46 protein-coding genes (1 of these 46 only partly in view) are annotated in these 57,671 nt (G+C 71.1%); 21 read left to right on the top strand and 25 right to left on the bottom strand.

Going from position 1 to position 57,671, the window contains the following annotated elements; genetic code table 11:
- Positions 1–139, top strand: the 3' portion of a protein-coding gene (locus ACIRB1_RS25465) for a GPR1/FUN34/YaaH family transporter (protein ID WP_403467090.1). Its footprint begins 425 nt before the window's first position; the window shows 139 of its 564 coding nt (coding positions 426–564); its start codon lies beyond the left edge, outside the window; the stop codon is at positions 137–139.
- 123 nt (positions 140–262) lie between these two features.
- Here ACIRB1_RS25465 and glmS read toward each other — a convergent pair whose 3' ends face one another.
- Both glmS and ACIRB1_RS25455 read right to left on the bottom strand, forming a co-directional pair.
- Positions 263–2,080 carry a glutamine--fructose-6-phosphate transaminase (isomerizing) gene (gene glmS / locus ACIRB1_RS25460; RefSeq protein ID WP_403467089.1) on the bottom strand — a complete coding sequence of 606 codons (1,818 nt, stop codon included), beginning with the start codon at positions 2,078–2,080 and terminating at the stop codon, positions 263–265.
- Between the two features lie 12 nt (positions 2,081–2,092).
- Positions 2,093–2,350, bottom strand: a complete 258-nt coding sequence (locus ACIRB1_RS25455) for a hypothetical protein (RefSeq protein WP_352184416.1) — start codon at positions 2,348–2,350, stop codon at positions 2,093–2,095.
- Between the two features lie 165 nt (positions 2,351–2,515).
- On the opposite strand from ACIRB1_RS25455, the gene ACIRB1_RS25450 reads away from it, so the two are divergent.
- Complete coding sequence (locus ACIRB1_RS25450; protein WP_403467088.1) at positions 2,516–4,096, top strand: fibronectin type III domain-containing protein; 1,581 nt, start codon at positions 2,516–2,518, stop codon at positions 4,094–4,096.
- Between the two features lie 60 nt (positions 4,097–4,156).
- Here the strand turns inward: ACIRB1_RS25450 and ACIRB1_RS25445 are convergent, their stop codons facing one another.
- Positions 4,157–5,035, bottom strand: coding sequence for a DUF4429 domain-containing protein (locus tag ACIRB1_RS25445; RefSeq protein WP_403467087.1), 879 nt, complete (start codon positions 5,033–5,035; stop codon positions 4,157–4,159).
- Between the two features lie 95 nt (positions 5,036–5,130).
- Here ACIRB1_RS25445 and ACIRB1_RS25440 point away from each other — a divergent pair, with 95 nt between their 5' ends.
- Positions 5,131–6,720: a beta-N-acetylhexosaminidase gene (locus ACIRB1_RS25440; RefSeq protein ID WP_403467157.1), complete on the top strand. Its 1,590-nt coding sequence runs from the start codon at positions 5,131–5,133 to the stop codon at positions 6,718–6,720.
- Positions 6,721–6,811: 91 nt separating this feature from the next.
- Here ACIRB1_RS25440 and ACIRB1_RS25435 read toward each other — a convergent pair whose 3' ends face one another.
- The 6 genes from ACIRB1_RS25435 to ACIRB1_RS25410 all read right to left on the bottom strand — a co-directional run bounded on the left by ACIRB1_RS25435 (position 6,812) and on the right by ACIRB1_RS25410 (position 14,016).
- A complete protein-coding gene (locus ACIRB1_RS25435; protein WP_403467086.1) occupies positions 6,812–8,590 on the bottom strand; it encodes an IucA/IucC family protein in 1,779 nt (592 codons plus the stop codon).
- Positions 8,587–9,138, bottom strand: a complete 552-nt coding sequence (locus ACIRB1_RS25430; protein WP_403467085.1) for a GNAT family N-acetyltransferase — start codon at positions 9,136–9,138, stop codon at positions 8,587–8,589. Before ACIRB1_RS25430 ends, ACIRB1_RS25435 begins: the two co-directional genes overlap by 4 nt.
- Positions 9,135–10,418 carry a lysine N(6)-hydroxylase/L-ornithine N(5)-oxygenase family protein gene (locus ACIRB1_RS25425; protein WP_403467084.1) on the bottom strand — a complete coding sequence of 428 codons (1,284 nt, stop codon included), beginning with the start codon at positions 10,416–10,418 and terminating at the stop codon, positions 9,135–9,137. The genes ACIRB1_RS25430 and ACIRB1_RS25425 overlap by 4 nt, the downstream gene beginning before the upstream one ends.
- On the bottom strand, positions 10,402–11,844 hold the full coding sequence (gene desA / locus ACIRB1_RS25420; protein ID WP_403467083.1) for a lysine decarboxylase DesA: 1,443 nt from the start codon (positions 11,842–11,844) through the stop codon (positions 10,402–10,404). The genes ACIRB1_RS25425 and desA overlap by 17 nt, the downstream gene beginning before the upstream one ends.
- Positions 11,845–11,995: 151 nt before the next feature.
- Entirely contained in the window at positions 11,996–12,829 is an 834-nt protein-coding gene (locus ACIRB1_RS25415) for a siderophore-interacting protein (protein WP_403467081.1), read from the bottom strand.
- A 137-nt stretch (positions 12,830–12,966) separates the two neighbouring features.
- On the bottom strand, positions 12,967–14,016 hold the full coding sequence (locus ACIRB1_RS25410) for an ABC transporter substrate-binding protein (protein ID WP_352184424.1): 1,050 nt from the start codon (positions 14,014–14,016) through the stop codon (positions 12,967–12,969).
- A gap of 291 nt (positions 14,017–14,307) precedes the next feature.
- On the opposite strand from ACIRB1_RS25410, the gene ACIRB1_RS25405 reads away from it, so the two are divergent.
- Positions 14,308–15,417 carry a polyprenyl synthetase family protein gene (locus ACIRB1_RS25405; protein ID WP_403467080.1) on the top strand — a complete coding sequence of 370 codons (1,110 nt, stop codon included), beginning with the start codon at positions 14,308–14,310 and terminating at the stop codon, positions 15,415–15,417.
- A 92-nt stretch (positions 15,418–15,509) separates the two neighbouring features.
- On the opposite strand, the gene ACIRB1_RS25400 is transcribed toward ACIRB1_RS25405, so the two are convergent.
- From ACIRB1_RS25400 to ACIRB1_RS25385, 4 genes are read right to left on the bottom strand one after another with little or no spacing between them, the layout of a single operon-like run.
- Entirely contained in the window at positions 15,510–16,670 is a 1,161-nt protein-coding gene (locus tag ACIRB1_RS25400) for an acyl-CoA dehydrogenase family protein (protein WP_403467156.1), read from the bottom strand.
- Between the two features lie 5 nt (positions 16,671–16,675).
- Positions 16,676–17,599 carry a hydroxymethylglutaryl-CoA lyase gene (locus ACIRB1_RS25395; protein ID WP_352184484.1) on the bottom strand — a complete coding sequence of 308 codons (924 nt, stop codon included), beginning with the start codon at positions 17,597–17,599 and terminating at the stop codon, positions 16,676–16,678.
- A gap of 8 nt (positions 17,600–17,607) precedes the next feature.
- Complete coding sequence (locus tag ACIRB1_RS25390) at positions 17,608–19,596, bottom strand: acetyl/propionyl/methylcrotonyl-CoA carboxylase subunit alpha (RefSeq protein WP_403467154.1); 1,989 nt, start codon at positions 19,594–19,596, stop codon at positions 17,608–17,610.
- Positions 19,597–19,655: 59 nt separating this feature from the next.
- The gene (locus ACIRB1_RS25385; protein WP_403467079.1) at positions 19,656–21,272 is read right to left on the bottom strand and encodes a carboxyl transferase domain-containing protein; all 1,617 of its coding nucleotides are present in this window, start codon (positions 21,270–21,272) and stop codon (positions 19,656–19,658) included.
- Positions 21,273–21,378: 106 nt separating this feature from the next.
- Between ACIRB1_RS25385 and ACIRB1_RS25380 the strand changes: the two genes are divergently transcribed.
- From ACIRB1_RS25380 to ACIRB1_RS25365, 4 genes are all read left to right on the top strand, one after another.
- Positions 21,379–22,005 (top strand): TetR/AcrR family transcriptional regulator, encoded by a 627-nt coding sequence (locus ACIRB1_RS25380; protein ID WP_403467078.1) that lies wholly within the window; start codon positions 21,379–21,381, stop codon positions 22,003–22,005.
- Between the two features lie 107 nt (positions 22,006–22,112).
- Positions 22,113–23,270 carry an acyl-CoA dehydrogenase family protein gene (locus ACIRB1_RS25375; protein ID WP_352184428.1) on the top strand — a complete coding sequence of 386 codons (1,158 nt, stop codon included), beginning with the start codon at positions 22,113–22,115 and terminating at the stop codon, positions 23,268–23,270.
- A gap of 35 nt (positions 23,271–23,305) precedes the next feature.
- Complete coding sequence (locus tag ACIRB1_RS25370) at positions 23,306–24,187, top strand: acyl-CoA thioesterase II (protein WP_352184429.1); 882 nt, start codon at positions 23,306–23,308, stop codon at positions 24,185–24,187.
- A 4-nt stretch (positions 24,188–24,191) separates the two neighbouring features.
- Positions 24,192–25,163: a cation diffusion facilitator family transporter gene (locus tag ACIRB1_RS25365; RefSeq protein WP_352184430.1), complete on the top strand. Its 972-nt coding sequence runs from the start codon at positions 24,192–24,194 to the stop codon at positions 25,161–25,163.
- Between the two features lie 22 nt (positions 25,164–25,185).
- On the opposite strand, the gene ACIRB1_RS25360 is transcribed toward ACIRB1_RS25365, so the two are convergent.
- Entirely contained in the window at positions 25,186–25,977 is a 792-nt protein-coding gene (locus ACIRB1_RS25360) for a phosphatase (RefSeq protein ID WP_403467077.1), read from the bottom strand.
- A gap of 79 nt (positions 25,978–26,056) precedes the next feature.
- Positions 26,057–27,727, bottom strand: a complete 1,671-nt coding sequence (locus tag ACIRB1_RS25355) for a PucR family transcriptional regulator (protein ID WP_403467076.1) — start codon at positions 27,725–27,727, stop codon at positions 26,057–26,059.
- Positions 27,728–27,905: 178 nt separating this feature from the next.
- On the opposite strand from ACIRB1_RS25355, the gene ACIRB1_RS25350 reads away from it, so the two are divergent.
- The 3 genes from ACIRB1_RS25350 to ACIRB1_RS25340 all read left to right on the top strand — a co-directional run bounded on the left by ACIRB1_RS25350 (position 27,906) and on the right by ACIRB1_RS25340 (position 32,215).
- On the top strand, positions 27,906–29,375 hold the full coding sequence (locus ACIRB1_RS25350; protein ID WP_403467075.1) for a sodium:solute symporter: 1,470 nt from the start codon (positions 27,906–27,908) through the stop codon (positions 29,373–29,375).
- Between the two features lie 83 nt (positions 29,376–29,458).
- Positions 29,459–30,427: an agmatinase gene (gene speB, locus ACIRB1_RS25345; RefSeq protein ID WP_352184434.1), complete on the top strand. Its 969-nt coding sequence runs from the start codon at positions 29,459–29,461 to the stop codon at positions 30,425–30,427.
- Positions 30,428–30,529: 102 nt separating this feature from the next.
- The gene (locus ACIRB1_RS25340; RefSeq protein ID WP_403467074.1) at positions 30,530–32,215 is read left to right on the top strand and encodes a thiamine pyrophosphate-binding protein; all 1,686 of its coding nucleotides are present in this window, start codon (positions 30,530–30,532) and stop codon (positions 32,213–32,215) included.
- Positions 32,216–32,234: 19 nt separating this feature from the next.
- On the opposite strand, the gene ACIRB1_RS25335 is transcribed toward ACIRB1_RS25340, so the two are convergent.
- The 3 genes from ACIRB1_RS25335 to ACIRB1_RS25325 form a co-directional block, all read right to left on the bottom strand.
- Positions 32,235–33,011, bottom strand: coding sequence for a VOC family protein (locus tag ACIRB1_RS25335; RefSeq protein ID WP_352184436.1), 777 nt, complete (start codon positions 33,009–33,011; stop codon positions 32,235–32,237).
- Between the two features lie 241 nt (positions 33,012–33,252).
- Positions 33,253–34,059 (bottom strand): endonuclease I family protein, encoded by an 807-nt coding sequence (locus ACIRB1_RS25330; RefSeq protein ID WP_403467073.1) that lies wholly within the window; start codon positions 34,057–34,059, stop codon positions 33,253–33,255.
- Between the two features lie 146 nt (positions 34,060–34,205).
- Positions 34,206–36,458 carry an ArnT family glycosyltransferase gene (locus tag ACIRB1_RS25325; RefSeq protein ID WP_403467072.1) on the bottom strand — a complete coding sequence of 751 codons (2,253 nt, stop codon included), beginning with the start codon at positions 36,456–36,458 and terminating at the stop codon, positions 34,206–34,208.
- 145 nt (positions 36,459–36,603) lie between these two features.
- Here ACIRB1_RS25325 and ACIRB1_RS25320 point away from each other — a divergent pair, with 145 nt between their 5' ends.
- From ACIRB1_RS25320 to ACIRB1_RS25300, 5 genes are all read left to right on the top strand, one after another.
- Positions 36,604–37,455, top strand: a complete 852-nt coding sequence (locus tag ACIRB1_RS25320) for a serine hydrolase (RefSeq protein WP_403467070.1) — start codon at positions 36,604–36,606, stop codon at positions 37,453–37,455.
- Between the two features lie 85 nt (positions 37,456–37,540).
- A complete protein-coding gene (locus ACIRB1_RS25315; RefSeq protein ID WP_352184443.1) occupies positions 37,541–38,599 on the top strand; it encodes an esterase-like activity of phytase family protein in 1,059 nt (352 codons plus the stop codon).
- Between the two features lie 95 nt (positions 38,600–38,694).
- A complete protein-coding gene (locus ACIRB1_RS25310) occupies positions 38,695–42,426 on the top strand; it encodes an ABC transporter ATP-binding protein (protein ID WP_403467069.1) in 3,732 nt (1,243 codons plus the stop codon).
- 72 nt (positions 42,427–42,498) lie between these two features.
- Positions 42,499–42,888: a hypothetical protein gene (locus ACIRB1_RS25305; protein ID WP_403467068.1), complete on the top strand. Its 390-nt coding sequence runs from the start codon at positions 42,499–42,501 to the stop codon at positions 42,886–42,888.
- A gap of 97 nt (positions 42,889–42,985) precedes the next feature.
- Complete coding sequence (locus ACIRB1_RS25300) at positions 42,986–44,410, top strand: S28 family serine protease (RefSeq protein ID WP_403467067.1); 1,425 nt, start codon at positions 42,986–42,988, stop codon at positions 44,408–44,410.
- Between the two features lie 40 nt (positions 44,411–44,450).
- On the opposite strand, the gene ACIRB1_RS25295 is transcribed toward ACIRB1_RS25300, so the two are convergent.
- Both ACIRB1_RS25295 and ACIRB1_RS25290 read right to left on the bottom strand, forming a co-directional pair.
- A complete protein-coding gene (locus ACIRB1_RS25295; RefSeq protein WP_403467066.1) occupies positions 44,451–45,083 on the bottom strand; it encodes a hypothetical protein in 633 nt (210 codons plus the stop codon).
- A 112-nt stretch (positions 45,084–45,195) separates the two neighbouring features.
- Positions 45,196–46,980, bottom strand: a complete 1,785-nt coding sequence (locus tag ACIRB1_RS25290) for a glycoside hydrolase family 3 protein (protein ID WP_352184447.1) — start codon at positions 46,978–46,980, stop codon at positions 45,196–45,198.
- Between the two features lie 420 nt (positions 46,981–47,400).
- Here ACIRB1_RS25290 and aroA point away from each other — a divergent pair, with 420 nt between their 5' ends.
- Positions 47,401–48,708 carry a 3-phosphoshikimate 1-carboxyvinyltransferase gene (gene aroA, locus ACIRB1_RS25285; protein ID WP_403467065.1) on the top strand — a complete coding sequence of 436 codons (1,308 nt, stop codon included), beginning with the start codon at positions 47,401–47,403 and terminating at the stop codon, positions 48,706–48,708.
- A gap of 108 nt (positions 48,709–48,816) precedes the next feature.
- The gene (locus ACIRB1_RS25280) at positions 48,817–49,404 is read left to right on the top strand and encodes an alpha/beta hydrolase (protein WP_352184449.1); all 588 of its coding nucleotides are present in this window, start codon (positions 48,817–48,819) and stop codon (positions 49,402–49,404) included.
- A 41-nt stretch (positions 49,405–49,445) separates the two neighbouring features.
- Here the strand turns inward: ACIRB1_RS25280 and ACIRB1_RS25275 are convergent, their stop codons facing one another.
- The 3 genes from ACIRB1_RS25275 to ACIRB1_RS25265 form a co-directional block, all read right to left on the bottom strand.
- The gene (locus tag ACIRB1_RS25275) at positions 49,446–50,693 is read right to left on the bottom strand and encodes an MFS transporter (protein ID WP_352184450.1); all 1,248 of its coding nucleotides are present in this window, start codon (positions 50,691–50,693) and stop codon (positions 49,446–49,448) included.
- A gap of 191 nt (positions 50,694–50,884) precedes the next feature.
- Entirely contained in the window at positions 50,885–51,685 is an 801-nt protein-coding gene (locus tag ACIRB1_RS25270; RefSeq protein ID WP_352184451.1) for a sugar phosphate isomerase/epimerase family protein, read from the bottom strand.
- Positions 51,686–51,712: 27 nt separating this feature from the next.
- Positions 51,713–52,648, bottom strand: coding sequence for a GNAT family N-acetyltransferase (locus ACIRB1_RS25265; RefSeq protein WP_403467064.1), 936 nt, complete (start codon positions 52,646–52,648; stop codon positions 51,713–51,715).
- Between the two features lie 111 nt (positions 52,649–52,759).
- Here ACIRB1_RS25265 and ACIRB1_RS25260 point away from each other — a divergent pair, with 111 nt between their 5' ends.
- Complete coding sequence (locus tag ACIRB1_RS25260) at positions 52,760–53,317, top strand: GNAT family N-acetyltransferase (protein WP_403467063.1); 558 nt, start codon at positions 52,760–52,762, stop codon at positions 53,315–53,317.
- Between the two features lie 54 nt (positions 53,318–53,371).
- Positions 53,372–54,040 carry a Type 1 glutamine amidotransferase-like domain-containing protein gene (locus ACIRB1_RS25255; RefSeq protein WP_403467062.1) on the top strand — a complete coding sequence of 223 codons (669 nt, stop codon included), beginning with the start codon at positions 53,372–53,374 and terminating at the stop codon, positions 54,038–54,040.
- Positions 54,041–54,074: 34 nt separating this feature from the next.
- Here the strand turns inward: ACIRB1_RS25255 and ACIRB1_RS25250 are convergent, their stop codons facing one another.
- Complete coding sequence (locus tag ACIRB1_RS25250; protein ID WP_403467061.1) at positions 54,075–55,106, bottom strand: NAD-dependent epimerase/dehydratase family protein; 1,032 nt, start codon at positions 55,104–55,106, stop codon at positions 54,075–54,077.
- A 42-nt stretch (positions 55,107–55,148) separates the two neighbouring features.
- Positions 55,149–56,453, bottom strand: coding sequence for an MFS transporter (locus tag ACIRB1_RS25245; protein WP_403467060.1), 1,305 nt, complete (start codon positions 56,451–56,453; stop codon positions 55,149–55,151).
- Positions 56,454–56,508: 55 nt separating this feature from the next.
- On the opposite strand from ACIRB1_RS25245, the gene ACIRB1_RS25240 reads away from it, so the two are divergent.
- Positions 56,509–57,279: an AraC family transcriptional regulator gene (locus ACIRB1_RS25240; RefSeq protein WP_403467059.1), complete on the top strand. Its 771-nt coding sequence runs from the start codon at positions 56,509–56,511 to the stop codon at positions 57,277–57,279.
- Positions 57,280–57,671 lie beyond the last annotated feature (392 nt).

Below are 57,671 nucleotides of genomic sequence, written 5' to 3'. Positions count from 1 at the left end.
CGGGCTGGGGAAGGTCGGGGGGTGGTTCGGGGTCGCCGCGGGGGCTGTCGCCTGGTATTCGGCGACGGCGGCATTGGCTCACTGGCCGACGGTGCTTCCTCGGCGGGCTGCTGGTCGGGGCGTGACGGCTACCAGTTGACCGGCAGCGGAACGGCCCCCCGCGTGGATGAGGCACACGTGGGGGGCCATTCTGTTTCGTCGGCCTCTGCGGCCGGTGGGGGCTTGTCGCGCAGTTCCCCGCGCCCCTCAAGGCAAAGGGCGTCTACTCGACCGTGACCGACTTCGCGAGGTTCCGCGGCTTGTCGATGTCCCGGCCCAGGGCCAATGCCGTGTGGTAGGCGAGGAGTTGGAGGGGGATGCCCATCAGGATCGGGTCCAGCTCGTCCTCGTTCTTGGGGACGACGATGGTCTGGTCGGCCTTTTCCTGGTGCTGGTGGGCCACCGCCAGGATGCGGCCGCTGCGGGCCTTGATCTCCTCCAGGGCGGCGCGGTTCTTCTCCAGGAGGTCGTCGTCGGGGACGATCGCGACCGTGGGCAGGGCCGGCTCGATCAGGGCGAGGGGACCGTGCTTCAGCTCCGAGGCGGGGTAGGCCTCGGCGTGGATGTAGGAGACCTCCTTGAGCTTCAGGGAGGCCTCGCGGGCCACCGGGTAGCCGCGGACCCGGCCGATGAAGAGCATGGAGCGGGCCTCGGCGTACTCGGCGGCCAGCTTCTTGATCTCCTCCTCCCGGTCCAGGATCTCGGTGATCTGGGACGGGAGCTTGCGCAGACCCTCGATGATGCGCTTGCCGTCGCGGACGGAGAGGTCCCGGGTGCGGCCGAGGTGCAGGGCCAACAGGGCGAACGCCACTGTGGTGTTGGTGAAGCACTTGGTCGAGACGACACAGACCTCGGGGCCCGCGTGGACGTACATGCCGCCGTCCGCCTCGCGGGCGATCGCCGAGCCGACGACGTTCACCACGCCGAGGACACGGGCGCCCTTGCGCTTCAGCTCCTGGACCGCCGCCAGGACGTCGTAGGTCTCGCCGGACTGGGAGACCGCGATGTAGAGGGTGTCGGGGTCGACCACCGCGTTGCGGTAGCGGAATTCGGAGGCGGGCTCGGCGTCCGCGGGGATGCGGGCCAGCTCCTCGATCATCTGGGCGCCGATCATGCCCGCGTGGTAGGAGGTGCCGCAGCCGAGGATCTTGACGCGGCGGATCTGCCGGGCCTCGCGGGCGTCCAGGTTCAGGCCGCCGAGGTGCACGGTGGAGAAGCGGTCGTCGATGCGGCCGCGCAGCACGCGGTCCACGGCGTCGGCCTGCTCGAAGATCTCCTTGTGCATGTAGGTGTCGTGGCCGCCCATGTCGTAGGAGGCGGCCTCCCAATCGACGGTGGTCGGCTCGGACGTGGTGCGGGTGCCCTCGGTCGTGTATGTCCGGAAGTCGTCGGCCTTGAGGGTGGCCATCTCGCCGTCGTCCAGGGTGACTATCTGGCGCGTGTGTGTCACCAGTGCGGCGATGTCCGAGGCGACGAACATCTCCTTCTCGCCGATGCCGAGGACCACCGGGGAGCCGTTTCGAGCCACCACGATGCGGTCGGGGAAGTCGGCGTGCAGGACGGCGATGCCGTAGGTGCCCTCGATCACGCGGAGCGCGTCGCGGACCTTGTCCTCCAGCTTCTCCTGCTGCGAGCGGGCGACGAGGTGGGTGAGGACCTCGGTGTCGGTCTCGGAGAGGAACTCGACGCCGTCCGCCTCCAGTTTCTTCCGGAGGTCGGACGCGTTGTCGATGATGCCGTTGTGGACGACGGCGACCTTGCTGTCCGCGGACATGTGCGGGTGGGCGTTCACGTCGGACGGCGCGCCGTGCGTGGCCCAGCGGGTGTGGGCGATGCCGGTGGTGCCCTTGAAGCGCGCCGGGACCTTGGCCTCCAGGTCACGGACCCGGCCCTTGGCCTTGACCATCTTCAGGCCGGCCGTCTTCGGGGTGGTGACGACGATGCCCGCTGAGTCGTAGCCGCGGTACTCCAGCCGTTGCAGACCCTCCAGCAGAAGCGGAGCGACGTCACGCCTGCCGATGTATCCGACAATTCCGCACATGTATGGATATTCCTAGCCGTAGACGATCCGGCGCAGCTGCCGGAGCGTCAGCTCCGGCGGGGCCACGGCCCGGTATTTCAGGTCCGCCTCGATCCGGTCGAAGATCGTCGCGTTCACCAGGCCCTGGGCCTGGAGCTCGCGGTGGCGGCGACGGACGTATTCCTCGGTCGTCTCGTCGAAGTAGGCGAGCACGTCCTGGATCACCCGCAGCGCCTCGCCCCGGTTGAGGGGCGTGGAGCGCGTCAGATGATCAACGAGTTCGTCGTGCACCCGGTTGATCCTGGGGTACCGAAGGAAGGTTTGCAAGAATCCTGCCCGATATCGGGCAGCGGCCTGTTGAAAGTCTTATGGGGCTCTGTTCGTAAGCTGTCCATCCTGCGTCTTGCGCGCCGTTGCCCATGTCGACGAGTTTCAGACGCCATGGACATTCCTCGTATGGGAGTACCCGCCGAGCTCGCCGAGCGCATGAGCATGGCGGAACAGCACGAATACCTGCGCGCGAGATTCTCGCGGCGCACGATGATCAGGGGCGGTGCCGTCACGCTCGGCGCCGTCGCGGGTGGCGTGTTCGTCCCGGGCGCGGTCGCCCAGGCGGCCGTCCCCAGCCAGGCATCCGCCACCTACGCCTCCGCCTCCACCGCGTCGACGGTCGACGGGGCCCTCGTCTCCCCGTTCGGCCGGCACCTCGCCTTCGGCAACGACCCGAGCACGGAGGTGACGGTCTCCTGGCAGGTCCCGACCAACGTGAAGAAACCGTTCGTCCGGATCGGCGCGCACCCCTGGGACCTCTCCCGCAAGATCGAGGCCGAGGTGCGCACGCTGTACACCCCGGCGGGCGTCGGCGCGAGCGGTGACCACACCCAGTACTACCTGCACGCCAAGCTGACCCACCTGCGCCCGGGCCGCACCTACTACTACGGCGTCGGCCACGCGGGCTTCGACCCGGCCGAGGCCCACCTGCTCGGCACGCTGGGCACCTTCACCACCGCCCCCGACCACAAGAAGCCGTTCACCTTCACGGCCTTCGGCGACGAGGGCGTCGGCTACCACGGCCTCGCCAACAACAGCCTTCTCCTGGGCCAGAACCCGGCCTTCCACCTGCACGCCGGCGACATCTGCTACGCCGACCCGGCGGGCGCCGGCAAGACCGCCGACACCGGCTTCGACTCGCGCACCTGGGACCAGTTCCTGGCGCAGACCGAGTCGGTCGCCAAGTCCGTGCCGTGGATGCCCGCCTACGGCAACCACGACATGGAGGCCTGGTACTCGCCCAACGGCTACGGCGGCGAGGACGCCCGCTGGAACCTGCCGGACAACGGCCCCGACAAGGAGAACCTGCCGGGCGTCTACTCCTTCGTCTACGGCAACACGGCGGTCATCTCGCTGGACGCCAACGACGTGTCCTTCGAGATCCCGGCCAACCTAGGCATCTCCGGCGGCACCCAGACCAAGTGGCTGGAGGCGCAGCTCAAGAAGTACCGCGCGGCCAAGGACATCGACTTCGTGGTGATCTTCTTCCACCACTGCGCGTACTGCACCTCGACCGCGCACTCCTCGGAGGGGGGAGTGCGCGACGAGTGGGTGCCGCTGTTCGAGAAGTACACGGTGGACCTGGTCATCAACGGCCACAACCACCAGTACGAGCGCACCGACGTCATCAAGAAGAACGCGGTCGTCAAGAAGCTGCCGATAGGTGGCACGGCGTACCCGGAGACCGAGGGTGTCGTCTACGTGACGGCGGGCGCGGCCGGCCGCAGCCTGTACGCGTTCTCCGCCCCCGACTCCTACGAGGGTCACGTCGCCGACGTCGACTCGGTCGCCGCCTTCATCAACACGAAGGACGGCAAGGTCAACGAGACGGTCGGGTGGTCGCGCGTGCGCTACCTCAACTACTCGTTCCTCCGCGTGGACGTGGAGCCCGCCCCCAGGGGCCGTACGACGACCCTGACGGTCCGCGGCATCGCCGAGACCGGCGCCGAGGTCGACCGCTTCACGGTCGCCCGCAAGGCCAAGTAGCTCTGCGTTAAACCGAGTTACGCCCGGAAGGCGGGGCGCGACTCATCCGGCGGGCGGTCCTCACATGCGTTTGAGGACCGCCTGTTTGGCCATCGCGAACTCGTCGTCCGTGAGCACCCCGTCCCGGCGCAGCTCCCCGAGTTCCCGCAGCCGCCGCAGCAGCGCGTCGTGACCGTCCTCCGCCGCGGCCGTCAACTGCCCTGCCGGATCGGTTTGTTGCGGTCGTACGTCCGGCTCGGCGGCCGGGTGCGGAAGGCGGGCCTGGACGGCCGCGGCGATCAGGGCCATCAGCGCGTCCTTCTTGAAGCCCCACAGCTCGACGGAGTGGGGGTCGTACTTGGGCGGTGCCTTGGTCGGCGCGTGGCGCACCGAGAAACGGATGTAGCCGTTCTCCAGACCGGCCGACGGGCGCCACTCCACACCGACGAGATCCGTGACGGCCAGCGTGCGGGCGCCGGCCGCCGACTTGGCGTCCTCGGTCTTCCAGTTCCACTCCAGCCGTACGCGCTCGCCGTCGAAGCTCGCCGTGCCGTCGCCCGCGGACACCGACAGCGGCACGGCCGGGCCCGGCAGCAGGTACTCGTCCACCGGGTCGGCCGGTACCTGGTCGAGCAGCAGCGCGTTGCGGACCTCGTCCACGAAGTACTCGGCGACGCCGTACCGGTCCGACTCGACGGCGAGCTGGTAGGGGTCGTCGCCCTCGGCGAGCCGGCCGCCGGTGGCGTGCAGCAGCGGGTCGGCGCCGTCGCGCAGCCGCAGCCTCAGCCGCCCGGACCTGCGCCCCTGTTCGAAGGAGACACCCGCCAACGCGCCCAGCGGGACCACGAGTTCGCCCAGGGTCTTGCGGAACAGGCCGACGTTCTTGTCCCGCCCAGGAGTCAGCCGCAGGGCGTCGCCGTCGAAGACCCAGGTGCCGTCCTTCTGGATGATTTCCGCCATAGGAGGGATTGTTCCACCGCTCAGCCGACAGAATGGTCTGTACCTGTCCGGGCGCAAAGGAAGTGCAGAGGAAGGGACCGCTTGTGAGGCACCTTGTGAGACAGCGCTACAGAACGACCCGGCTCCTCGGTTCGCTGCTGCTCGTCGCCGCCGCGAGCGTCACCGTCGCCGGTGCCGCGCCCCCGGCCGGGGCCGCCGCCGTCACCCCGCTGGGCCGGGTGATCCCCGCACCCGCCAAGGTCGCGCCTGCCGGACAGCCGTACCGGATCACCGGCGGCACCCGGATCAGGGTGGGTGAAACGCGTGAGTCGCGGCGGATCGGCGAGTACCTCGCGGGCATCCTGCGGCCCTCCACCGGCTACCGGCTGCCGGTCACCACCCGCGGCAAGGGCGGCATCCAACTCCGGCTCACCAAGGGCACGTTCGGCGCCGAGGGCTACCGGCTCAACAGCGGCCCCGCCGGGGTCACCATCACCGCGAGCAGGCCCGCAGGGCTCTTCCACGGCGTGCAGACCCTGCGCCAACTCCTGCCCGCCGCCGTCGAGAAGAGCTCCCGGCAGCCCGGCCCCTGGCAGATCGCGGGCGGCACCATCGAGGACTCCCCGCGCTACGCCTACCGGGGCGCGATGCTCGACGTCTCCCGGCACTTCTTCACCGTCGGCCAAGTCAAGCGCTACATCGACGAGTTGTCCCTCTACAAGATCAACGAACTGCATCTGCACCTCAGCGACGACCAGGGCTGGCGCATCGCCGTCGACTCCTGGCCCCGCCTGGCGGCCTACGGCGGCTCCACCGAGGTCGGCGGCGGCACCGGCGGCCACTACACGAAGGCCGACTACCAGGAGATCGTCCGCTACGCCTCCTCGCGCTACCTCGAAGTGGTCCCCGAGATCGACATGCCGGGCCACACGAACGCGGCGCTCGCCTCCTACGCCGACCTGAACTGCGACGGCGTCGCGCCCCCGCTCTACACGGGTACGGACGTCGGCTTCAGCTCGCTGTGCGTCGGCAAGGACCTCACGTACCGGTTCGTGGACGACGTGGTCCGCGAGCTCGCCGCGATCACCCCGGGCCGCTATCTCCACATCGGCGGCGACGAGGCGCAGTCCACCAGCCATGAGGACTACGTCAAGTTCATGGACCGGGTGCAGCCGATCGTCACCAAGTACGGCAAGACGGTGATCGCCTGGCACCAGATCACCGGCGCCCACCCCGTGAAGGGCGCCCTCGCCCAGTACTGGGGACTCGACGACACCGACGCCGCCGAGAAGGCCCAGGTCGCCGCGGCCGCGAAGAACGGCACCGGGCTGATCCTCTCGCCCGCCGACCGGCTCTACCTCGACATGAAGTACACCGAGGACACCCCGCTCGGCCAGGACTGGGCCGGGCTCGTCGAGGTGAAGCGGTCCTACGACTGGGACCCGGGCAACTACCTTGCCGGGGTGCCCGGTTCGGCGATCCGGGGCGTCGAGGTGCCGCTGTGGTCGGAGACGCTGGTGACCGGCGCGAACCTCGACTACATGGCCTTCCCCAGGCTGCCGGGAGTGGCCGAGCTGGGCTGGTCGCCGGCCTCGACACACGACTGGGACACGTACAAGGTGCGGCTCGCGGCCCAGGCACCGCGCTGGGACGCGCTCGGGATCGACTACTACCGGTCGCCCCAGGTGCCCTGGCCCGCGCGCTAGGTGCCGAGGCGGCATCCCAGCCATCCCGGCCACGGCAAGAAGGCGGGCACCCCGGGGGACCGTACCCCGGGGTGCCCGCCTGTCCGTGGGGTCAGAACCCGGCGATGGGGTTCTTCAGGGTGCCGACGAGCTGGAGCGCGCCGGAGGGGTCCGCCAGGTCCACCATCTGCTTGTTGTCGCGCAGCTGGAGGCGGTTGAGGCAGGACAGCGAGAACTCGGGGGCGAACATGTCGTACTGCCGGAACTTGTCGGCGAGTTCGGGTGCCGCCTGCTGGTACTCGCGGGTGACGTCGGCGACCGTACGCCAGAAGTCGTCCTCCTCCAGGACGCCCTCGGCGGCCAGGCCGGCGGCGAGGAAGCGGAAGAAGCAGTCGAAGACGTCGGTGAAGATCGACAGCAGTTTCTTGTCCTCGGGGACCTCGACGCGCAGCCGCTCCACCGTCGGCGGCAGCACCGCGTCCGGGTCCATGACGGCGATCTCCTCGGCGATGTCCTTGTAGATCGCGCGCTCGACGACCCCGTCCTTGAGGACGAGGATGACGTTCTCGCCGTGCGGCATGAACACCAGGTCGTAGGCGTAGAAGCTGTGCAGCAGCGGGGTGAGGTACGCCCGCAGATACCGCCGCAGCCACTCCACCGGGGCCAGCCCCGACCGCTCGATCAGCGCACCCGCGAAGGACGCGCCCTCGTGGTCCAGGTGCAGCAGCGAGGCCATCGTCGCCAGGGACTCGCCCTCCTGGAGCGAGGAGACCGGGCTCTCGCGCCAGAGCGCGGCGAGCATCTTGCGGTACGGCGAGTAGCGGTCGGTCGCGGCCTCGTACTCCAGGTGGCGGTAGCCGACGGCGGCCCGCTCGCGGATGATCGACAGGCCGGTGGACTTCAACACCGGGTCGTTGTCGATGAGGTGGGCGAGCCAGTCGTTGATCGCCGGGGTGGCCTCCATGTAGGCGGCCGACAGTCCGCGCATGAAGCCCATGTTGATGACGGACAGGGCCGTCTTCACGTAGTGCTTCTCGGGGTGGGACGTGTTGAAGAAGGTCCGGATGGACTGCTGGGCGAGGTACTCGTCGTCGCCCTCGCCGAGGCACACGAGGTGGCCGCGGGCGACCTCGGCGGCGAAGGTGACGGCGAGCTTGTTCCACCACTGCCAGGGGTGGACGGGGATGAGGAGGAAGTCGTCGGGGTCGAGCCCCCGGCCGGTCAGGGTCTGCCCGAACCGCTCGACGGTCCCGGCGCCCAACTCGGCCCGTACGAACGACTCGTACTCGATGCCCACGCCCCCGGTGAACGCCGCCCGGGAGCGATGTGCGGCCAGCCACACCAGCCGGACCGGGCTCGCGGTCTCGGGGGCGTACGCGAGGTACTCGTGGATGCCGAAGCCGAGGCGGCCGTTGTTGGCGACGAAGCAGGGGTGGCCCTCGGTCATCCCCGTCTCGATGGCCTGGAAGCCGCTCTTCGCCAGCTCGGCGACCGGGACCTGCGGCTTGGTGAGTTTGTAGCAGGTGCCGGAGAGGGTGGAGGAGATCTCCTCCAGATAGACCGGCAGGATCTCCTCGCTCAGCCCGAGCGCCTGCTTCAGCTCGATGAAGAAGTCCAGTGCGGCCAGGGGGAGTTCGGCGCCGTCGCGGTGGCGGGTGATGGAGTCGGCGTCGACCTGCCAGTGGTCGAGGGCGTGCCGGGTGGCGGAGAACCGGTAGTGGGTCAGCCCGTCGTCGCTGCGGACGACGTACAAGTCGCCGTTTTCCTCCGCGAGTTCGGGGGTGATCAGCCGCTCGTGCGCGAACTCCGCGAGGGCCTTGCGGATCAGGAGGCGGTTGGCCTTCTCCCAGCGCTCGGGGGAGAGGTGGGCGACGGCGTCGGCGAGGCTCATGCGGTCACCGCCGTGGCATGGAAGAAGCGTTCCCGGGTGCAGAAGCTCAACAGGGCCATTTTCTCCGGCTTTTGGATCTCCCGCTCGGGCACGAACCCGACCGCTTCGTTCAGGGCGTGCACGGCGATGTTGGACACGTCCGGTTCCACGACGACCCGGTCGACGGCCGGGTCCTCGAAGAGCCGGGCCAGCACGGCGGTGATCACCGCTCGGGTGAAGCCGTGGACGGGCGTCTCGGTGGCCGGCGTCAGGAAGTGCATGCCGATGTCCCCGGGCAACGGCTCGTAAAGGCCGACCAGTTCGCGGTGCCGGGGGTCGTAGTACTCCATCAGGAAGACCGGCACATCGTCCTGTAGGCCGAGCAGCGCGTGCTGGTGCTCGTCGGCCGCGATCTCCATGTACGCGCGCTCGACGTCCTCCAGTTTCGCGTCCTGCATCATCCAGAACGCGGCCTTGGGATGGGTGAGCCACCGGTGCAGCAGCTCGGCGTCCCGCAGCGGGTCGAGGGGGCGGAAGGTGAAGGTGTTCGGGTCGGTGCGGGTGCTCATACGGCGAACTCCTGGAACGCGATGGTCTGTTCGACCGGGTAGTACTCGGTGCCGAGCAGCTCACGGATGATGTACGAGTTGCGGTACGCGCCCATGCCCAGGTCGGGGGAGGTGATGCTGTGCGCGTGGACGCCGGCGTTCTGGAGGAAGACGCCCCGGCCCGTGGTGTCGATGGAGTAGTTGCGGGCGATGTCGAAGTTGCCCTGCGAGTCGTACCGCAGCCGCTCGTGGACGGGCTTGAGGAACTCCGGCTCGGCGTACTTGTAGCCGGTGGCGAGGATCAGGCCCTGGGAGCGCAGGGTGTAGTCCTTCTCCTGCTCCTCCTGGCGCAGGCCGAGTTCGTACTCGCCGTCGCGGTAAGTGGCGGTGTGCAGCGCGGAGTTGGTGAGCAGCCGGGTGGGGACGTTACCGCCGACCTTCTTCTGGTAGAGCAGGTCGAAGATGGCGTTGACGAGGTCGCCGTCGATGCCCTTGAAGAGGCCCTTCTGTTCGGCCGTGAGGCGGTAGCGGGTGTGCTCCGGCAGGGCGTGGAAGTAGTCGATGTACTCCGGGGAGGTCATCTCCAGCGTGAGTTTCGTGTACTCCAGCGGGAAGAAGCGCGGCGAGCGCGTCACCCAGTTCAACTCGTAGCCGTGGACGTCGATGTCACTGAGCAGGTCGTAGTAGATCTCGGCGGCGGACTGCCCGCTGCCGACCAGCGTGATCGACTCCTTGGCCTGCAACTCCGCCTTGTGCCGCACGTAACGGGAGTTGTGGATGAAGTCGCCGCCCAGCCCCGCGACGGCCTCCGGGAGATACGGCGGGGTGCCGGTGCCCAGGACGAGGTGCCGGGCGCGGAACACGTCACCCGCCTCGGTGTGGACGACGTAGACCTCGTCATCGTCCTCGTACGTCACTTCGGACACCGTCGTGCCGAAGCGCACGTTGGTGAGTTTGTCGGCGGCCCAGCGGCAGTAGTCGTCGTACTCGACGCGCAGCGGGTAGAAGTTCTCGCGGATGTAGAAGGGGTACAGACGCCCCTTCTCCTTCAGGTAGTTGAGGAAGGAGTACGGCGAGGTCGGGTCGGCGAGGGTGACGAGGTCCGACATGAACGGGGTCTGGAGGTGGGCGCCGTCGAGGAACATGCCGGCGTGCCACTCGAAGGCGGGCTTCGAGTCCAGGAAGATGCCGTCGAGTTCGGCGATGGGCTCGGTGAGGCAGGCGAGGCCGAGGTTGAAGGGACCGAGCCCGATGCCCACGAAGTCGTAGGTCTTGGCGGCGGGTTCAGGAAGCGCGGTCAAGGGAGTCTCCCAGGTACTGCTCGGCGTGGCCGGCGATCAGGTCGAGGACGGCGGCGATGTCGTCGGTCGTCGTCTCGGGGTTGAGCAGGGTGAACTTCAGGTAGTGGCGGCCCGCGACCTTGGTGCCCGCGACCACCGCGTCACCGGAGGCGAACAGGGCCTTGCGGGCGTACAGGTTGGCGCGGTCGATCTCGGCCGGGTCGGTGACGGCGGCCGGGATGTAGCGGTAGACGAGGGTGGAGAGCGAGGGCTCGACCACGACGTCGAAGCGCGGGTCGGCGGCCAGCAGCTTCCAGCCCTCGGCGGCCAGCTCGCAGACCTCGTCGAAGAGCTGGCCGATCCCGTCGGCGCCCATCACGCGCAGCGTCATCCACAGCTTGAGCGCGTCGAAGCGGCGGGTGGTCTGGAGAGACTTGTCGACCTGGTTGGGGATGCGCTCCTGCACCATGCGGCGCGGGTTGAGGTACTCCGCGTGATAGGTCGCGTGCCGCAGCGTGTCGGCGTCGCGGACCAGCAGGGCGGACGAACTCACGGGCTGGAAGAAGGACTTGTGGTAGTCCACGGTGACGGAGTCGGCGCGCTCGATGCCGTCGATCCGGTTCCGGTGCTTCAGCGAGGCGAGCAGTCCGCAGCCGTAGGCCGCGTCGACGTGCATCCACACCCCGAACTGCTCGCACAGGACGGCGACTTCGGGCAGCGGGTCGATGGAGCCGAAGTCGGTGGTGCCGGCGGTGGCGACGACGGCCATGGGGACGAGCCCGGCGTCCTTGCAGCGCTCCAGCTCACGGGCGAGCGCGACGGTCTGCATGCGCTTGTCGGCGCCGACGGGTATCGACACGACGGCGTCCTGGCCGAGGCCGAGCAGTTTCGCCGACTTCTTCACGCTGAAGTGGCTCACCTCGGAGGCGAAGATGCGCAGGGTGTCGAGGCTGTCGGTCTTGGCCTCCTCGCGGGCCAGCAGCAGCGCCTGGAGGTTGGACTGGCTGCCGCCGGACGTGAACACCCCGTCGGCGTGCGGCCCGAGGCCGATCCGCTCGTTCGTCCAGTCGATCAGTTTGCGCTCGATGAGGGTGCCGCCGGCCGACTGGTCCCAGGTGTCCAGGGAGGAGTTGACGGCGGAGAGCACCGCCTCGCCGAGCACCGCCGGGATGACGACCGGGCAGTTGAGGTGGGCGAGGTAGCGCGGGTGGTGGAAGTAGACCGCGTCCCGCAGGTAGACCTCGTCCAGTTCGTCGAGCACCGCGGCGGTGTCGTGCAGCGGGCGGTCGAGGTCGATCCGGTCGATGAGGGGGGAGAGGGCGTCGACCGTGACGCCGGTGAACGGTCGTTCGGTGGTGGCGAGTCTGGCCGCCACCCGCTCCACGCCTTCCGTCACGGAGCGGCGGTAGTGCTCCGCAGTCGTGTCATTGAGCAGGTGCGAGCGCATGTGGGGGTCCTCCGGTGGGGAAGTCCGTGCGGGACGGTGAGCGGCGGGGTTCCGCAACATCAACTTAGGTAAGCCTAACCTAACTTAACGTCCAGGAAACCCGCCGCTCCCGTGACCGCCGTCACTCACGCCTCAGTGGTCCCGCACACCGTCACCCGGCGTCGCGCAACTGCTCCTCGCTGAGCCCCCGCCGCCAGTACCCGACGAAGGTCACCCGGCGCCGGTCGATCCCCCGCTCGCCCACGAAGTGCCGCCGCAGCGCCTTCACTTGGCCGGACTCGCCCGCGATCCACACGTACGGCCGCTCGGCGGCAGGGAGTTGGGCGGCGCGAAGGGCGCCGAGGGCCATGGGGGACCCCTCGGCGCCCTGGTTCTCCCGCACCAGCCAGGTGACCTCGGCATCGGCGGCGGTGGCCAACTCCTGGATGTCCCCGGCATGCTGGACTTCGAGCCACACCCGCGCACGCGTACCCGCGGGCAGCGCCTCAAGAATCGCCGAAGCGGCCGGTACGGCGGTCTCGTCGCCCCACACGACCACCAGATCGGCATCCTCCGGCGGCCGGAACCGAATCGCCCGATTGTCCGCGACGGCCGGCCCGAGCAGCACGACCCGATCCCCTGCACCGGCACGCGCCGCCCACCGGGAGGCGGGCCCGGCGGGCTCGTGCAGCACGAAGTCGATGTCGATCTCGTCGGGATCGCGCCGCAGGGCCCGCAGCGTGTACGACCGCATCACGGCCCGTACGCCGTCGGGGAGTTCACGCCACCCCTGCCACCACCCGTCCCCGAGTTCGTATGGGACGGCCGGCTCCGACTGACCGGGTTGGGGGAGGAAGAGCGACAGGGACTGATCGCACCCGTCGGAGAAGAAGTACGCCAGATCGTCCCCACCGAAGGAGACCCGGACGAGAGACGGCCCGAGCCGCTCCGTCCGCACGACCTGAAGGGAGAAGAAGCGGAAGGGCGCGGCAACGGCCGTCGTCATGGGGGTGACTCCTGAGTCGGCGTCAGGGATGGATGCCTGGGGGCGCGGGGGCTGTATCTGAAGTGCGGCTCCGTCGCGGGGGCGCGCCCGGCCGCGACCGGCCCGCGGCTCCCCGCGAAAGCTGAACCGCCCCTGATTCAGCTGACCTTCTTCGCGCTCTCGATCGCCTTGGCCAGATCCTCAAGCAGGGGCGCGCACTTGTCGTAGGACAGAATCGGCTCGGGGTTGCGCGCGATGACCTGTCCCGCCTTGACGGCCGGGAGCTTCTTCCACGTGCCCTCGGTGATGTCCGCGGGCTGAATCGCCGACGTCCGGTTGTCCATCATGATGACGTCCGCCCCGTACTTGTCGACGTTCTCCCAGCTCAGGTTCTCGTACCACCCACCACTCGCCTTGAGCGCGGAAGCGGCCGGCTCGACGAAGTTCACCCCGAGAGCCTTGAAGTACTCCAGGTCGACGGAGAGGTTGGACCCGGAGACGTAGAAGATGTCCTGGCTGGCGGACCCGACGAGCACCTTGATGTCGGGCTTGGCCTTGGTCGCGGCGCGGAGCCGGGCCGCCGCGTCCTCGAACCGCTTCTTGGCCGCGGTGATCGTGGCGGACGTCGTGTCGGCGCCAAGGGACTTGGCCAGCTCCAGCATCCGCTGCAACGGCGTCGGCAGCTGCACGTCGTACACCGAGATGCCGACGGACGGCGCCCCCACGGCGAGGATCTTCTTCTTCGACTCCTCCGGGACGTACCAGAGCGTGCCCGCCGAGTCGAACATCGTGGTGATGAGGACGTCGGGGGAGAGGGCCGCGTACTTCTCGATGTTGAACTGGCCCCACTCGTTGCCGATGACGGTGACCTTGCTGATGTCGAGGTCGCCGGCCTGCACGTCGGCCTTGCCGTCCTTCAGCTTGGTCGGCCCGAAGACGCCCTTGGACTCGATGCCGTAGTCGTGCAGCGCGGCGGCGACACCGATGAACGAGACGATGTTCGCCGGGATCTTGTCGGTCTTCGCGGTCTGGCCGCGGTCGTCCTTGAAGGTCCAGGGGCCGGACTTGGCGGCCGTCGTCTCCTTGTCCGAGCCACCGCTTTTCGCGTCGTCGTCGCCGCAGGCCGCGAGCACGGCACCGAGGCCGAGGGCGCCGCCCGCGGCGAGGATGCCGCGGCGGGAGAGGTGAGTGGCACGGGCGTTGGACATGTGTGGCTGCTTTCGAACAGGGCGGAACGCCCACCGGACAATTCGAAGGTAGGTTAGCCTAACCTCACAAGGTGTCCAGTGGGCGGGGTCGCCACCGTCGCCCTCCGAACCCGCCCCGCGCGGACCCCGAGCCCGGCCCCTGTGGCCACCCTGCGTCCGGCTTGTGAACTGGTGCCTCAGGCGATGTGGCCTTCATCCGCCTTGTCTCGCTCACCCGTTGAGATCACGATCCTTCGAAGAGCGGGCAGCGCCCGGGTGTTCGGTCGTCGGCGGAGACGGAGCGGCAGCCACATGGACGTGACGGACGTGGAAGCGGTCGTACGGAGCGACGCGGCCCTCCTGGAGGACGACCTCGCCGCGTTCCTCGACACACTGACCGCCCCGGCGCGGGAGGCGGCCGGCTCCGTCCACGGCACCGCCCTGCGCCGCGCGCTCTACGACCCGGTCGCCGACGCCCTCGGCTCGAAGACGGGCCAGCAGGTGCTGCCCCCCACCCCCGGGGCCCCCGGCGGCCGGGCCCCGCTGCGGCCCTCGATGGTGTACTGGGCCTACCGGAACTACCGGGGTTTCCCCGAGGAGCCGGAGAGCGCCGCCGACCTCGTGGTGATCCGCCGTACAGCGGTCGCCGTGCGCATCCTGCTGAAGGCCGCGGTCGCCCTCGACGACATCCAGGACGGCAGCGACGTCCGCTACGGCGAACCCGCACTCCACACCACCCACGGCACCCCGCTCGCCCTCAACACCGGCGCCTGGCTGATCATGTCCGCGCTGCGGCACGCGGCCGACCCCGCCGTCGTGGACAGCCTGGTGCGCGCGGTCGGCGACGGCTTCACCGGGCAGGCCGCCGACCTGTCCTCGCGTACGGCGCCCACGCGCGCGGAGCTGCTGGCCGCGCCGCGTGCCGCCCGGGTCGACTTCTGGGAGTCGACGGCCGCCCTCAAGACCGGCACCCTGTTCCGGATGCCGCTCGACGCGGCGGTCGCCGGGCTGCGGGTGGTCGAGGACGACCGGCTCGCCCTGGACGGCGCCATGCGTCAACTGGGCCTGGCCAGCCAGCTGTTCAACGACCTGACCGACTTCGTGCCCGAACTCGGCGGCGCCGGCCTCCACCAGGACGTCGACGGCCTGGGCAACCGGGTCCTCCTGGAACTCCTCGAAGCGGAGGAGGACATACCGGCCGGGGAGGACTTCACCGCGTACGTTCTCGGTCACCCCCATCTGCGGCGCACGCTCCTCGCGCTCGCCGAGGAGGCCGTGGCGCTGAAACGGGCCGCGAAGGACACCGTGCACGGCGTGTGCGGCTCCGAGCGCAGCGCCGCCTACTTCGACGTGACGATCGAACGCAAGGGCCACCTCATCGACCTTCTGCTCGCGACGCTCCGGCAGCGGAGCGGCGCATGACGGACAGGGGCACGGACGCGGATTCGCCACCGCGCCGCCCGCCCGGGACCCGCCGGGCGCCCCGACACCTGAGCCCGAGTCAGGCCGCTGACTCAGCCCGTGAGCCCCAACTCACGGGCGATCAGCATCCGTTGGACCTCGCTGGTGCCCTCGCCGATCTCCAGGATCTTGGAGTCGCGCCACATGCGGGCCACCGGGTACTCGTTCATGAAGCCGTAGCCGCCGTGCACCTGGGTGGCGTCGCGGGCGTTGTCGACGGCGATCGTGGAGGAGTACAGCTTGGCGAGGGCCGCCTCCTTCTTGAAGGGCTCGCCGGCGACCAGGCGGGAGGCCGCGTCGCGCCAGGACAGGCGGGAGGTGTGGGCCTTCATCTCCATGTCGGCGATCTTGAACTGGATGGCCTGGTTGGCGCCGATCGGCCGCCCGAACGCGTGCCGTTCCCTGGCGTACTTCACCGACTCGTCGACACAGCCCTGGGCGAGACCGGTGGCCAGGGCCGCGATGGCGATGCGGCCCTCGTCCAGGATGCGGAGGAACTGGGCGTAGCCACGGCCCTGTTCACCCAGGAGGTTGGCCGCCGGGACGCGGACGTCCGCGAAGGACAGCTCGCGGGTGTCCGAGGCGTTCCAGCCGACCTTCGAGTACGGCGCCGCGACCGTGAAGCCGGGGGTCCCGGACGGCACGATGATCGACGAGATGAGGGGCTTGCCGTCGGGCTTGCGGCCGGTGACCGCGGTGACCGTCACCAGGCCGGTGATGTCCGTACCGGAGTTGGTGATGAAGCACTTGGAGCCGTTGATCACCCATTCGTCGGTGTCCGGGTCCAGGCGGGCCGTCGTCCGGGTCGCGCCCGCGTCGGAGCCGCCGTCCGGCTCGGTCAGGCCGAAGGCGCCGAGGATCTCGCCGGAGCAGAGCCGGGGCAGCCACTCGGCCTTCTGGGCGTCGGTGCCGAAGAGGTGGATCGGCATCGCGCCCAGCGAGACCCCTGCCTCCAGGGTGATCGCGACCGACGAGTCGACCCGGGCCAGCTCCTCCAGGACCAGGCCGAGCGCGAGGTAGTCGCCGCCCATCCCGCCGTACTCCTCGGGGAACGGGAGACCGAACAGGCCCATGCGGCCCATCTCGCGGACGATCTCGTACGGGAACTCGTGCCGCTCGTAGAAGTCGCCGATCTTCGGCGCGACGACGTCGTGCGCGAACTCCTCGACCGTACGGCGGAGTTCTTCCAGCTCGGGGGAGAGGCGGTGGTCCATGGCGGTCACTGGTCCTTGTGGGAGAGGGCGCGGACGGTGCGGGACGGGCTGGGTCGGCCCAGGTGGTCGGCCATCCACACGCTGGTGGCGGTGAGACGGTCGAGGTCGACTCCGGACTCGATGCCGAGGCCCCGGAGCATCCACACCAGGTCCTCGGTGGCGAGGTTGCCGGTGGCGGACTTGGCGTACGGGCAGCCGCCGAGGCCGCCCGCGGAGGCGTCCACGGTGGTGACGCCGTGCTGGAGGGCGGCCAGGGTGTTGGCGAGGGCCTGGCCGTAGGTGTCGTGGAAGTGCACGCCCAGCACCGTGGTGGGGACGCCCTGTTCGTTGAGCGCGGACAGCAGCTCCAGCACATGGCCGGGGGTCGCGACGCCGATCGTGTCGCCGAGGCTCAGCTCGTCGCAGCCCATGTCCAGCAGGGACTTGCAGACGTGGACGACCTGGTGGATCGGGACGGCACCCTCCCAGGGGTCGCCGAAGCACATCGACAGATAGCCGCGCACCTGCGCGTCGGCGTCCTTCGCCCGGGTCACCACCGGCTCGAACATGGCCAGCGCGTCGTCCACCGTGCGGTTCAGATTGGCCTTGGCGAAGGCCTCGGTGGCGCTGGCGAACACGGCGATACGGCGGGCGCCGAGCGCGAGGGCGCGGTCGAGGCCGCGTTCGTTCGGCACCAGCACCGGGAGTTCGACCCCGGGCAGGTCGCGCACGAGCGGGAACAGCTCCTCGGCGTCGGCCAGTTGGGGCACCCACTTGGGGTGCACGAAACTCGTCGCCTCGATGCTGGTCAGGCCCGCGTCGGCGAGCCGCCGGACGAACTCGGCCTTCACCTCCGTGGGCACGGTCGCCTTCTCGTTCTGTAGTCCGTCCCGCGCGCCCACCTCGTGGATGCGCACCCGGGCGGGCAGACCGGGGGCCGGTACGACCATCGGGAGTGTCACTGCTCCTCCTCCACGGGGGTGACGACCGCCAGCACCTGGTCCATGGCGACCGTCGCGCCCGGCGTCACATCGAGTTCGGCGACGGTGCCGGCGTGCGGCGCGGAGACGACGTGCTCCATCTTCATCGCCTCGACCACCAACAGGCTCTGCCCCGCCGTCACTTGATCCCCCACGGCGACCTTCACCACGGTCACCGTCCCCGGCATCGGCGCGGTCAGCGAACCGGCTCCGGAGCGGTCGGCCCCGCTGAGCGAGGCGGCCACCGGGTCGTGGTCCCGCACGTGCCAGGCGTCCCCGTCCCGGCCCAGCCAGGTGCCGTCCGGCAGGGCGGTGAAGGTGTGCACGAGTCCGTCGAGCCGCAGGACGAACCGGCCGTCGGGCCCGGCCCAGCCGGACCCGGCGAGCGGCTTCTCGGCGCCGTCCGGCAGCAGTTCGGTCCCGCCCTCGGGTGTGCGGCGCACGCGCACGGTCACCGGGTCGTGGCCCGGCACCTGGAGCGGGTGCGCCGTCCAGGCCCGCTCCCCGCCCAGCCGCCAGCCGTCCGTGGCGGCGAACGGGTCGGCCCAGCCGGAGCCCCGCACGGGCGTGAGCGCCGCGTGTCGCAGCAGCGCGGCGGCCGCGTAGACCTCCACCGGTACCTCGCCGGGCACCAGTCCGTCCGCCTCCCGCTCGACGAGCCCGGTGTCCAACTCGCCCGCCACGACCGCCGGATGGCCCAGCAGCCGCCGCAGGAATCCGGCGTTCGTCGGCACGCCCAGGGTGACCGTGTCCGCGAGAGCGGCCCGGAGCTTCCTGAGCGCGGTCGCGCGGTCGGGGCCGTAGGCGATGACCTTGGAGAGCATCGGGTCGTAGAGGCTGCCGACCTCGGTGCCTTCGGAGAGGCCGGAGTCGGTGCGGATGCCGTCGCCCTGGGGTTCGTGCAGCCGGATCACCGTGCCGCCGGAGGGGAGGAAGCCCTTGGCCGGGTCCTCCGCGCAGATGCGCGCCTCCACCGCGTGGCCGGTGAGCGTGATGTCGTCCTGCGCGAAGGGCAGCCGCTCGCCCGCCGCCACCCTGAGCTGCCACTCGACGAGGTCGAGGCCGGTGACCAGCTCCGTCACCGGGTGCTCGACCTGGAGACGGGTGTTCATCTCCATGAAGTAGTACGACGACGGGTCGCTGCCCGGGACGATGAACTCGACCGTGCCCGCGCCCGCGTACCCGCACGAGCGGGCCGCCTGGACCGCCGCCTCGCCCATCGCCGCGCGCGTGGCCTCGTCCAGCAGGACGCTCGGGGCCTCTTCCACGACCTTCTGGTGGCGGCGCTGCAAGGAGCACTCGCGTTCGCCGAGGTGGACGACGTTGCCGTGGGTGTCGGCCAGCACCTGGATCTCGATGTGCCGGGGGCGGTCGACCCAGCGCTCGACCAGCAGGGTGTCGTCGCCGAAGGAGGCGCGGGCCTCGCGGCGGGCGGCGGCGATCTCCTCCTCCAGGACGGTGAGGTCGCGGACCAGGCGCATGCCCTTGCCGCCGCCGCCCGCCGAGGGCTTCAGGAGGACGGGGGCGCCCAACTGGTGTGCCGCCGCGGCGAGTTCGGGGTCGCGGCCGCCGGGGACGACCGGGACGCCGGCCGCCTCGACGGTCTCCTTGGCGCGGATCTTGTCGCCCATGAGGGCGATCGCGTCGGCCGGGGGACCGATGAAGACGAGCCCGGCGTCGGCGCACGCGCGCGCGAACGCCGCGTTCTCCGCGAGGAAGCCGTAGCCGGGGTGCACGGCCTGTGCGCCGGAGCGGGCCGCCGCCTCCAGGAGCCGCTCGACCGACAGATAGCTCTCGGCCGCGGGGGCCGGCCCGAGCCGTACCGCCGTGTCGGCCTCGCGGACGTGCCGGGCGTCCGCGTCGGCGTCGGAGAACACGGCCACCGAGCGCACACCGAGCGAGCGCAGGGTGCGGATCACGCGGACCGCGATCTCGCCCCGGTTGGCCACGAGGACCGTGTCGAACATCCCGGGTGCCTCGCGCGTCCCGGACATCGCGAAGGTGTCGACCATCTCGGGCATCCTCATCACATCCGGAAGACGCCGAACTGGGGGTCTCCCAGCGGCGCGTTGGCACAGGCGGTCAGGGCCAGACCCAGCACCTGGCGGGTCTCGGTCGGGTCGATGACCCCGTCGTCCCAGAGGCGGGCGGTCGCGTAGTAGGCGCTGCCCTGGCGCTCGTACTGCTGCCGGATGGGGGCCTTGAAGGACTCCTCGTCCTCGGCGGGCCACTCCTCGCCGCGCGCCTCCAACTGGTCCCGCTTCACGGTCGCGAGGACCGACGCGGCCTGCTCGCCGCCCATCACGGAGATCTTGGCGCCGGGCCACATCCACAGGAAGCGGGGGGAGTACGCCCGGCCGCACATCGAGTAGTTGCCCGCGCCGTATGAGCCGCCGACCACCACCGTGAGCTTCGGCACGCGCGCGCAGGCGACGGCGGTGACCATCTTGGCGCCGTGCTTGGCGATGCCGCCCGCCTCGTAGTCCTTGCCGACCATGAACCCCGAGATGTTCTGGAGGAACACCAGGGGGATGCCGCGCTGGTCGCACAGCTCGATGAAGTGGGCGCCCTTCTGGGCGGACTCGGAGAACAGGATGCCGTTGTTGGCGACGATGCCGACCGGGTGGCCGTGGACGCGGGCGAAGCCGGTGACCAGGGTCTGCCCGAACTCGGCCTTGAACTCGGCGAACCGCGAGCCGTCGACCACGCGCGCGATGATCTCGCGTACGTCGTAGGGGGTGCGGGAGTCGACCGGGACGGCGCCGTAGATGCCGTACGGGTCGACCTTCGGCTCCACCGACTCGGTGACCTCCCAGGGGAGGGGGCCGCGCGCGGGGAGCGTGGCGGCGATGTTCCGGACGATCCGCAGGGCGTGCGCGTCGTCCTCCGCGAGGTGGTCGGTGACGCCCGACACGCGTGCGTGCACGTCGCCGCCGCCCAGCTCCTCGGCGGTGACGATCTCGCCGGTGGCGGCCTTCACGAGGGGCGGGCCGCCGAGGAAGATCGTGCCCTGGTTCCGGACGATGACGGCCTCGTCGCTCATGGCGGGGACGTAGGCCCCGCCGGCGGTGCAGGACCCGAGGACGGCCGCGATCTGCGGAATCCCGGCCCCCGACATCCGGGCCTGGTTGTAGAAGATCCGCCCGAAGTGCTCGCGGTCCGGGAACACCTCGTCCTGCATGGGCAGGAACGCGCCCCCGGAGTCGACGAGGTAGATACAGGGGAGGCGGTTCTCGAGGGCGATCTCCTGGGCGCGCAGATGCTTCTTCACGGTCATCGGGTAGTACGTCCCGCCCTTGACCGTGGCGTCATTGGCGACGATCACGCACTCGCGCCCGCTCACCCGCCCGATCCCGGCGATGACACCGGCGGCCGGGGCGGCCCCGTCGTACATCCCGTCGGCCGCCAGCGGGGCCAGCTCCAGGAAGGGCGAGCCCGGGTCGAGGAGGGTGTCGACGCGGTCGCGGGGGAGCAGCTTGCCGCGCGCGGTGTGCCGGTCGCGGGCGCGCTCACCGCCGCCGAGCCGGGCCGCGGCCAGCTTCCGCCGCAGCTCCTCGCCCAGCGCGCGGTGCGCCGCCTCGTTGGCCCGCCACGCCTCCGACGCGGGGTCCGCCGCGCTCGTCAGCTCCGGTGCCTCTTGCATTCTGTGGGTCCCCTCGCACAGCGATCGGCTGCTCTCGACCGTTAATGAGCGTTAACCATTTCCTCCAGGTTAACGACCGCTAACCTCCCTGTCTAGAATTGCTTCCATGACCACGAGAACCGACGCCCCCACCCGCCGCGAGCAGATCCTCAAGGAGGCCGCGCGGCTCTTCGCCGAGCGGGGTTTCCACGGCGTCGGGGTCGACGAGATAGGCGCGGCCGTCGGCATCAGCGGCCCCGGTCTCTACCGGCACTTCCCGGGCAAGGATGCGATGCTCGCCGAGCTGCTGGTCGGCATCAGCGGCCAGCTCCTGACGGGCGCGAAGCGCCGGCTGGCCGAGGCGGAGGGCGTGACCTCCGCGGAGCCGCTGCTCGACTCGCTCATCGAGGGCCACATCGACTTCGCCCTCGACGACCGCCCCCTGATCACCCTGCACGACCGTGAGCTGGACCGCCTGCGCGACACCGACCGCAAGCTGGTGCGTCAACTCCAGCGCCAGTACGTCGAGTTGTGGGTGGAGGTCGTCCGCGAGGTGTACCCGGACCTGGCCGAGCCCAGCGCACGCTCCGCGGTGCACTCGGTGTTCGGCCTGCTGAACTCGACCCCGCATCTGGGGCGCCCCGGGTCGCTGCCGGGGCGGGGGGTGACGGCGGAGTTGCTGCACCGGATGGCGCGGGGGGCGTTCGCGGCGGCGGGTGCGGCGGCCGGTGCGGGGGCGGGGGCGGGGGCGTGACGAGCGTTACGTGCCCGTTCCGCTGGACGCTCCCCCTACTCGCCGGTACCGTGATGTTCTGAGCAAGCGCTTAGACATGAACCCTGGGCTAGCTGGAGGTGGCGGCGGTGCGCCGTACGGTGTTTGACGAGGACCACGAGGCGTTCCGGGAGACCCTCCGGGCCTTCATCGAGGCCGAGGTCGTCCCCGTCTACGACGAGTGGTTCGCGGCCGGCCAGGCGCCGCGCGACTTCTACTACAAGCTCGCCGAGCTCGGCGTCTTCGGCATCCGCGTCGACGAGGAGTACGGCGGCGCGGGCATCGACTCGTACAAGTTCGAGGCCGTCCTCTACGAGGAGACCGCGCGCGCGGGTGTCTCCTTCGGCGGCTCCGGCGTCCACGTACTGCTCGGCCTGCCCTACATCAAGCTGCTCGCCACCGACGAGCAGAAGAAGCGCTTCCTGCCGAAGTTCGTCTCCGGCGAGGAGATGTGGGCCATCGCGATGACCGAGCCGGGCACCGGCTCCGACCTCGCCGGCATGAAGACCACCGCCAAGCTCTCCGAGGACGGCACGCACTACGTCCTCAACGGCGCCAAGACCTTCATCACCGGCGGTGTGCACGCCGACCGCATGATCGTCTGCGCCCGCACCTCCGCGCCCACCAAGGAGGACCGCCGGCACGGCATCTCCCTCTTCGTGGTGGACACCAAGGCCGAGGGCTACTCGGTCGGCCGTAAGCTCGACAAGCTCGGCCTGAAGACCTCCGACACCGCCGAGCTGGCGTTCGTCGACGTGAAGGTCCCGGCCGAGGACCTCCTCGGCGAGGAGAACAAGGGCTTCTACTACCTCGGCCATAACCTCGCCTCCGAGCGCTGGGGCATCGCCTTCGGCGCGTACGCGCAGGCCAAGGCCGCCGTCCGGTTCGCGAAGCAGTACGTCCAGGAGCGCGTGGTCTTCGGCCAGCCCGTCGCCGCGTTCCAGAACACCAAGTTCGAACTGGCCGCCTGCCAGGCCGAGGTGGACGCCGCCGAGGCCGTCGTGGACCGCGCCACCGAGGCCCTGGACGCCGGTGAGCTGACCCCCGCCGAGGCGGCCAGCGCCAAGCTGTTCACCACCGAGGTGGCCCACCGCGTGATCGACCGCTGCCTCCAGCTGCACGGCGGCTACGGCTTCATGAACGAGTACCCGATCGCCCGCCTGTACGCGGACAACCGCGTCAACCGCATCTACGGCGGCACCAGCGAGATCATGAAGACGATCATCGCGAAGGACATGGGCCTGTAAGGTCCCCGAAATTACCGGCCCGTAGAAAAGGTGCCATGAGCCAGGCACTTCAGAGTCTCCTCGATCTGCTCGACTTGGAGCAGATCGAGGAGAACATCTTCCGCGGCCAGTCGCAGTCCGCCGTCGTCCCCCGGGTCTTCGGCGGACAGGTGGCGGCCCAGGCGCTGGTCGCGGCAGGCCGGACGGTCTCCGAGGACCGTCTCGCGCACTCCCTGCACGCGTACTTCCTGCGCCCCGGCGACCCCGGCGCGCCGATCGTCTACACCGTCGAGCGAATGAACGACGGCCGTTCCTTCACCGCGCGCCGCGTCGTCGCGGTCCAGCACGGGCAGCCGATCTTCGCCCTCTCCGCGTCCTTCCAGCGCCCCGAGACGGGCCTCGACCACCAGACCCCCATGCCGTCCGCCCCCGACCCGGCCACCCTGCCCACCTCGCAGGACCGGCTGCGCGGCTACGACCACATGGCCCCCGAGATCGTCGAGAAGTTCCTGGCGGCCCGCGAGGCCATCGACCTGCGCTACGTCGACGAGCCGCCGTACGGCAGGTTCGGCGCACCGCGCGAGCCGCACTCCCAGGTGTGGTTCCGCACCAACGGCAAGCTCGACGGACCCGTGGACCAGCCCCTGCTCCACGTCGTGCTCGCGACCTACGTCTCCGACATGACCCTCCTCGACTCCGTGCTCCTCGCGCACGGTCGGGGCGGCTGGGCCGTAGGGGATGTCGTGGGCGCGTCGCTCGACCACGCGATGTGGTTCCACCGGCCGTTCCGCGCCGACGAGTGGCTGCTCTACGACCAGGAGTCGCCGTCGGCGTCCGGTGGGCGCGGGCTCGGGCAGGCGCGGATCTACACGCAGGACGGCCAACTGGCCATCTCCGTCATTCAGGAGGGCGTGGTCCGGGTTCCTCGGGGACACTGAGGGCATGGCAGACACAGAGGAGGGTGACGGCGGCGGCGAGTCCACCGTCACCGTGATCGTCGCGGCCGTCGCCAACCTGGGCATCGCGCTCGCCAAGGCGGTCGCCGGCGTCATCAGCGGCTCCAGCGCGATGCTGTCGGAGGCCGCGCACTCCGTCGCCGACACCGTCACCGAACTCCTCCTGCTGACCGCCCTCAAGCGCAGCGGCAAACCCGCCGACGAGGACCACCCCCTGGGCTACGGCCCCGAGCGCTACATCTGGGCGATGCTCGCCGCCGTCGCCACCTTCGTCGGCGGCGCGGTCTTCTCGATCTACGACGGCATCCACACCCTCGTCGCGGGCGAGGACCTCGGCGACCCGCTCGTCTCGTACATCGTGCTCGGCGTCGCCTTCCTCCTGGAGGGCTACTCCCTGCGGACGGGCGTACGCCAGGCGCGCGGCGAGGCGGCCCGCTTCGGCGCCTCCTTCAAGCGCTACCTCCGCCACACCCCCGACACCGCCGTCAAGGCCGTGGTCCTGGAGGACTCCGCCGCGCTCGTCGGCCTGGTCCTCGCGGCGGGCGGCCTGCTCGGCGGCCAGCTCACCGGCTCCGGCGCCTGGGACGGCGCCGCCTCGCTGTGCATCGGGGCCCTGCTGCTCTACGTCGCCTGGGTGCTGGGCCGCTCCAACGCGGAACTCCTCATCGGCCGCCCGCTGCCCAAGGCCATGCGGGAGCGGATCAAGGAGGAGCTGCTCGGGGTCGAACACATCGAGGCCGTACTGGAGTTGACGACCCTCGTGCAGGGCCCGCGCGAGGCGCTGGTGGCCGCGAAGATCGACTTCCGGGACCGGTCGAGCGCCGCGCAGATCGAGTGGGCCTGCGAACAGGCCGAGCAGCGGCTGCGGGAGGCGTTCCCGGCGGTCAGCCGGGTCTACCTGGACCCGACACCGGGATACGCGCAGCGCCGGGCGGAGGGGCTCAACCCCTGGCCGTGACCGGGGACCCGAGCCCGGCCGCTCAGTCCGACAGCCCGGCCTCGGCCAGCAGATACGCCGTCATCGGGTCGTAGTACCTGGGGCTGACGACATGGTCGTCGAGCGGGACCGCCACCTGGACGGTGCCCTCGGACTCGGCGAGGAAGAGCGCCGGGTCGTTGCAGTCGGCGTAGCCCACGGAGTCGACGCCGTGGCGGCCCGCGTAGCCCGCCCAGCCGTGGTCGGCGACGACCAGGTCGGGCAGCGGGCGGCCCTCGCGCTCCAGGGCGGTGAGGATCGCCTTCATCGGCTCACCGGAGTGCGTGTGCCAGAGCGTCGCGCCGTGCTCCAGGACGGCCACGTCCGCGAACTGCATGACGTACCCCTCCTCCGTCTGCAACCCCTCCGGGATCACGACTATCTCGCAGCCGGCCGTGCGCAGGGCGGCGGCCGTGGCGCGGTGCACGTCCAGCAGACCGCCCGGGTGACCGGTCGCGAAGAGCACCCGCTGCTGCCCGTCGGCGGCCTTGCGCAGCCGCGCCGCCATCCGGTCCAGGCCCTCGACCGTCAGCTCCGGGTCGATGGTGTCCTGGCCGTAGCGGTACTCCGGATCGTCATTGACACCCACCCGCTCCGCCATCACCGCGAGCACGTCCTGCTCGTCCGTCCAGCGGTCGCCCAGCTCCAGCCCGAACCAGTAGTGACGGTCGCCGTTCGCGAGCTTGCGGTAGTGGGAGAGGTTGTTCTCGCGGGGCGTGGCCACCTCGCCCGCGATACGGGTCTTCACAAGGTGGTCGACAAGCTCGGCGCGGCTGGGTGTCCCGGGTATCGGCATGGTTCCCATTGTGAAGCAGAGGGCTGGGGGCGTGCCCGGCGTCCCGCCCGCTGGGATGTGGATCACTCACGGGCGGCTCTCACAGCCGACGCAGGCCGAACCACAGCTCCATCCGTACGTCCGGATCGTCGAGGTCCGTCTCCAGCAGCGCCGCGCACCGGGCGATCCGCTGCCGCACGGTGTTGCGGTGCACGGCGAGGGCGACCGCCGTACGGTCCCAACTCCCGTGCAGGGACAGCCAGGTGCGCAGGGTCTCGGTGAGCGCGGGGTGCGCGGCGAGCGGCGCGAGGAGGGTGCGGGCGTGTTCCTCGGCCGCGTCCTCGGGGAGCAGGTCGGCGAGCCCGGCGCGGCCGGAGGCGCCGTGACGGACCAGCGGGGTACGGGTCGCACGGGCGCGGGCCGCGGCGCGGGCCGCCTGCTTGTCGGCGGCGGACCAGCCCTCCGGGGCCACGGGGGCGCTGACCCCCAGGGTCCAGCCGGGCTGCGGGGCGGGTGCGCGGTCGCCGGGGACGAGGACCCGTACGGCCTCCGGCGCCAGGTCGATCAGCGCGGAACCGAGGGCGGCGCCCAGGGCGGAGGCGGCGACGGGGTCGGGGCCGGCTCCGGTGTCGGGCAGCGCGTGCACCACCAGCCAGCGGTCTCCGCCGAGCAGCGACGCGACGTCCTCCGGCGGGGCGCCCAGCAGCAGCCTTACGAGCGCCGAGGACCGGTCCGCTCCCGTGCGGCTCTGGTGTTCGCCGGTGAGGAGGGAGAGCAGGACGGCGGCGACGGAGGCGATGGTGTGGTCGCCGGGCGCGCGCTGCGGGGCGGCGACCCCCAGGACGAAACCCTGACCGGTACCGAGGGCGTACGCGGCGAGGTGGATGCCGGAGACGGTGTCGGTGGCGGAGGTGGGGGCGGGCCGGGTCGGGGGCGCGCCGTCGGTGGAGGTGGCGGTGGACACGGGGCTGGGGGTGGAGGACTTGGGGGGTGCGGTGGCGGACGCGGGGGATGCGGCGGGGGCGGCCGGGGGCCGGACCACCCGCACCAGCTCCGCCAACGCCTCCCGCACCTCCGCGCCGCCGGCTCCCACGCCGCGTCCAGCCCCCGTGCCCGTGCCCGTGCCCGTCGAGCCAGCCTCCGCCCCCGCCCCCGTCGCTCTGGCCGCCCCCGCTCCCCGCCCCGCCCCCGCGATCTCCGTCCCGTCGGGACCGAACAGCACCGCGCGGCCGCCCACCCGTTGGGCGAGCTGGCGCAGCACCGAAGGGAGCGGGTCGGGGCGGGAGGCCGCCGCCGCCAGGCTCTGCTGGGCCTCGGTGACGCGGCGGAGTTCGGCGAGGCGGGCCTGGGCCATCAGTTGCCAGACCGCGCGGGCCACGCGGGAGAAGGGGGTGGGCGGCGGGACCTCCAGGAGGGGGAGGTCGTAGTGGTCGCAGGCGGCGACCAGGGCGCGTGGCACGGTGTCGTGGACCGGTGCGATGCCGAAGCCGAGGGCCACTCCGCCCGCCTCGACGATCCGGGCGACGTAGTCGTCGAAGTAGGTGCCGGAGCCGGCCGCGTCCGGGATGTGGACGCCCGCGGTGAGCAGCAGTTCGCCGCCGAGCAGGTACGGATACGGGTCCGGCATCTCCGAGGTGTGCGCCCAGTGGATCGCGATGTCGGGGTCGGACGGCCCGGCGATCTGCCGCAGCCCCAGGTCCTCGCGGGCCAGGAGGGCGGCGAGAGGCACGGGGGGAGTGGGCGGTGTGGGCGGAACCGTGAGGTCCGGCATGGTGGATGTTTCCTCCATCACCTCGGGTTCGGGTGGATGAAACGTACACTTCGCAGTCGCTTTCCGGCCACCTAGGGTCAGTCGCGGCGCAAGCCCCCCGAGACACCGGGACAGCCCCTGGGCGCCGGAACACCCCTGGACCCGGGGACACCCCAGAGCGCGCGAAGGAGGCCCCCGTATGGCCGTCGACTACACCGTGATCGTCGTCTACCTGGCCGGCATGCTGGCCATGGGCTGGTGGGGCATGCGCCGCGCCAGGTCCAAGAGCGACTTCCTGGTCGCGGGCCGCCGCCTGGGCCCGGTCATGTACTCCGGCACCATGGCCGCGATCGTCCTGGGCGGCGCGTCCACCATCGGCGGCGTCGGCCTCGGCTACCAGTACGGCCTGTCCGGCGCCTGGATGGTCTTCACCATCGGCCTCGGCCTGCTCGCCCTCTCCGTCTTCTTCTCCGCCCGCATCGCCCGCCTGAAGGTGTACACCGTCTCCGAGATGCTCGACCTCAGGTACGGCGGCCGGGCGGGGGTCATCTCCGGCGTGGTCATGTGGGCGTACACCCTGATGCTGGCCGTCACCTCGACGATCGCCTACGCCACGATCTTCGACGTCCTCTTCGACATGAACCGCACCCTCGCGATCGTCCTCGGCGGCTCGATCGTCGTCGCGTACTCGACGCTCGGCGGCATGTGGTCGATCACCCTCACCGACATGGTGCAGTTCGTGGTGAAGACGATCGGCGTGCTGCTGCTCCTGCTGCCGATCGCGGTCGTCAAGGCCGGCGGCTTCGGCGAGATGAAGGCGAAGCTGCCCACCGGGTACTTCGACCCACTGGGCATCGGCGGCGAGACGATCTTCACCTACGTCCTGATCTACACGTTCGGCATGCTCATCGGCCAGGACATCTGGCAGCGCGTGTTCACGGCGGGCAGCGACAGGACCGCCAGGTGGGGCGGCACGGTCGCGGGCACCTACTGCCTCGTCTACGCCGTCGCGGGCGCCGTCATCGGCACGGCGGCCAAGGTCCTCTACCCGAACCTCGGCAGCCCGGACGACGCCTTCGCGACCATCGTGAAGGACGAACTCCCCGTCGGTGTGAGGGGGTTGGTGCTCGCCGCCGCCCTGGCCGCGGTGATGTCGACGTCGTCCGGCGCGCTGATCGCCTGCGCCACGGTCGCCAACAACGACATCTGGTCGCGGCTGCGGGGCGCGGCCAGGGACCGGGACGACGAGGGCGGCCACGACGAGGTGCGGGGCAACCGCGTCTTCATCCTCGTCATGGGCATCGGCGTGATCGTCACGGCGATCGCGCTCAACAACGTCGTCGAGGCGCTGACCGTCGCCTACAACCTCCTCGTCGGCGGACTCCTCGTCCCCATCCTCGGCGGACTGCTGTGGAAGCGCGGCACCGCACAGGGCGCACTCGCCTCGGTGATCGTCGGCGGCCTCGCGGTCGTCGGCCTGATGGCGACCTACGGCATCCTCGCCAACGAGCCTGTGTACTACGGCCTGTTGCTGTCTCTGGCCGCCTATGTGACCGTCTCTCTCGCCACCCCGCCGACCGACGCGGCCGTGCTCGCCGCCTGGCGGGACCGGCTCGCCGGACGCGGCGCTCCCGAACGGGCGTCCGAACCGGTCGCCGCGCACCAGTAAAGTCGTAGCGAACGCGCAAACAGCCACAAGCTGTACGCAACCAACCCCATACGTCACGAAGCGTAGGAAAGAAGGCAGTCCCCATGACCAGCAACGAGACGCCCCGCGGCCCCGTCGACTCCTCGCGCTTCCCGCGGTTCGCCGGCCCCGCGACCTACGCCCGGCTGCCGCGCCTGGACGAGGTCGGCACCGCGGACGTCGCCGTGGTCGGAGTGCCGTTCGACGCCGGGGTCTCCTACCGGCCCGGCGCCCGCTTCGGCGGCAACGCGATCCGCGAGGCGTCCCGGCTGCTGCGCCCCTACAACCCGGCGCAGGACGCGTCCCCGTTCGCCCTGGCGCAGGTCGCGGACGCCGGGGACATCGCGGCGAACCCGTTCAACATCAACGAGGCCGTCGAGACCATCGAGGAGGCCGCGGACCAACTCCTCGACACCGGCGCGCGGTTGATGACCCTGGGCGGCGACCACACGATCGCGCTGCCGCTGCTGCGCTCGGTCGCGAAGAAGCACGGCCCGGTCGCCCTGCTGCACTTCGACGCCCATCTCGACACCTGGGACACGTACTTCGGGGCCGAGTACACCCACGGGACGCCGTTCCGCAGGGCGGTCGAGGAGGGCATCCTCGACACGGAGGCGCTCTCGCACGTCGGCATCCGCGGTCCGCTGTACGGCAAGCAGGACCTGAAGGACGACGAGAAGATGGGCTTCGGCATCGTCACGGCGGCGGACGTGTACCGCCGGGGCGCCGACGAGGTGGCCGACCAGCTGCGCCGGCGCATCGGTGACCGGCCCCTCTACATCTCCATCGACATCGACTGCCTCGACCCGGCCCACGCGCCCGGCACCGGCACGCCCGAGGCCGGCGGCCTGACCTCCCGCGAACTTCTGGAGATCCTGCGCGGCCTGGCATCCTGCAACCTGGTGTCGGCGGACGTCGTCGAGGTGGCACCGGCGTACGACCACGCCGAGATCACGTCGGTGGCCGCGTCGCACACCGCGTACGACCTGATCACGATCATGTCCCGGCAGATCGCGGAGGCACGCAACGCGTAGGGCACGAGGGGCAGTTGGTGATCCGCCCACGACGGCCGACCGCCGGCCCGGTTCAGTGACTCGCCGACCCGTCTCGGCGACTCGTAGGGAGACAGAGAGCAAGTGACGCACGACCACGACCTGGAACTCCGCCCGACGGCCGCGCAGATCTCCGCCGCGCTGAACCCGCCCCCCGGGCGCAACGGCGGTGACCTGGTCGTGGAGACCCTGACGGGCCTCGGCGCGACGACGGTCTTCGGCCTGCCGGGGCAGCACGCCCTCGGCATGTTCGACGCGCTGCGCCGCTCCGACCTGCGGTACATCGGCCTGCGGGTGGAGAACAACGCGGGGTTCGCCGCGGACGCGTACGGCCGCATCACGGGCGAGGCGGCCCCGCTGCTCCTGTCCACCGGCCCGGGCGCGCTGACGTCACTGGCCGCGCTCCAGGAGGCGCGGGCGGCCTCGGCCCCCGTCCTGGCGATCAGCAGCCAGATCCCGACCCCGGGCCTGGGCGGCGGCCGCCACGGCTACCTCCACGAACTCCCGGACCAGGCAGCCTCGTTCAGGGGCGTGGTGAAGTCCGTCCACACCGTCCGCACCCAGTCGCAGATCCCGTCCGCGATCGCGGAGGCGTGGAAGTCGGCGCTCACGGCTCCGCACGGCCCGGTGTGGGTGGAGATCCCGCAGGACGTGTTGCTGGCCGAGACGTCGCTGCCGGTGGTGACGGCGGTGGACGCGACCCCGGAGGACCTGGTCCCGCGCCCCGAACTGACCGCCGTGGCGGCCGACTTGCTGTCGAAGGCATCCCGCCCGGTGATCATCGCGGGCGGCGGAGTGATCCGCGCGGACGCGTCGAAGAAGCTGCGGCAGCTGGCGGAGAAGCTCCGGGCGCCGGTGGTGACGACGCCGGGCGGGAAGGGCGCGTTCCCGTGGACGCATCCCCTGTCGCTCCAGTCGTGGCTGGAGGACCGCCACACGACGGACTTCCTGGAGGACGCGGACGTCGTCCTGGTGGTCGGCTCGGGACTGGGTGAACTCTCCTCGAACTACCACACGTTCGCACCGCGGGGCCGGGTCGTCCAGATCGAGGCGGACCTCGGCAAGCTGGAGTCGAACCACCCAGCGCTGGGAATCCACGCGGACGCGTGGCACGGGCTCCAGGCGTTGCTGGAGACCGTGACCGAGCGCGCGGACACATCGGCGCCGGCGCGGGTGGAGGAGGTGCTGGGCAAGGTCCGGGAACGCATCGCCGCCCAGGAACTGACCCTGGAACAGAGCGTGTTGGCGTCGGTCCGCAAGGCCCTCCCGCCCACCTCCCCCTCCTTCTGGGACATGACGATCCTCGCCTACTGGGCCTGGTCGGCCTTCGACGCGAAGGGCCCCAACCACCTCCACTCCGCCCAGGGCGCCGGCGGCCTCGGCTACGGCTTCCCGGCGGCGCTGGGAGCGGCCGCGGCGGACCCGACCCGTCCGGTGCTGGCCGTGTCCGGGGACGGCGGCGCCCTGTACTCCATCGCGGAACTGGCCACGGCCAGGCAGTACGACCTGAACGTCACCTGGCTCATCGTCGACGACGGCGGCTACGGCATCCTCCGCGAGTACATGACGGACGCGTTCGGCGAGGCCACGGCGACGGAACTGGCACGGCCGGACTACGTGGCACTGGCGGAGTCGTTCGGGGTGCCGGGCGTGCGGACGACACCGGAGACACTGGAGGCGGACCTCGCGAAGGCACTGGGGGAGCCGGGACCGTCCGTGGTCGTACTCCCGGCCGTGCTGCGGATGTTCGCGGCCACGCATCTGGGGTGACGGCTGGTTCGGCCCGGTCTCACATCCGCGGGTCCGGGGTCAGCAGCGCGAACGCCGCGCCGAACGGGTCCCGGAGCCAGGCCATGCGGCCGACCTCCGGTACGTCCGTGGCCGGCATGAGGACGGGACCGCCGTTGGACTGGGCCGTCGCGACCGTGGTGTCCGTGTCCGTCACGTGGAAGTACGGTACCCAGCGCGGCTGTTCGCCCTCGCCCAGGGGTGCCGCTCCGCCGAACGAGGCGTCCTGCTGGTCGCCCTGGCTGGTGCTCAGTACCCGGTACGTCATGCCGGGCGCCGCCATCTCCTGGGTGCGCCAGCCGAACAGGCCCTGGTAGAAGGCGATGTCCGCCTCCGGGTCGGGGGCGTGCAGCTCCACCCAGAGCAGGGTGTTGGGGGCGGAGGTGAGTTCCAGGCCCGCGGTCCTGCCGGGCTGCCACAGCGCGAACTGGGCGCCCTGCGGGTCGGTGGCCTGGGCCAGCATGCCCTCGCCCATGACGTCCATGGGCTCCATGCGGACGGTCCCGCCGCCTGCCGTGACGGACTGGACGGTGGCCGTGATGTCGTCGGTCTTGAAGTGGATCATCCAGGCGGAGTTCGCCCCTTCCTCGGTGAGCGGTCCGAGGGCGGCGACGGTCTTCCCATCCACCTGGAAGAAGCCGTATCCGCCGGTGTCGGGACCGGCCGAGACGAACTGCCAGCCGAGGACGGCGCCGTAGAACGCGGCGGCCGCGTCGGTGTCGGGGCTGCCGAGGTCGAGCCAGTTGGGCGATCCGGTGGTGAAGTCGGTGCCGAGCATGAGGTCCTCCTGGACGGGGGCGGGCCGGGACGGGAGCCACGATGCCGTCCCGCCCGCCGCCGTGCGTGCACGAGCACCGACAGGCCCCGGGTTTCCACCGAACGGCCGAATGACCGGATGGCCGAACGGCCGAAGGTTCCGCCGGTGCCGTTGCCGCGCGCCGTGGGACCGCTTCCGGCGAGATAGCCGGAATGGCCCGAACCCCCCATATGGCGTGGGGAGTTCAGGCGAGCAGCGCTTCCTACCAGATCGCCTCCACCCACTCCGGGTGGTCGATGAACGGGTTGCGGTTGTGCTGGTAGGTGTCGTAGATGACCTGGTTGCGCTTCTCCTCGAAGGCGCTGGGCGGGTCCGCCGCGCTCCAGGCCTTGAGGACGGAGAGCTTGCCCATGTACGGGTTGCTGCCGTTGTTGACCTTTTCGTTGGGCTCCAGGTCCGCGAAGCCGTCGTCGCCCTCGTAGCGCACGGCCATGTAGAGGATCATGCGGGCCACGTCGCCCCGGTCCGCCGCGCGCGGTGCGAAGGAGTCGGAGTCGACGGTGCTGCCGCCGCCGTTGGTGACCGCGCTGCCGCCGTTGTCGAAGTCCAGGTTGCCGCGGATGCTGTTGACCTGGACGTCCGCGGGACGCAGGTGGTGCAGGTCGGTGCCGGGACCGGTGACCTCGCCGAAGTCGCCGTGGGACTTGGCCCAGGTGTGCTCGCGGTTCCAGTCGCCGACGTCGCCGCCGTTGAGGGACTTGGCGCGGGAGACACCGCTGTACAGCAGGATCACGTTGTTGCTGTTGTTCGGGTCCTGGTCGGTGGCCATGAGAGCGTTCCAGACCGCCGCGTACGAGATCTTCGTGACGTTGGTGCTGATGATCGTGTGCAGCGAGGACTTCAGAGCCGTGCCCGTCTTGCCGACCGCGTTCTTGTAGTACGTCGAGTCGTACGCGGTCGTCGTGGCCGACGCCGGGGTCGCGGTCAGGGTCGGCACGGTGAGGCCGACGAGAACGGCTGCGGTCGTCAACGCCACCGATTTCCAGCGGTGCATGCGAGTCGCCAACATAAAGAGTGTCCCATCTACGCGGGTTGAATGGGGCGGCACTGGCGAGGATGACATGCACATGAAGAAGCAGAGGTTAATGGAATGTTAAAAGAGGCCCCCGACCGTGTGGTCGGGGGCCTCTCGGTGCTTCTCGGTGCCGCTGGGCGTCAGCCGACGTCCTTGGGGTCGAGCCGGTAGAGCGTGGACGTGTTGGTGGTGCTCGTGCTCGTGGTGGAGGACGTCGCGCTCTTGTCGTACGCGCTCTCCTTCACCGCCGTCGCGTTCTTCTTCACCCACGCGGTGATCTCGGTGTTCAGGGTGCTGTTGCCGCCCATCCCGCCGCCGCCGAGCTGGATGTAGTGCAGCTCGCCCTTCTTCACCAGCTCCTTGAGCTTGGCGAGGGTCATCGCCTTGTCGGAACCGGTGAAGCCCCACATGGAGATGACGGGCTTGTGGGTGCTGAGGATCAGCTGGCCCGCGCTCTGCGAATTGGACACCGCGAGCAGCCACTTGGCGCCGTCCTGGTGCTTCTCCAGATACGAGATGAGCGCGCTGGACGTCGTGCCGCCCATGCCGCCCCCGCCGCCCATCCCGCCGCCGCCGAAGCCGCCGCGCGTACCGCCGGTGCCACCCGGAGCCGTACCGCTCTCGCCGCCGGTGCCGCCAGGAGCCGTGCCGCCACCGGGGAACTCCCCGTTGGTACCGCCCTGTTGGCCGCCCTGCGGCACCTCGCCGGTACCGCCGCCGCCCGGGGTCATCCCGCCGGGAGCCTCGCCGCCGCCCGGCATCTCGCCGCTCGCCCGGCCGCCGCCCGTGCCGGTGCCGCCCGGGGCCGTACCGCCGCCGGGGCCGCCCTCGCCGCCGCGCATACCGCCGTCACCGGGGCCGCCCATGCCGCCGCCGGTCGACGGACCCGCCGTCGGGTTCGTACCGCCCATGCCGCCGCCGGAACCGCCGGCGGTGGCCGGGGTCACGGCGTACGCCGTCGGTCCGGCGAGCGCCGCGACGACCGCCGCCGCGACGGACGCCGTCAGGAGACGGGTCCGGTTGCCGGAGCGGAAGACGAACAGGCCCGCGATCGCGAGGACCGTCAGCACGCCGATCGTCGGCCACAGCCAGGTGTTCCAGCCGGAGGCCCGGCGCAGCAGCACGATCGCCCAGATCCCGGTGACCGCGAGGCCGGCCGGCAGGACCCACGACCAGCGGGCGTCGCCGCCGCGGAAGGCGCGCCACAGCAGCACGCCGCCGCCACCGCACAGGGCCGCGATGCCCGGGGCGAGCGCGGTCGTGTAGTACGGGTGCATCGTGCCCTGCGCCATGCTGAAGGTGACGTAGTGCAGCAGGGTCCAGCCGCCCCACAGGACCAGCGCGGCACGCGTCGGGTCGGTGCGCGGGGCGCGGCCGACCAGTACCAGGCCGGCGATCAGGGCGATGGCCGAGAAGGGGAGCAGCCAGGAGATCTGGCCGCCGAGGACGTCGTTGAACATACGGCCGATGCCCGCGGTGCCGGCGAACGTGCCGCCGCCCCCACCGCCCCCGCCGCCGTTGCCCTCGCCGCCGAACACGCGGCCGAAGCCGTCGTAGCCCATGATCAGGTCCCAGGCGGTGCCGTCCGTCGAGCCGCCGATGTACGGGCGGTCCGAGGCGGGGACGAGGGATACGACCGTGGCCCACCAGAAGCTGGAGACGGCCAACGCGACCGTGGCCAGGGCGAGTTGGACGACCTTCCGCTTCCAGCCGAGCTTCGACGCGAAGAGGTACACGGCGAAGACGGCGGGCAGGGCGATGTAGCCCTGGAGGAGCTTGGTGTTGAACGCGAAGCCGAAGCAGACCGCGGAGCCGATCAGCGGCAGCAGCCGCTCGGTGCGCACGGCGCGCAGGCCGAGGGCGGCGCCCGCCACCATCAGCAGGACGAGGATCGTGTCGGGGTTGTTGTCACGGTTGATGGCGACCGTGATGGGGGTGAGGGCGAGGACCAGCGCCGCGATCGCCGCGGCCGCATGGCCGAAGTACCGCTTCACGGAGGCGTGCAGGATCCAGATCGTGCCGAGCGCGGCGGCGACCTCCGGCAGCATCATCTGCCAGGTGCCGAAGCCGAAGATCCGGCACGACAGGCCCATCACCATCAGCGAGAAGGGCGGCTTGTCGACCGTGAGGAAGTTGCCGGCGTCCAGCGAGCCGAAGAACCAGGCCTTCCAGTTCTGCGTGCCGCTGTAGACGGCGCTGCTGTAGAAGCTGTTCAGGCTGGAGCCGGAGAGGTTCCACGAGTACAGCACGGCCGCCAGGACCATGATCGCGACCAGGACGGGCAGCGACCAGCGGGGCGCCTTCTCGGGCGGCGCGTCGGCGGGTGGCGCCGGCGGCGGCCAGTCGGCGGACGCGGGTTCGGTGTGGGGGTGCGGATCGGTGGCAGATGTCACCCACGCATCGTGCGAAAGCAGGGTGGGAGGGTGCTGTGCCGTACCTGGCCGCCGGCTGTGAATTCGCACAGGGCGGGGTAATGCGTCGCACAACCGTTCTCCAACCCGTACAACCTTTCATGCCTTCCTGTGAGTCAACTCGTGCATGACTCAGTCTTATTGGACAACCCGCCGGGCCAGAGTGCTGGCCGTCGGCGTGGGCGCCGGGATGCTCATACCCGTCCTGGCCGCCGCGACGCCCGCTGCCGCGGCCACCCCGACGGTCAGCTGTACGTCCGCGAACGCGGGGCTGGCCGCCAAGTTGAAGAAGGACATCACCGCCGCCCTCGCGACCCGTAAGGGAACCGTCGCGGTCGGCCTCTACGACCGGACCACCAAGACCACCTGCACCCTGCGGGCGACGAGCGCCTACGACTCGGCCAGCACCGTCAAGGTCACCGTCCTCGCCACGCTGCTGTGGGACGCGAAGAAGCACAACCGCCTGCTGACGTCACGCGAGACGACGCTCGCCAAGGCCATGATCACCAAGTCGGACAACGACGCGACCTCCACCCTGTGGAGGCAGCTCGGCATGACGAAGATCAAGGGCTTCCTGTCCGCGGCCGGCATGACCCAGACCAAGCCCGGCGCGAACAACTACTGGGGCCTGACCCAGGAGACCGTGACCGACGAGCAGAAGCTGCTCAAGCTGGTCACCGCCAAGAACTCGGTGCTGAGCGACAACTCCCGCGCGTACATGCTGAAGTTGATGAACCAGGTCATCTCGTCGCAGCGCTGGGGCACCCCGTCCGGGGCCCCGTCGAGCGTCACCGTGCACGTCAAGAACGGCTGGCTACAGCGCTCGACGCACGGCTGGCGCGTCCACAGCCTGGGCACCTTCAGCGGCGGCGGCCACGACTACATGATGTCCGTGCTCACCCAGGACAACAGCACGATGAGCTACGGCATCACCACGATCCAGGGTGTCGCGAAGGCGATCCACAAGGATCTGGCCTAGGGCAGGCAGGCCCAGGGCCCGTTCCGGGGAAGCGCTTCACTGCGCGGTCTCCCGCATGTCACCCGTCCGTCCTACGGTGACGCCCATGCGCCTGAGAACCGTACTCGCGACCGCGACCGCCGGCCTGGCGGCGGCCACCTGCCTCACCGCCGCCGGGCCCGCGACCGCCGTCAGCACCGGGACCACCAACTCCCGCACCGCCAATGCCTGTTCGTCGTCCGTCTCGATCGACCGCTTCTCCGACGCGCTCGACAAGACGACGTACGACGGCACCTTCGTCGGCAACTTCTCCGCGCTCGCGCTGGACAAGGACGGCTCGCTGGCCGCCCTGGAGGACCGTTCCTCCCTGTTCGACCTGGACGCGAGGACCCTCCAGCCGAAGCGGGTCGTCCCGCTCGCCGACGAGAACGGCGCCGCGCTCGACTCCGAGGGCCTGGTCGTCGACCGGGACGGCACGCGCCTCATCACCTCCGAGACCGAGCCGTCGATCCGCCGCTACTCCGTCGACGGCAAGATCCTCGACCGCCTCCCGGTCCCGTCCTCGCTGCTGGTCGCCCCGGCCGGCCGGGCCGTCTCCAACCAGACCTTCGAGGGCCTGACCCTGCTGCCCGGCGGCCGTACGCTCCTCGCGTCGATGGAGTACCCGATCGCCGGCGACACCTCCGGCGCCGTCCGCTTCCAGACCTGGACCCGGACCAAGAGCGACCACTTCGAGCTCGCCACGCAGTACGCGTACAAGACCGACGCGGCCTTCCTCGGCGTCCCCGAGGTGCAGGCCCTGCCCGACGGCCGCCTCCTCGTCCTGGAGCGCGGCTTCACCAGCGGTGTCGGCAACACGGTCCGCCTCTACCTGGCCGACCCGCGCCACGCCACGGACACCAGCGGCATCGACCACCTCACCGGCCAGCCCGGAGTCCGCCTGATCAAGAAGACCCTGCTCGCCGACATCGCGGACTGCCCGTCCCTCGGCGCGACCGCGAAGCAGCCCCAGGCCAACCCCCTCCTCGACAACATCGAGGGCATGGTGATCACGGGGAAGGAGAAGGGCCGCTACAAGGTGCTGCTGGTGAGCGACGACAACCAGAACGCGGTCCAGACGACCCGCTTCTATTACCTCCGGGTACGGACGACCCCCGCTTCGTAGGCGAACCGCAATGTTGCGGAGGGATGAAATCCGCTTCGATCCGCGTTGGTGCCTTCCGTAAGACCGGCTGATCAGGGGCGAACGGAAGGCACCGCGTGGCAGCGAAACAGGGGGAGACACAAGGCTGGGCCCGAAGGCTCGCCGGATACGCGTGGCGCTACCCCAAGGACGTCGTTCTCGCCCTGGGCGCCTCCCTCGCGGGCATGGCGGTCATGGCCCTCGTCCCCCTGGTCACCAAGGTGATCATCGACGACGTGATCACCGGCCACACCCGCTCCATGGCCCCCTGGGCAGGCGCCCTGATCGTCGCCGCGATCCTCGTCTACGTCTGCGCCTACGTCCGCCGCTACTACGGCGGACGGCTCGCCCTGGACGTCCAGCACGACCTGCGCACCGAGATGTACGGGACGATCACCCGCCTCGACGGCCGCCGCCAGGACGAGCTGTCCACCGGCCAGGTCGTCGGCCGCGCCACCAGCGACCTCCAGCTGATCCAGGGCCTGCTCTTCATGCTCCCGATGACCATCGGGAACGTCCTCCTCTTCGCGCTCTCCCTCGCGATCATGGCCTCGCTGTCCCTCCCGCTGACCCTGGTCGCCCTGGCCGTCGCCCCCGCCCTCGGCTGGATCGCCAAGCGCAGCCGCAGCAAGCTGCACCCCTCCACCTGGTACGCGCAGGCCCAGGCCGCCGCCGTCGCGGGAGTCGTCGACGGCGCCGTCAGCGGCGTACGCGTGGTGAAGGGCTTCGGCCAGGAGGACCAGGAGACCGGAAAGCTCCGCGAGGTCGGCCGCCGCCTCTACGCGGGCCGCCTACGTACGATCCGGCAGAACGCCCGCTACACCCCCGCCCTCCAGGCCGTCCCCGCCCTCGGCCAGGTCGCGATGCTCGCGCTCGGCGGCTGGCTCGCGGTACGCGGGCACATCACCCTCGGCACGTTCGTCGCCTTCTCCACCTACCTCGCCCAGCTCGTCGGCCCGGTCCGCATGCTCGCCGTGGTCCTCACCGTCGGCCAGCAGGCCCGCGCCGGCACCGAACGCGTCCTCGAACTGATCGACACCGAGCCGTCGATGACGGACGGCACCAGGGAACTCCCCGCCGACGCCCCGGCCACGGTCGAGTTCGACGACGTCTCCTTCGGCTACGACCACGAGCGCCCAGTCCTCAAGGGCCTCAGCTTCGAGATCCGCCCCGGCGAGACCCTCGCGGTCGTCGGCTCCTCCGGCTCCGGCAAATCCACGGTCTCGCTCCTCCTCCCGCGCTTCTACGACGTCACCCACGGCGCCGTCCTCGTCGGCGGCCACGACGTCCGCGAACTCACCCTCGACTCCCTGCGCGCCGCGATCGGCCTGGTACCCGAGGACTCCTTCCTCTTCTCCGACACGGTCCGCAACAACATCGCCTACGGCCGCCCCGACGCGACCGAGGACGAGATCCTCACCGCCGCGCGCGCCGCCCAGGCCGACCGGTTCATCCAGGAACTCCCCGCGGGCTACGACACGAAGGTCGGCGAGCACGGCCTCACCCTCTCCGGCGGCCAGCGCCAGCGCGTCGCCCTCGCCCGCGCCATCCTCACCGACCCGCGCCTGCTGGTCCTGGACGACGCGACCTCGGCGGTGGACGCCCGCGTCGAGCACGAGATCCACGAGGCCCTGAAACAGGTCATGCGGGGCCGCACAACCCTCCTCATCGCGCACCGCCGCTCCACCCTCAACCTCGCCGACCGCATCGCCGTCCTCGACGGGGGCCGCCTCGCCGACATCGGCACGCACGACGAACTCCAGCAGCGCTCACCGCTCTACCGCCGCCTCCTCACCGACCCCGACGAACTCGGCGGCGTCTCGCCCGGCCACACCCAGGCCGCCGCACCGGCCGAGGACACCTCCGTACGCGACGAGCTGGACGCGGAGTTCGACGCCGAGCGCGGGGTCACGCCCCGGCTGTGGACCGGTGACCGCGAGCCCAAGGACACCGCGCTGTCCGGGATGCCCGCGACGCCCGAACTCCTCGCCCAGGTCGACGCGTTGCCCCCGGCGACCGACACCCCCGACATCGACGAGGCACGCGCGGTGCGCCCCGAGGACTCGTACGGGCTGCGCCGGCTGCTGCGCGGGTTCGGCGCCCCGCTGCTGATCAGCCTCGGCCTGGTCGCCGTGGACGCGGGCATGAGCCTGCTCCTGCCGATCATGATCCGGCACGGCATCGACCAGGGCGTCAGCAAGATGGCGATCGGCGCGGTCTGGTCGGCCTCGATGCTGGCTCTGCTGGCGGTGGTCGTGCAGTGGGCGGCCCAGCGCGGCGAGACCCGTATGACCGGCCGTACCGGCGAACGGGTCCTCTACACCCTGCGCCTGAAGATCTTCGCCCAGCTCCAGCGCCTCGGACTCGACTACTACGAGCGGGAGTTGACCGGCCGGATCATGACGAGGATGACGACGGACGTCGACGCCCTCTCGTCCTTCCTCCAGACCGGCCTGGTCACGGCGTTCGTCTCGGTCGTCACCTTCTTCGGCATCATGGTCGCCCTGCTGGTCATCGACCTCCAGCTCGCGCTTGTCGTGTTCGCGACCCTCCCGCCGCTGATCATCGCGACCTTCTTCTTCCGCCGGGCGAGCGTGAAGGCGTACGAACTCGCCCGCGAACGCGTCTCGTTGGTCAACGCCGACCTCCAGGAGTCGGTGTCGGGGCTGCGGATCGTGCAGGCGTTCCGGCGCGAGAAGGACGGCGGCCGGCGCTTCGCCGAGCGCAGCAGCAGCTACCGCGAGGCCCGCACCCGGGGCCAGTGGCTGATCTCCATCTACTTCCCCTTCGTCCAGCTGCTGTCGTCGGTGGCGGCCGCTGCCGTGCTGATCGCGGGCGCGGGCAGGGTGGACGCCGCGACCCTGACGACCGGCGCGCTGGTCGCCTACCTCCTCTACATCGACCTGTTCTTCGCCCCGGTCCAGCAGCTCTCCCAGGTCTTCGACGGCTACCAGCAGGCCACCGTCTCCCTCGGCCGCATCCAGGAGCTGCTCCAGGAACCGACGTCCACCCGGGCCGCCGACGAACCCCTCGAAGTCCTCTCCCTGCGGGGCGACATCGCCTTCGAGGACGTGCACTTCGCGTACGGCGACGACGAAGAGGCCATCGGAGGCGTGCGGTTGAGCATCCCCGCGGGCCAGACGGTCGCCTTCGTCGGCGAGACCGGCGCGGGCAAGTCGACGCTGGTGAAACTGGTCGCCCGCTTCTACGACCCGACCGGCGGCCGGGTCACCGTCGACGGCACCGACCTGCGCGCCCTGGACATCACGTCGTACCGCCACCACCTCGGGGTAGTCCCCCAGGAGGCGTATCTCTTCCAGGGCACCGTCCGCGACGCCATCGCCTACGGCCGCCCCGACGCCACCGACGCCGAGGTGGAGGCCGCGTCCCGCGCGGTCGGCGCCCACGAGATGATCGCGACGCTCGACGGCGGCTACCTCCACGAGGTCGCCGAGCGCGGCCGCAACCTCTCGGCGGGCCAGCGCCAGCTGATCGCCCTGGCCCGGGCGGAGCTCGTCGACCCCGACATCCTCCTCCTCGACGAGGCCACGGCGGCCCTTGACCTGGCCACGGAAGCCCAGGTCAACCAGGCCACCGACCGCCTCGCGGGCCGCCGTACCACCCTCGTCGTGGCCCACCGCCTGACGACCGCGGCCCGCGCGGACCGGGTCGTGGTGATGGACCACGGCAGGGTCGTCGAGGACGGCACCCACGACGAGCTGCTCGCGCTCGACGGGTACTACGCCGAACTGTGGCGCACCTTCGTCGGGGCGCCCGAGACGGAGGAGCCGGTCGCGGCGCCCCGCTGAGCCCCGCGCAACCATGCGACGTACGTCCTGCGTCCGTACATCAGTACGCTGTCCGGCTGCTGTGCGGGAGGGATGACTGTGGACATGGGTGCGCTAAGACGGCGGGTGGCGCTCGGCACGGCCGTGCTCACCACGTCCGGACTGCTCGCGCTCGCCGCCCCCGGCACCGCCCGGGCGGCGTCGGTCTGCCCGGGGCAGGAGGTGGAGACGCTGCCCTTCTCCACCGGCACCGTCCACGTCTTCCGTCGGGGGGACTACGTCTGCGCGTACACCGTCCCGAAGAGGGTCGGCGCCAGGCGCACGATGTCGGTCAGCGTGCAGGCGCGCGGCAACCGCCCGGTCGTCGACCGCGGCCGGTACACGCGCCGGGCCGGACCCGTCACCGTGCACGCCGGCCACCGGTGCGTCCTGGTGAAGGGCGCGGTCGGCGGCGGCTCGGTCAGCTCCGGCTGGATGTGCTGAACCGCGGGCGCGGCGCCATGGCCGCACAACCTCCTCTGGTGTGACGGGAGTTGCTCCGCTAGCTTCCCGTTCACAACTGCCTCACAGGGGAGTATGCATGCGCAAGGCGCTCAGATGGCTGCTCGCGCTCACCGTGCTCATCGGCACGCTGAGCACGGCCGGGGTGGCCACCGCCGCCCAGGCCGGCCGAACCGCCCAGGTCACGGACATCAAGGACCGGTTGCTGGCGATACCCGGCATGAGCCTGGTCGAGGAGAAGCCGTACACCGGCTACCGCTACTTCGTCCTGGACTACACCCAGCCGGTCGACCACCGGCACCCGTCCAAGGGCACCTTCCAGCAGCGGATCACCGTGCTGCACAAGGACGTCTCCCGCCCGACGGTCTTCTACACCAGCGGCTACAACGTCTCGACGACACCCGGCCGCAGCGAACCGACCCGCATCGCGGACGCCAACCAGGTCTCCCTGGAATACCGCTACTTCACCCCGTCCCGCCCCGAACCGGCCGACTGGTCCAAGCTCGACATCTGGCAGGCGGCGAGCGACCAGCACCGCGTCTTCACGGCCCTCAAGCCGATCTACACCGAGAACTGGATCGCCACCGGCGGCTCCAAGGGCGGTATGACGGCCACCTACTTCGAGCGGTTCTACCCGCGTGACATGGACGGTGTCGTCGCCTACGTCGCCCCCAACGACGTGGTGAACGACGAGGATTCGGCCTACGACCGCTTCTTCACCGAGGTCGGCACCAAGGAGTGCCGCGACCGCCTGGACGCCGTGCAGCGCGAGGCGCTGGTGCGCAGGGGCCCGCTGGAGAAGAAGTACGCGGCGTACGCGGCCGAGAACGGCTACACCTTCACCACCGTCGGCAGCCTCGACAAGGCATTCGAGGCCGTCGTCCTCGACTACGTCTGGGGCTTCTGGCAGTACAGCCTGCTCGCCGACTGCGACACCGTCCCGGCGAACGCGCCGACCGCCACCGACGACGAGATCTGGACCTCGGTCGACACGATCTCCGGCTTCTCCTTCTACACCGACCAGGGCCTGGCCCCGTACACCCCGTACTACTACCAGGCGGGCACCCAACTCGGCGCCCCCACCATCCACTTCCCGTACATCGAGAAGAAGTACCTCCGCTACGGCTACCAGCAGCCCCGCACCTTCGTCCCCCGCTCCATCCCGATGAGGTTCCGGCCGCACGCGATGCGGGACGTGGACAGCTGGGTCCGCCACCACGCCGACCACATGCTCTTCGTCTACGGCCAGAACGACCCGTGGGGCGCCGAGCGCTTCGCCGTCGGCAAGGGCGCGAAGGACTCCTACGTCTTCACCGCGCCCGGCCTCAACCACGGCGCGAACGTCGCCGGCCTGACCGCCGACCAGAAGGCGCTCGCCACCGCCCGCATCCTGGCCTGGGCCGGCGTCCCGGCCGCCACCGCGGCCCAGGCGAAGCCCCTCGCACCGTACGACGCGCGGCTCGACCGGCAGGACGTGCGGCGCGAGCCGACGCTCCGGCCCTGAGCAACACCCCTACCGCGCCCGGCCGTTGACGGCCACCTGGCTACACCGGCCGGGCGCAGCCCACGGGCCGGCCGCCGCCGAGCTGGACGTACAGGGCGGTCGAGGCGGGGCAACTCGCGCGCCGGAGCACGGCTTTGACCACCTTGTACTGCGGCTTCCTTGTGCCCGAGCCGTCGCAGGCGGTCTCCCGGACCTGCCCGCTGCCCGAGCCGTAGACGCAGTCACCGACGATCGTGCGGGGCCCGCCCCCGCCGCCCGGGTCACCGGGGTGCGGCGGCTCCAGGTTCCGCATGCAGGCGTAGCCCCTGGGGATGACCGCGTCGCCGCCCGCGCCCGAGGAGCCCTGGGCGCCGATGTGCAGCACGAAGTCGGTCGTCGCCGGGCAGCGGGGGCCGGCGCTCACCTCGCCGTCGTAGCGGGCGATGACCCGGGCGGAGGCCCGTTCGCTGGTGCACGGCACCTCGGTGAAACTCGTCGTGCCGAAGGAGCTGCACTCGTCGACGGCGAGGAACACCGCGCCGTAGCCGGAGGGTTGGGTGACCACGGGGGAGGCGGAGGTCTTCGGGTCGAGCCGGCTGTCCCCCGCGTCGGAGCCGCGCGCGGACGTACAGCCGCTCGTCAGGGCGGTGAGCAGTACCGCGCACACCACCCCCACGCACCATCTCTCACGCATCGATCCCCCCGACTGCCCCCCGCCCAGCGTGACCCGCGACAGCGGGCGCACGCCAGACGTGCGGGGGTCTTTGGGCCAGTCGGCGGGGGTGGGGCGGGTGGGGAACGTACCCCTAGTACGACAGCCCGTGCCCCACGGGATACAGCACCTGCGCCGGATCGTCCGCGCGCTGCACCGGCACCGGGAGCTTCCCGCGCGGCCGGACCCGGCCCGCGATCACCCGTGCCGCCGCCCGGAGTTCGACGTCGGTCCAGGAATAGGACGCCAAGTAGGCCGTAACCGAAGGCAGTTGGGCAACATCGTAGGGGTTGCGGACGGCGAGGGCCACGACCGGCCGCCCGGTGGCGACGAGTTGCTCGACGAGCGTCTGCTGGGGGCTGCCCGCCGTGACGTTGTACGTCGCCACCACCACCGCGTCCGCCTCACGCGCCGCGGCGACGGCCGCCGCGACGGTCGCGGCGGAGGGAGCGGTACCGGTGGACCGGGCGGTCGCCGTGAACCCCAGCTCGCCGAGGGCCGCCGCGAGGACACCGGTGGGCGGACCCGTGGTGCCGGAGGGGGAGGCCGGATCGGCGCCGACCACCAGGACCTTCCCGTGTCTGTGACGGGACAGCGGCAGCAGCCCCTCCTCGTTGACCAGCAGGGTGGTGGTCCGCTCGGCGATCCGGTCGGCGGCGGCGAGATGGGACCGGGTCCCGACCGTGCGGCTCACGCCCGCCCGGCTGACGTAGGCGTCCTTGAACAGGCCCAGCTTGGCCTTCAGCCGCAGCACCCGCAGGATCGACTCGTCGAGCCGCGCCTCCGTCAGCTCCCCGTCCTGCACCGCCTTCAGGACGGCGTTCCAGGCGACGTCCAGGGACGGCGGGTTGAGGAGCTGGTCCACCCCGGCCTTGAGCGCGAGCACCGGCACCCTGTCGTCCCCGTACTTCTGGCGCACCCCCTCCATGCCCAGCGAGTCGGTGATCACGACGCCGTCGTAGCCGAGTTCGCCGCGCAGGATGCCGGTGAGGATCGGGTGGGAGAGGGTGGCCGGGTCGCCGGAGTCGTCGAGCGCCGGGACCATGATGTGGGCGGTCATGATCGAGTCGATGCCCGCCTTCACGGCCGCGCGGAAGGGCACGGCGTCGAGCGCCTCCCACACCTCCCGGCTGTGGGTGATGACGGGGAACCCGAAGTGGCTGTCCACGGCGGTGTCCCCGTGCCCCGGGAAGTGCTTGGCGGTGGCGGCCACCCGGCTGCCCTGGTACCCCTTCACCTCGGCGGCCACGAGGCCGGCCACCGCGTCCGGGTCGGCGCCGAAGGACCGTACGCCGATGACCGGGTTGGCCGGGTTGACGTTCACGTCGGCGTCGGGGGAGTAGTCCTGGTTGACGCCCATCGCGCGCAGTTCGGCGCCCGAGATCCGGCCCAGGGTGCGGGCGTCCTCGCGGGAGCCGCCGGCGCCGATCGCCATCGCGCCCGGGAAGAGGGTCGCGGGGGCGCCGATGCGGCAGACGATGCCGTGTTCCTGGTCGGTGGCGACCAGTACGGGCAGTCCTCGGGGTTGGCTCAGGGAGGCCTTCTGGATGCCGTTCGAGAGGTCGGCGATCTGGTGCGGGTCGCGGGTGTTGTGCGCCCAGGTGAAGTAGATGATGCCGCCGACGCGGTACTTGGCGATCAGCTCGGCGGCCGTGCGGACGCCGATCTCGCTCAGGTTGGCGTCGATGTCGGCCTGGTCGGGGGCGGTGGCGGAGTGGCCGTAGACCCGCATCACGAACAGCTGGCCGACCTTCTCGGGCAGCGTCATGCGGGAGATCAGCGAGCGGAGTCTCGTGTCGTCGGCGTGGGCGGTGCCGCCGATCGCGAGGGACGCGGTGACGCCCATGGTCGCGGCGAGAACGGTACGTCTGGAGGGCACGTGCGCTCCTTCCGGAGATGATCCGGTGAAGGAAACTTCCAAGATTTCACGAATATCCGGGAAGTTTCCGCCAGTCAAGGGAGCGCGCAGCAAATCGGCGGAGGGGCCGCCATCGGCGCAGTTGGAGGGGGGCGCGCCGATGACGGCAAGCTGTCGGCCGCGGCACGGAGGAGAGGGTTGGTCAGCGTTCGCAGCCAGCAGCGAGGCCGACGCCGTACCGCGGAGACTCGTCCGGCAGCATGCGTCTTGGACGAAGCGGCAGCGGTCCGGGTTCCCCGGTCCGCCCCGATTCCCGGAAGTTGGTGAACCCGTGCACAACGGGACGGATGCGGTCACGCACAGGAACCGGCGGGCGAACACCCGCGGTCCATCCCGTGGACGTCCCGGCGGGACGGACGGCCGCCGTCCGATCATGAGGGCATGCCCGTAGTCGACATCCCCGGTTCCAAGTCCATCACCGCCCGCGCGCTGTTCCTGGCGGCGGCCGCCGACGGGGTGACCACCCTCCGGCGCCCGCTCCGTTCGGACGACACCGAGGGTTTCGCCGAGGGCCTGACCCGGCTCGGCTACCGCGTGGGCCGGACCCCGGACGTCTGGCAGATCGACGGCCGTCCGGACGGCCCGGCGGTCGCGGTGGCGGACGTGTACTGCCGGGACGGAGCGACGACCGCCCGCTTCCTGCCCACCCTCGCGGCGGCCGGCCACGGCAGCTTCCGCTTCGACGCCTCCCCGCAGATGCGCCGCCGCCCGCTCCTTCCGCTGACCCGGGCCCTGCGCGACCTGGGCGTCGACCTGCGGCACGAGGAGGCGGAGGGCCACCATCCGCTGCGCATCGAGGCGGCGGGTGTGGAGGGCGGCGAGGTGGTGCTCGACGCGGGCCAGTCCTCCCAGTACCTGACGGCCCTGCTCCTGCTCGGCCCCCTGACCAGGAAGGGTCTCCGTGTCAGGGTCACGGACCTGGTCTCCGCGCCCTACGTCGAGATCACGATCGCGATGATACGGGCGTTCGGGGCGGAGGTCCACACGGAGGGCTCCGTCTACGTCGTCCCTCCCGGGGGCTACCGGGCCACCACCTACGCGATCGAACCGGACGCGTCCACCGCGAGCTACTTCTTCGCGGCGGCGGCGCTGACGGGCGGCGAGGTGACGGTCCCGGGCCTCGGCACGGGCGCGCTCCAGGGCGACCTGGGCTTCGTCGACGTACTGCGGCGGATGGGCGCGGAGGTGGAGACGGACGCGCGGGGCACCCGGGTGCGGGGGACGGGCGAGCTGCGCGGCCTCACGGTCACCATGCGGGACATCTCGGACACCATGCCGACGCTGGCGGCGATCGCGCCCTTCGCCTCCGGGCCGGTCCGTATCGAGGACGTCGGGAACACCCGGGTGAAGGAGTGCGACCGGCTGGAGGCCTGTGCGGAGAACCTCCGGCGGTTGGGGGTGGAGGTGCAGACGGGGCCCGACTGGATCGAGATCCGGCCGGGGGCGGGGGCGGGGGCGGGGGCAGGGGGCGGTGCCGGCACAGGTGCTGGTGTGCGGGCCGGTGCGGGGGCTTCGGGTCTCGCGGGCACGGAGATCAAGTCCTACGGCGACCACCGCGTCGTCATGTCCTTCGCGGTCGCCGGGCTGCGGGCGCCGGGGATGTCGTTCGACGACCCGGGGTGTGTGCGGAAGACGTTCCCCGGGTTCCATGAGGCGTTCGAGGTGCTGCGGGGGCAGTTGCCGGGATGAGGGGCGGGGGCGAACAGGGATACCGGGGGAACAGGGATACAGGGGCGAACAGGGGTGCCTACGCGCTCAGTTGGACCGATCGGCCGCTGATCGGAAACCATCGCCCTCATGAACTCCTACCTCATCCTGCACGGTTGGCAGAACCACCGCCCGAAGGACCACTGGCAGCACTGGCTGGCCGACCGGCTCGGCGACCTCGGCCACCACGTCGTCTACCCCCAGCTGCCCGACCCCGACGCCCCCGACCTGGACGTCTGGCTGGGTGAACTCGCCCGCTGTCTCGACGAGTTGAACAACAGCGGGGGCGCCGAGCGGGTCGTCCTCGGGCACAGCGCGTCGGCGCTGCTCTGGCTGCACGCGGTGGCCCGAGGGCAGGTCCGGGGCGACGAGGCGGACCGGGTGCTGCTGGTCGGACCGCCCTCGCGTGCCGTGGTCGCCCAGTATCCGGAGGTCGCCGGATTCGCCCCGCCCGCCGCCGACTTCACCCTCCCGGGAGACGTCCGCCTCGTCGCCGGTGACGACGACCCGCACTGTCCGGAGAACGCCCGCGTCGCGTACGGCGATCCGTTCGGCCTGCCCACCGAACTCATCCCGGGGGCGGGCCACTTGGACCTGGTCGCCGGGTACGGGGCGTGGCCTGCGGTGCTGGACTGGTGCCTGGACGGGACGACGCGGCTGGTGGCTCGGCCGGCGTAGGCGGATGTGTCGGCGGGTCGGGCAGGGGCGGCTCGCACGGCTCACGAGGCGTCCGGTGCGGCCCGCGCCCCGGCGCGCAGTTCGGGGGTGGAGGCCCCCACGCCCAGCACCGCGAGCACGCACAGCACCCCGCCGCTGACCAGGGCCGTCGCACCGGAGGTCCAGCCGGCCACCAGCCCGCCCCGGAGGTTGCCGAGGTTGGGCCCGGCCTGGCCGACGATCTGTTCGGCGGCGGAGACGCGGCCCAGCAGGGCGTCCGGGGTGTGGGTCTGCACGATCGTGCTGCGGGAGATCACGGACAGGGAGTCCGCGGCACCGGCCAGCGCGAGGCAGGCCAGACCCGTCCACGGGTTCGTCATCAGGCCGAAGACCGCCAGCGCCACGCCCCAGGTACCCGCGCCGAGCAGCATCACCGGCCCGGGACGGCCCAGCCGGGTCACCGCGCCGGAGAACACGGACGCCGTGATCCCGCCGACCGAGATCGCCGAGAGGAACAGGCCCAGCGTGCGCGGATCGCCCCCGAAACGCTCGGAGTTGATCAGCGGGAACAGGCTCGTCGGCATCGCCAGGACGGTCGCCGCGAGGTCGATGAGCAGCGCGCCGCGCACCGCCCGGTGGCCGGCCACGAAACGCAGCCCGTCCAGCACCCCGTGCAGTCCGCCCCGCGACGGCTCGCCCTCGGGCGGCAGCGCGGGCAGGCCGAAAGCGCCGTAGAAGCCGAGGGCGAAGGTGAGGGCGTCGACCAGGTAGCAGGTGCCGATGCCCGCCCAGCCGATCAGCAGGCCGCCGAGCGCGGGGCCGACGAGCATCATGGTCGTGAAGGACACCCTGTTGAGCGCCAGGCCCGCCGCCACCTGCTCCTTCGGCAGCAGCCGGGGTATGAACACGCCCGACGCCGGGCCGCCCACCGCCCCGAAGCACGACTGCGCGGCGACCAGCGCGAGCACACCGGGCACCGGGACGCGACCGGTGAACCCCTGCACGGCGAGGAGCAGCGAACAGGCCGCCTGCGCGACGGTGTTGAAGAGGAAGATGCGCCGCCGGTCACCCCGGTCCACCCACGACCCGGCGAACACCCCCACGACCACCGTCGGCACCGCGTTCGCCAGCCCGACCGCGCCCGTCCAGACCGTGCTGTGGGTCATGTCCCAGATTTGGTACATGACGGTCACCAGGGTCATGAACCCCCCGAGCACGGACACCGTCCGCCCGACCAGCAGCCGCCGGAACACCGGAGACGTCCGCAACGGCCGGACGTCGATCAACGTCCGGCCGAGACCGGGACTCATGAGGACACGGGCACGGCAGCGCGCGGGGCGGCGGGTTGTCGGGGCACCGGGGGACCCTATAGCGCGGCTCCGGAACCGGGCGAACTGTTTTCCACGGTTGTGCCCGCGGCTCTGCTACGACCGTGCCCGCAGCTCTGCTACGACCGTGCCCGCGGGTCCGCTACGACCGTGCCCGCAGAGTCTCTACGGGTTCACGCCGAGTCGTTGAGCAGCCGGGACAGATGATCGTGCCCCGCGCCCAGCAGTCCGGCCAGCGGTGCGGCGGCCTCGTACCAGCGCTTCTCGTACTCCCAGCACAGCCAGCCGTCCCACCCGTGGCGGGACAGCACCTCGACGCACTCGGCGAGCGGCAGGGCCCCCGCGCCGAGCGGCAGCGGGGTGGTGTCGTCGGCCGAGGCGATGTCCTTGACCTGCACATATCCGAGGTAGGGGCCGAGCGCGGCGACCGTCTCCGAGGGCTGTTCGCCGCCCAGCCAGGTGTGCATCACGTCCCACAGGGCGCCGACCTGCCGATGCCCGACGCGACCGAGGACGCGCAGGGCGTCCGCGCCGGTGCGATGGGAGTCGTGGGTCTCCAGGAGTACCCGTACGCCGAGGTCGGCGCCCCATTCCGCCGCCGTGCCGAGCCGTCGCGCGGCCGTGGCGTCGGCCTCCTCGACGGACTGGTCGGTGCCGCCGCCGGGAAAGACGCGGATGAAGGGCGCGCCCACGTCCCTTGCCAGTTCGAGCAGTTCACGGATCTCGCCGAGTACGGCGTCGTCGTCGCCCGGCGCGGCCACGCGTGCGTACCCGGCGAGGCCCAGGACTTCGACCCCGGCGGACTTGAACTCGGCGACCACGTCGGCCCGTTGGGCGGCGTCGATACCGGGGTGCACGGGCTCCTCGGGGTGCGCGCGCAGTTCGACGCCGTGGTAGCCGTGGGTGACGGCGAGGTCCAGGACGTCGGTCACGGGGAGGCCGGGGACACCGAGGGTGGAGAAGGCGAGCTTCATGCCACGGACCCTACTCGTCACCGCTCACTACTGCCGCTGGAGCAGATCGAGCCGCCAGTCCTGGCCGACGAGATCCTGGCCGAAGGAGCGGTGCGGCTTCTCGGCGGTGAGCACGAAACCGTGCCGCTGGTAGATACGGCGGGCGGCGCCGAGGATGTCGTTCGTCCACAGCACGAGGTCGCGATAGCCGACCCCGCGCGCGAACTCGATTACCGCGCCCACCAGTTGGTCCCCGATCCGCAGCCCCCGCGCGTCCGGCTCGACGAGCAGCAGCCGTAGCCGGGCGGTCCCCGGCGCGTCGTCCCGCACGCACATCACGCACCCCACCGCCCGCCCGTCCAGCTCGGCGATCCACACCCGCTCCAGATGCGGATCGTGGTCCTCGGCGAAATCGGCGACGATCCGCGCCACGAGCCCTTCGTAGTCGGCGTTGAAGTCGTACTCGGCGGCATACAGCGCCGCGTTCCGCTGCACGATCCAGCCCAGGTCACCGGGCCCGGGCTCACGCAGCACGACGTCCTCGGGCCGCGGCCGGCGCCTGTTCGACGCCGACAGCAGGGTCCGTACGGTACGCAGCGCCTCGGCGAGCCGGGGCCGGTCGGCGTCCGGCACGGTCGCGAGCAGCGCCCCCACGGACTCGTCCGCCCGCTCGGCCAGCAGGTCGGCCGTCTCCCGCCCGCGCGCGGTGAGCGTCACCTGCCGCCGCCGCGGATCGCGCCGCGAGGGCGCCCGCTCGATCAGCCCGTCCTGCTCGAACCGGTTCAGAATCCGGCTCAAATACCCGGCGTCCAGGGAGAGTTCGCTGCGGAGATCGGCGGCGTCCGTGCGCGGGGAGCGCGCGAGTTCGTACAGGACGCGGGACTCGGTGAGGGTGAACGGGGCGTAGAGGTGGCGGCTGTAGTCGAGGGCGCCGATGACGTTCGTGTAGAAGCGGTTGAAGGCGCGGATGTCCTGCACGGTCATGATCAGTCCCCGGTGCTCGCTCAGGGTAGTTGACTCAGTCAGAGATCTGGTGGTTCCGACGGTAGTACCAGGGCGGCGGAATTGCCATGGGCCTGCGATAGGTTGCCCGCCATGACCGGACTCGGCCCCCTCTCCTGGCCCCCCGCCCCGATACGCACCGACCGCCTCGTACTCCGCGAGTCCGAGTCACGCGACCGTGCGGCGTTCATCGAGCTGCACGCATCGCCGCAGGTGGGGACGTACGTCGGCGGCCCGCGCCCCCGCGACGAGCTGGAGCGCACGATGTCCGGTACGCCCGGCCGCCGCCCCGGCCACTTCGTGGTCGAACGCGACGGAGCGATGATCGGCACCGTCGAGCTGAACCGGCGCGGATCGGAGTACCGCAGCCAAGTGCGCCCCGACGCGGGGGAGCCCGAACTCGGCTACCTCTTCCTGCCGGAGGCATGGGGGCAGGGCTACGCCGCCGAGGCGTGCGGGGCGGTGCTGGCCTGGTTCGCCGCCGCGCTCCCCGGGGAACCGGTGGTCCTCTGCACCCAGACCGCCAACACCCGCTCGATGCGCCTCGCGGCGAAACTGGGCTTCACCGAGGTGGGGCGGTACGAGGCATGGGGCGCCGAGCAGTGGTTCGGCGAGTGGGCCTCGGAGGACCGGCGACCGAGTGCCGGGTGAGTGGCGCGTTCAGGGTGCGTTGCGCGGGTCCGGCGGCCGTGCTTGGCTCGCCCGATGAACCTTCTGCTGACGGCGAGCGGCCTGCGCAACGACACCCTGCGCGGCGCCCTGCGGGACATGCTGGGAAAGCCGTTCAGGTCGGCGAACGTCGTGTACGTCCCCACGGCATCCGTCGCCGAGCCCGGTGACCACGGGTGGTTCGTCGCGGACCTGAACCGGCTGCACGGCCTCGGCTGGCGCGAGTTCGACGTCCTCGAACTGAACGGCCTGCCCAGGCAGTTGGTGCTCGACCGGCTGCTCAACGCCGATGTCGTCTACGTCGAGGGCGGCAACCATTACCACCTCGCCCGCAGCATCACCGGCAACGGCCTGGCCGACGGTTTCCTCGAAGCGCTGCGGAACCGGATCTACGTAGGGGTCAGCGCGGGATCGATGGTCTTCAGCCGCCATCTCACCGGCCACTCCGCCGACGTCATCGGGGACACCGCCGACCTCCACGTGCTCGACGCGACGACCGTGGAGCCCCCGTTCGGCCTCTTCGACTGGTACCTCAAGCCGCACCTGTACTCCCCGGACTTCCCCGAACGGGACGACGCCTGGGCCGACCGCATCGTCGAGCGGGCGGACTTCCCGATCTACTTCATCGACGACGACACGGCCATCCGCGTCAGGGACGGCAAGGTGGACGTCATCTCCGAGGGCCGGTGGCGCTTCCATCCGTGAGGCTCCCGCCCCTCACCGTCACCCGCCCGCACCATCACCCGCCGATCCGCCGCCTCGCGAGAAACGCGTCCTCGGCCGCGTAGTCGAAGTACCCCACGAAGTAGTCGGCGTCGGACGGGGGCCGGCCCTCGCGTGCCGCGTCCACCAGCCAGTCCAGTGCGGGCGCGATCGTGGCCGCGTAGGTGCCGACGGGCCGGTGACCGAGTGCCGTGGCGGCGGAGGTGTCGAGGACGATCGGGTGCGGGGAGTCCCAGGGCGTACTGCCGAGACCCGCCGGTGCCGTGTCGTCCAGCAGGACCTCCTCCCACTCATGACCCAGATGCCCGGCGATGGTCCGGCAGATCTCCAGGGCGCTGGGCGCGTCCGGATCGGCGGAGTTGAGGACGCGGGTGCCGGGCCGGTGGGCGACGGTCTCGATGAGCGCGGCGAGATTCGCCGCGGCGGTGGTGTGGACGCCCCCGGCCCCTCGCCGGGCCAGCAGCAGGGCCGTACGCCCGTCCAACACCCGCTTCACGACAGCCCATTCACGCGCCGGGGACGCCCCGACCCCGTGCATCCGCGACGCCCGCAGCACGCTGACGGGCAACCCGCTCTCCAGCACGACCTGTTCGGCGGCGACTTTGTTCGCGCCGTACCCCTCGCGCGAGCGGTGGTCGATGGCGGTCGTCGGTGCGAGCGTCGGCTGGGCCTCGGTGATCGGCGTGGCGAAGTGCGGCGGGACATCCGAGTTGACGTGGTTGCCCTGCGCGTCGACGTACACAGCGCGACTCGATATCACCACGGTGGAAACGGAGTCGGCGGCGAGCGGCAGCAACGACCGGGCGTCGGCGGCGGTGAAGCAGAGACAGTCGACGAGCAGATCGGCACCGGCGCCGAGAGCGGCCCGCACCTGCGCCTGGTCGGCACGTTCCGCCGCGATGAACTTCGCTCCGGCGGAGGTGAGTTCGGCCGGCATCCGCGCGGGGTCCCGTCCGACGAGGTCCACCTGCCACCCGCGCCCCAGCAACCGCAGCGCGGTCGCCCGTCCGACGAGGCCGGTTCCGCCGAGGACGAGGGCACGAGGCATGAGGGGATCGTAAGCCAGTGCCGGGCAAGGGCATTGGTGTGCCTACGGCGGTGAGGACGCCGGCAGGGCGGCGGCGACGTCGTAGTGCCAGAACGGGCGGACCAGCAGCGCGCCCGCGATGACGACGACCACGCACAGCAGCGCACTGCCCGTCCACGCGAGGCCGAGGCCCGTGCTGGAGGCCATGGCGCCGGCGCGGAGGTCGCCGAGACGGGGGCCGCCCGCGACGACGACGGTGAAGACACCCTGGAGCCGGCCGCGCAGGGCGTCGGGGGCGTAGGTCTGGAGGATGGTCTGACGGTAGACGGCGCTGACCAGGTCGGCCGCTCCGGCCGCCGCCAACAGGGCTACGGCGGGAAGGAGTTGGTGGACCGTACCCGCGAGGGCGACCGCCGTGGCCCAGGCGACGACGGCGATGGCGAGCGCCCTGCCCTGGCGCCGCACGCGTCCGATCCAGCCGCTGAACAGGCCCGCCGCGACCGAGCCGATCGCGATGGCCGAGTACAGCAGCCCGACTCCGCCGCCGAACCGTGTCTGCGCCGCCTGCGGGAACAGCGCGGTCGGCATGGCCAGGGTCATCGCCGCGATGTCGACCGCGAAGGACATCCAGAGCACCGGGGCGCTGGCGATGAACCGCAGCCCGTCGAGCACCGAGCGCAGCCCGCCCGTGGGGGCGGCTCCCTCGTCGATCGGCTTGACCGAGGGGAGGCGCAGGGCGGAGCAGAGGAGGAGGGAGAACAGCACGGCGTCCGCGCCGTACGCCCAGCTGTAGCCGTTCGGGAGGGAGATCAGGACGCCCGCGACGAGCGGTCCGGCGACCTGTCCGATGGTGCCGGCGGTGAAGTACAGCGTGTTCGCGGCGGGCACGAGCGGGGTCGGCACGATACGCGGGATGATCGCGCCCCGGGCCGCGGACGACACCGCGAAGGCGCCGGCCTGCACGGCGACCAGGCCGAGGATGAGCGGCACGGAACGCACGTCGGCGACCGCCTGGAACAGCAGGGCGAGCGTGACGACCCAGGTCAGACAGGCCGAGGCGAGGTACAGCGTACGGCGGTCGAACCGGTCGGCGACGGCACCGCCGTACAGCCCGAAGACCACGAGCGGTACGAGGCCGGCGACGCCCGTCAGCCCCACGAACAGTGACGACCGGGACAGCCCGTACACCTGCACCGGGATGGTGACGTCGGTGACCATCGTCCCGACGTAGGCCGCGCTCTGGCCCATCAACAGACGGCGGAACACGGGGTGTTGGAGCGGTCGGGTGTCGAGCGCGACACCGCGCATCGTGTCCGCGAGGCGGGTCTTCAGTGCGGGTGGGGCGGGAGCGGGGGGTGTCGGGGGCATGGTCCTCACGCTGGCAGGGCGGCCGGGTGGGGCGCTTCCGTTATTCTGCCGACGTATGTCGGAAAACGGTCAGGCGGATGCGGTGGACGGGGCGGCGGCGGAACCCCGGGACACCACGCACGCGCACCTCGCGGGTGATGTCATCGGCCGTCATCAGCACGGCTACCACCAACTGCTCTACGTCAGTGCCGGTGTGCTGGCGGTGCAGACGGGCGAGGCGTCCTGGGTGGCGTCCAGCGCGCGTGCCATCTGGCTGCCCGCGGGTGTCTGGCACCAGCACCGGGTGCACGGACACAGTTCCGTGCACACCATCGGCTTCGCCGCCCATGACGTACTGCTGGACTCCGTGACGCCGGTCGTGGTGGCCGTGGACGCCCTGGTGCGCGAACTGATCATCGCGTGCAGCGAACCGGATCTTCCGCGGCAGGAGTCACGCCGCCTGCGCGCGGTCCTGCGGGACCGGCTCCGCCGCGCCCTGGTGGAACCGCTGACGCTGCCCACGCCCACCAACCCCCTTCTCCAGCAGGCATGTTCACTGGTCACGGCCGACCTACGACAGCCTCGCACCGCCACCTGGCTGGCCCGCCGCATCGGCGTGAGCGAACGCACCCTGGCCCGGTTGTTCCGAACCGAGTTCGGCATGACGTATCCGCAGTGGCGGACCAACGTGCGCGTCTTCCACGCCATGGTCCTCCTGGCGGAGGGGGCGACGGTCAGCGAGACGGGGCATCAGTGCGGCTGGGCCACGACCAGTGCCTTCATCGACACGTTCAGCCGCACGATGGGCCAGACGCCGGGCACGTATCGGATCGGGTCCGGCGGATAGGCGTGTGAAGGTCGGGCCGCCCGCTTCTTGGCAGTGTCGGGCTTCCGCGGCCCGAGTAAAGGGCGCTCCGCTGCGCTGCGCGTCGGCTGCGCCGATGGCCCTGCGGGCCACCCTTGACTAGGGCCGCTCCAGCCCGTTTCAGAAGCGAGCGAGCGGCCCGAAGGAACGGGTCCCAGGGAGAGGACCCGTCACGGCGATTCCCCAGCTGACCGGCGGAGAGGACGCCCCCGCGCCCCGCCAGCACGCCGTGCCGGTTCAGCGGCCAACGGCGAGTGGGGGCGCGTCGACAGGGTGGCGGCACGCCGTGCCGGTTCAGCGGCCAACGGCGAGTGGGGGCGCGTCGACAGGGTGGCGGCACGCCGTGCCGGTTCAGCGGCCAACGGCGAGTGGGG

The sequence above is a fragment of the Streptomyces sp. NPDC096013 genome (assembly GCF_044763565.1).
GTDB lineage: Bacteria > Actinomycetota > Actinomycetes > Streptomycetales > Streptomycetaceae > Streptomyces.
Note: the sequence above shows the minus strand (reverse complement) of the source record. Positions and strands in the feature narration are given on the sequence as shown.

Coding starts and splice junctions, on each gene's coding strand:
- speB (WP_352184434.1), top strand. CDS start 29,459: ATGACCAGCAACGAGACGCCCCGCGGCCCCGTCGACTCCTCGCGCTTC.
- ACIRB1_RS25350 (WP_403467075.1), top strand. CDS start 27,906: ATGGCCGTCGACTACACCGTGATCGTCGTCTACCTGGCCGGCATGCTG.
- ACIRB1_RS25430 (WP_403467085.1), bottom strand. CDS start 9,138: ATGAGCACCCGCACCGACCCGAACACCTTCACCTTCCGCCCCCTCGAC.
- ACIRB1_RS25270 (WP_352184451.1), bottom strand. CDS start 51,685: ATGAAGCTCGCCTTCTCCACCCTCGGTGTCCCCGGCCTCCCCGTGACC.
- ACIRB1_RS25295 (WP_403467066.1), bottom strand. CDS start 45,083: ATGCGTGAGAGATGGTGCGTGGGGGTGGTGTGCGCGGTACTGCTCACC.
- ACIRB1_RS25335 (WP_352184436.1), bottom strand. CDS start 33,011: ATGCTCGGCACCGACTTCACCACCGGATCGCCCAACTGGCTCGACCTC.
- ACIRB1_RS25320 (WP_403467070.1), top strand. CDS start 36,604: ATGACTCAGTCTTATTGGACAACCCGCCGGGCCAGAGTGCTGGCCGTC.
- ACIRB1_RS25385 (WP_403467079.1), bottom strand. CDS start 21,272: ATGCAAGAGGCACCGGAGCTGACGAGCGCGGCGGACCCCGCGTCGGAG.
- ACIRB1_RS25390 (WP_403467154.1), bottom strand. CDS start 19,596: ATGTTCGACACGGTCCTCGTGGCCAACCGGGGCGAGATCGCGGTCCGC.
- aroA (WP_403467065.1), top strand. CDS start 47,401: ATGCCCGTAGTCGACATCCCCGGTTCCAAGTCCATCACCGCCCGCGCG.
- ACIRB1_RS25380 (WP_403467078.1), top strand. CDS start 21,379: ATGACCACGAGAACCGACGCCCCCACCCGCCGCGAGCAGATCCTCAAG.
- ACIRB1_RS25400 (WP_403467156.1), bottom strand. CDS start 16,670: ATGGACCACCGCCTCTCCCCCGAGCTGGAAGAACTCCGCCGTACGGTC.
- ACIRB1_RS25370 (WP_352184429.1), top strand. CDS start 23,306: ATGAGCCAGGCACTTCAGAGTCTCCTCGATCTGCTCGACTTGGAGCAG.
- ACIRB1_RS25445 (WP_403467087.1), bottom strand. CDS start 5,035: ATGGCGGAAATCATCCAGAAGGACGGCACCTGGGTCTTCGACGGCGAC.
- ACIRB1_RS25415 (WP_403467081.1), bottom strand. CDS start 12,829: ATGACGACGGCCGTTGCCGCGCCCTTCCGCTTCTTCTCCCTTCAGGTC.
- ACIRB1_RS25260 (WP_403467063.1), top strand. CDS start 52,760: ATGACCGGACTCGGCCCCCTCTCCTGGCCCCCCGCCCCGATACGCACC.
- ACIRB1_RS25245 (WP_403467060.1), bottom strand. CDS start 56,453: ATGCCCCCGACACCCCCCGCTCCCGCCCCACCCGCACTGAAGACCCGC.
- desA (WP_403467083.1), bottom strand. CDS start 11,844: ATGCGCTCGCACCTGCTCAATGACACGACTGCGGAGCACTACCGCCGC.
- ACIRB1_RS25265 (WP_403467064.1), bottom strand. CDS start 52,648: ATGACCGTGCAGGACATCCGCGCCTTCAACCGCTTCTACACGAACGTC.
- ACIRB1_RS25280 (WP_352184449.1), top strand. CDS start 48,817: ATGAACTCCTACCTCATCCTGCACGGTTGGCAGAACCACCGCCCGAAG.
- ACIRB1_RS25395 (WP_352184484.1), bottom strand. CDS start 17,599: ATGGTCGTACCGGCCCCCGGTCTGCCCGCCCGGGTGCGCATCCACGAG.
- ACIRB1_RS25360 (WP_403467077.1), bottom strand. CDS start 25,977: ATGCCGATACCCGGGACACCCAGCCGCGCCGAGCTTGTCGACCACCTT.
- ACIRB1_RS25275 (WP_352184450.1), bottom strand. CDS start 50,693: ATGAGTCCCGGTCTCGGCCGGACGTTGATCGACGTCCGGCCGTTGCGG.
- ACIRB1_RS25355 (WP_403467076.1), bottom strand. CDS start 27,727: ATGCCGGACCTCACGGTTCCGCCCACACCGCCCACTCCCCCCGTGCCT.
- ACIRB1_RS25330 (WP_403467073.1), bottom strand. CDS start 34,059: ATGTTGGCGACTCGCATGCACCGCTGGAAATCGGTGGCGTTGACGACC.
- ACIRB1_RS25315 (WP_352184443.1), top strand. CDS start 37,541: ATGCGCCTGAGAACCGTACTCGCGACCGCGACCGCCGGCCTGGCGGCG.
- ACIRB1_RS25410 (WP_352184424.1), bottom strand. CDS start 14,016: ATGTCCAACGCCCGTGCCACTCACCTCTCCCGCCGCGGCATCCTCGCC.
- ACIRB1_RS25450 (WP_403467088.1), top strand. CDS start 2,516: ATGGGAGTACCCGCCGAGCTCGCCGAGCGCATGAGCATGGCGGAACAG.
- ACIRB1_RS25255 (WP_403467062.1), top strand. CDS start 53,372: ATGAACCTTCTGCTGACGGCGAGCGGCCTGCGCAACGACACCCTGCGC.
- ACIRB1_RS25300 (WP_403467067.1), top strand. CDS start 42,986: ATGCGCAAGGCGCTCAGATGGCTGCTCGCGCTCACCGTGCTCATCGGC.
- ACIRB1_RS25240 (WP_403467059.1), top strand. CDS start 56,509: ATGTCGGAAAACGGTCAGGCGGATGCGGTGGACGGGGCGGCGGCGGAA.
- ACIRB1_RS25365 (WP_352184430.1), top strand. CDS start 24,192: ATGGCAGACACAGAGGAGGGTGACGGCGGCGGCGAGTCCACCGTCACC.
- ACIRB1_RS25250 (WP_403467061.1), bottom strand. CDS start 55,106: ATGCCTCGTGCCCTCGTCCTCGGCGGAACCGGCCTCGTCGGACGGGCG.
- ACIRB1_RS25305 (WP_403467068.1), top strand. CDS start 42,499: ATGACTGTGGACATGGGTGCGCTAAGACGGCGGGTGGCGCTCGGCACG.
- ACIRB1_RS25435 (WP_403467086.1), bottom strand. CDS start 8,590: ATGAGCCTCGCCGACGCCGTCGCCCACCTCTCCCCCGAGCGCTGGGAG.
- ACIRB1_RS25405 (WP_403467080.1), top strand. CDS start 14,308: ATGGACGTGACGGACGTGGAAGCGGTCGTACGGAGCGACGCGGCCCTC.
- glmS (WP_403467089.1), bottom strand. CDS start 2,080: ATGTGCGGAATTGTCGGATACATCGGCAGGCGTGACGTCGCTCCGCTT.